The 57,671-nt window shown below is 33.6% G+C and carries 55 protein-coding genes and 1 tRNA gene (2 of these 56 running past the window's edge); 31 read left to right on the top strand and 25 right to left on the bottom strand.

The features are described 5' to 3' along the window. A protein-coding gene (gene rny, locus Q0049_RS01000; protein ID WP_298115448.1) for a ribonuclease Y crosses the window boundary here: on the top strand, positions 1-1,221 show its 3' portion. Its footprint begins 342 nt before the window's first position; 1,221 of the gene's 1,563 nt are visible here — the last part of the coding sequence; its start codon lies off the left edge, out of view; it ends in the stop codon at positions 1,219-1,221. Between the two features lie 70 nt (positions 1,222-1,291). Here the strand turns inward: rny and Q0049_RS01005 are convergent, their stop codons facing one another. The 4 genes from Q0049_RS01005 to Q0049_RS01020 form a co-directional block, all read right to left on the bottom strand. Then, on the bottom strand, positions 1,292-2,395 hold the full coding sequence (locus Q0049_RS01005) for a PAS domain-containing sensor histidine kinase (RefSeq protein ID WP_298115452.1): 1,104 nt from the start codon (positions 2,393-2,395) through the stop codon (positions 1,292-1,294). A gap of 99 nt (positions 2,396-2,494) precedes the next feature. Then, on the bottom strand, positions 2,495-3,391 hold the full coding sequence (xerD, locus tag Q0049_RS01010) for a site-specific tyrosine recombinase XerD (protein WP_298115456.1): 897 nt from the start codon (positions 3,389-3,391) through the stop codon (positions 2,495-2,497). A 79-nt stretch (positions 3,392-3,470) separates the two neighbouring features. Beyond that, positions 3,471-4,085 (bottom strand): outer membrane beta-barrel protein, encoded by a 615-nt coding sequence (locus Q0049_RS01015; protein ID WP_298115459.1) that lies wholly within the window; start codon positions 4,083-4,085, stop codon positions 3,471-3,473. Between the two features lie 101 nt (positions 4,086-4,186). Then, positions 4,187-4,723 carry a porin family protein gene (locus Q0049_RS01020; RefSeq protein WP_298115463.1) on the bottom strand — a complete coding sequence of 179 codons (537 nt, stop codon included), beginning with the start codon at positions 4,721-4,723 and terminating at the stop codon, positions 4,187-4,189. Positions 4,724-4,919: 196 nt separating this feature from the next. Here Q0049_RS01020 and Q0049_RS01025 point away from each other — a divergent pair, with 196 nt between their 5' ends. From Q0049_RS01025 to Q0049_RS01040, 4 genes are all read left to right on the top strand, one after another. After that, on the top strand, positions 4,920-5,471 hold the full coding sequence (locus Q0049_RS01025) for a porin family protein (protein ID WP_298115466.1): 552 nt from the start codon (positions 4,920-4,922) through the stop codon (positions 5,469-5,471). A 75-nt stretch (positions 5,472-5,546) separates the two neighbouring features. Next, positions 5,547-5,966, top strand: coding sequence for a type II 3-dehydroquinate dehydratase (aroQ, locus tag Q0049_RS01030; protein WP_298115468.1), 420 nt, complete (start codon positions 5,547-5,549; stop codon positions 5,964-5,966). Between the two features lie 121 nt (positions 5,967-6,087). Continuing rightward, entirely contained in the window at positions 6,088-8,562 is a 2,475-nt protein-coding gene (locus Q0049_RS01035) for a DUF5686 and carboxypeptidase regulatory-like domain-containing protein (protein WP_298115471.1), read from the top strand. Positions 8,563-8,601: 39 nt separating this feature from the next. After that, complete coding sequence (locus tag Q0049_RS01040) at positions 8,602-8,961, top strand: hypothetical protein (protein WP_298115474.1); 360 nt, start codon at positions 8,602-8,604, stop codon at positions 8,959-8,961. 36 nt (positions 8,962-8,997) lie between these two features. Here Q0049_RS01040 and Q0049_RS01045 read toward each other — a convergent pair whose 3' ends face one another. The 4 genes from Q0049_RS01045 to Q0049_RS01060 all read right to left on the bottom strand — a co-directional run bounded on the left by Q0049_RS01045 (position 8,998) and on the right by Q0049_RS01060 (position 12,227). Further along, positions 8,998-9,765, bottom strand: a complete 768-nt coding sequence (locus tag Q0049_RS01045) for a TSUP family transporter (protein ID WP_298115478.1) — start codon at positions 9,763-9,765, stop codon at positions 8,998-9,000. A gap of 64 nt (positions 9,766-9,829) precedes the next feature. Next, complete coding sequence (gene murA / locus Q0049_RS01050) at positions 9,830-11,137, bottom strand: UDP-N-acetylglucosamine 1-carboxyvinyltransferase (RefSeq protein WP_298115481.1); 1,308 nt, start codon at positions 11,135-11,137, stop codon at positions 9,830-9,832. 78 nt (positions 11,138-11,215) lie between these two features. After that, the gene (locus tag Q0049_RS01055; RefSeq protein ID WP_298115484.1) at positions 11,216-11,941 is read right to left on the bottom strand and encodes a DUF4290 domain-containing protein; all 726 of its coding nucleotides are present in this window, start codon (positions 11,939-11,941) and stop codon (positions 11,216-11,218) included. Between the two features lies 1 nt (position 11,942). Further along, a complete protein-coding gene (locus tag Q0049_RS01060; RefSeq protein WP_298115486.1) occupies positions 11,943-12,227 on the bottom strand; it encodes a DUF493 family protein in 285 nt (94 codons plus the stop codon). Positions 12,228-12,480: 253 nt separating this feature from the next. On the opposite strand from Q0049_RS01060, the gene Q0049_RS01065 reads away from it, so the two are divergent. The 6 genes from Q0049_RS01065 to Q0049_RS01090 all read left to right on the top strand — a co-directional run bounded on the left by Q0049_RS01065 (position 12,481) and on the right by Q0049_RS01090 (position 17,550). Further along, positions 12,481-13,017 carry an ATP-binding protein gene (locus Q0049_RS01065; RefSeq protein ID WP_298115489.1) on the top strand — a complete coding sequence of 179 codons (537 nt, stop codon included), beginning with the start codon at positions 12,481-12,483 and terminating at the stop codon, positions 13,015-13,017. After that, the gene (locus tag Q0049_RS01070; protein WP_298115492.1) at positions 13,018-13,512 is read left to right on the top strand and encodes a MepB family protein; all 495 of its coding nucleotides are present in this window, start codon (positions 13,018-13,020) and stop codon (positions 13,510-13,512) included. A gap of 70 nt (positions 13,513-13,582) precedes the next feature. Then, complete coding sequence (locus Q0049_RS01075; RefSeq protein WP_298115496.1) at positions 13,583-15,478, top strand: ATP-dependent DNA helicase RecQ; 1,896 nt, start codon at positions 13,583-13,585, stop codon at positions 15,476-15,478. Then, on the top strand, positions 15,478-16,425 hold the full coding sequence (gene fmt, locus Q0049_RS01080; RefSeq protein WP_298115499.1) for a methionyl-tRNA formyltransferase: 948 nt from the start codon (positions 15,478-15,480) through the stop codon (positions 16,423-16,425). Before Q0049_RS01075 ends, fmt begins: the two co-directional genes overlap by 1 nt. Before the next feature lie 181 nt (positions 16,426-16,606). Beyond that, complete coding sequence (locus Q0049_RS01085; RefSeq protein ID WP_298115502.1) at positions 16,607-16,879, top strand: HU family DNA-binding protein; 273 nt, start codon at positions 16,607-16,609, stop codon at positions 16,877-16,879. Positions 16,880-16,989: 110 nt separating this feature from the next. After that, positions 16,990-17,550: a YqgE/AlgH family protein gene (locus Q0049_RS01090; protein WP_298115505.1), complete on the top strand. Its 561-nt coding sequence runs from the start codon at positions 16,990-16,992 to the stop codon at positions 17,548-17,550. Here Q0049_RS01090 and Q0049_RS01095 read toward each other — a convergent pair. Next, the gene (locus Q0049_RS01095) at positions 17,542-18,372 is read right to left on the bottom strand and encodes an aminotransferase class IV (protein ID WP_298115508.1); all 831 of its coding nucleotides are present in this window, start codon (positions 18,370-18,372) and stop codon (positions 17,542-17,544) included. The two genes, Q0049_RS01090 and Q0049_RS01095, sit on opposite strands and share 9 nt — an antisense overlap. 49 nt (positions 18,373-18,421) lie before the next feature. Then, positions 18,422-18,814 (bottom strand): START-like domain-containing protein, encoded by a 393-nt coding sequence (locus Q0049_RS01100; RefSeq protein ID WP_298115511.1) that lies wholly within the window; start codon positions 18,812-18,814, stop codon positions 18,422-18,424. 137 nt (positions 18,815-18,951) lie between these two features. Between Q0049_RS01100 and Q0049_RS01105 the strand changes: the two genes are divergently transcribed. Then, positions 18,952-19,025 (top strand) — tRNA-Met (locus Q0049_RS01105). Positions 19,026-19,096: 71 nt separating this feature from the next. Here Q0049_RS01105 and Q0049_RS01110 read toward each other — a convergent pair. From Q0049_RS01110 to Q0049_RS01120, 3 genes are all read right to left on the bottom strand, one after another. Beyond that, on the bottom strand, positions 19,097-19,582 hold the full coding sequence (locus tag Q0049_RS01110; RefSeq protein WP_298115514.1) for a JAB domain-containing protein: 486 nt from the start codon (positions 19,580-19,582) through the stop codon (positions 19,097-19,099). Between the two features lie 46 nt (positions 19,583-19,628). Continuing rightward, positions 19,629-20,531 (bottom strand): toprim domain-containing protein, encoded by a 903-nt coding sequence (locus Q0049_RS01115; RefSeq protein WP_298115516.1) that lies wholly within the window; start codon positions 20,529-20,531, stop codon positions 19,629-19,631. Positions 20,532-20,962: 431 nt separating this feature from the next. Further along, positions 20,963-22,243, bottom strand: a complete 1,281-nt coding sequence (locus Q0049_RS01120; RefSeq protein ID WP_298115519.1) for an integrase arm-type DNA-binding domain-containing protein — start codon at positions 22,241-22,243, stop codon at positions 20,963-20,965. A 509-nt stretch (positions 22,244-22,752) separates the two neighbouring features. Between Q0049_RS01120 and Q0049_RS01125 the strand changes: the two genes are divergently transcribed. Then, entirely contained in the window at positions 22,753-23,115 is a 363-nt protein-coding gene (locus tag Q0049_RS01125; RefSeq protein ID WP_298115522.1) for a DUF6876 family protein, read from the top strand. 87 nt (positions 23,116-23,202) lie between these two features. On the opposite strand, the gene Q0049_RS01130 is transcribed toward Q0049_RS01125, so the two are convergent. After that, a complete protein-coding gene (locus tag Q0049_RS01130) occupies positions 23,203-23,793 on the bottom strand; it encodes a hypothetical protein (RefSeq protein ID WP_298115525.1) in 591 nt (196 codons plus the stop codon). A gap of 3 nt (positions 23,794-23,796) precedes the next feature. Continuing rightward, positions 23,797-25,143, bottom strand: a complete 1,347-nt coding sequence (locus Q0049_RS01135) for a T9SS type A sorting domain-containing protein (protein WP_298115527.1) — start codon at positions 25,141-25,143, stop codon at positions 23,797-23,799. Between the two features lie 155 nt (positions 25,144-25,298). Between Q0049_RS01135 and Q0049_RS01140 the strand changes: the two genes are divergently transcribed. Genes Q0049_RS01140 through Q0049_RS01150 form a run of 3 tightly spaced genes read left to right on the top strand, consistent with a single transcriptional unit; the run spans position 25,299 to position 27,035 of the window. Next, a complete protein-coding gene (locus Q0049_RS01140; protein WP_298115530.1) occupies positions 25,299-25,652 on the top strand; it encodes a helix-turn-helix transcriptional regulator in 354 nt (117 codons plus the stop codon). A 28-nt stretch (positions 25,653-25,680) separates the two neighbouring features. Next, the gene (locus Q0049_RS01145; RefSeq protein WP_298115533.1) at positions 25,681-26,289 is read left to right on the top strand and encodes a hypothetical protein; all 609 of its coding nucleotides are present in this window, start codon (positions 25,681-25,683) and stop codon (positions 26,287-26,289) included. Positions 26,290-26,303: 14 nt separating this feature from the next. Next, the gene (locus Q0049_RS01150; RefSeq protein WP_298115536.1) at positions 26,304-27,035 is read left to right on the top strand and encodes a class I SAM-dependent methyltransferase; all 732 of its coding nucleotides are present in this window, start codon (positions 26,304-26,306) and stop codon (positions 27,033-27,035) included. Between the two features lie 6 nt (positions 27,036-27,041). Here the strand turns inward: Q0049_RS01150 and Q0049_RS01155 are convergent, their stop codons facing one another. From Q0049_RS01155 to Q0049_RS16620, 5 genes are all read right to left on the bottom strand, one after another. Then, positions 27,042-27,428 carry a hypothetical protein gene (locus Q0049_RS01155; RefSeq protein WP_298115539.1) on the bottom strand — a complete coding sequence of 129 codons (387 nt, stop codon included), beginning with the start codon at positions 27,426-27,428 and terminating at the stop codon, positions 27,042-27,044. Beyond that, entirely contained in the window at positions 27,412-30,111 is a 2,700-nt protein-coding gene (mobF, locus tag Q0049_RS01160; RefSeq protein WP_298115542.1) for a MobF family relaxase, read from the bottom strand. The genes Q0049_RS01155 and mobF overlap by 17 nt, the downstream gene beginning before the upstream one ends. A 185-nt stretch (positions 30,112-30,296) precedes the next feature. After that, the gene (locus tag Q0049_RS01165; RefSeq protein WP_298115544.1) at positions 30,297-31,223 is read right to left on the bottom strand and encodes a hypothetical protein; all 927 of its coding nucleotides are present in this window, start codon (positions 31,221-31,223) and stop codon (positions 30,297-30,299) included. A gap of 12 nt (positions 31,224-31,235) precedes the next feature. Further along, on the bottom strand, positions 31,236-32,738 hold the full coding sequence (locus Q0049_RS01170; RefSeq protein WP_298115546.1) for a TraM recognition domain-containing protein: 1,503 nt from the start codon (positions 32,736-32,738) through the stop codon (positions 31,236-31,238). 4 nt (positions 32,739-32,742) lie between these two features. After that, positions 32,743-33,018 (bottom strand): helix-turn-helix domain-containing protein, encoded by a 276-nt coding sequence (locus Q0049_RS16620; protein ID WP_367178930.1) that lies wholly within the window; start codon positions 33,016-33,018, stop codon positions 32,743-32,745. A gap of 395 nt (positions 33,019-33,413) precedes the next feature. Between Q0049_RS16620 and Q0049_RS01175 the strand changes: the two genes are divergently transcribed. After that, the gene (locus Q0049_RS01175; RefSeq protein WP_298115549.1) at positions 33,414-33,896 is read left to right on the top strand and encodes a hypothetical protein; all 483 of its coding nucleotides are present in this window, start codon (positions 33,414-33,416) and stop codon (positions 33,894-33,896) included. Between the two features lie 101 nt (positions 33,897-33,997). On the opposite strand, the gene Q0049_RS01180 is transcribed toward Q0049_RS01175, so the two are convergent. From Q0049_RS01180 to Q0049_RS01200, 5 genes are all read right to left on the bottom strand, one after another. Then, a complete protein-coding gene (locus tag Q0049_RS01180) occupies positions 33,998-34,699 on the bottom strand; it encodes a hypothetical protein (RefSeq protein WP_298115550.1) in 702 nt (233 codons plus the stop codon). A gap of 69 nt (positions 34,700-34,768) precedes the next feature. Next, a complete protein-coding gene (locus Q0049_RS01185; RefSeq protein ID WP_298115552.1) occupies positions 34,769-35,302 on the bottom strand; it encodes a hypothetical protein in 534 nt (177 codons plus the stop codon). Positions 35,303-35,409: 107 nt separating this feature from the next. Continuing rightward, positions 35,410-36,543, bottom strand: coding sequence for a chromate efflux transporter (chrA, locus tag Q0049_RS01190; protein ID WP_298115555.1), 1,134 nt, complete (start codon positions 36,541-36,543; stop codon positions 35,410-35,412). 70 nt (positions 36,544-36,613) lie between these two features. Then, the gene (locus Q0049_RS01195) at positions 36,614-37,888 is read right to left on the bottom strand and encodes a site-specific integrase (RefSeq protein WP_298115557.1); all 1,275 of its coding nucleotides are present in this window, start codon (positions 37,886-37,888) and stop codon (positions 36,614-36,616) included. Between the two features lie 567 nt (positions 37,889-38,455). Then, the gene (locus Q0049_RS01200; protein ID WP_298115559.1) at positions 38,456-38,803 is read right to left on the bottom strand and encodes a hypothetical protein; all 348 of its coding nucleotides are present in this window, start codon (positions 38,801-38,803) and stop codon (positions 38,456-38,458) included. A gap of 94 nt (positions 38,804-38,897) precedes the next feature. Between Q0049_RS01200 and Q0049_RS01205 the strand changes: the two genes are divergently transcribed. The 14 genes from Q0049_RS01205 to Q0049_RS01270 all read left to right on the top strand — a co-directional run. Beyond that, positions 38,898-39,092, top strand: coding sequence for a hypothetical protein (locus tag Q0049_RS01205; protein ID WP_298115561.1), 195 nt, complete (start codon positions 38,898-38,900; stop codon positions 39,090-39,092). A 498-nt stretch (positions 39,093-39,590) separates the two neighbouring features. Further along, entirely contained in the window at positions 39,591-40,055 is a 465-nt protein-coding gene (locus Q0049_RS01210; protein WP_298115563.1) for a hypothetical protein, read from the top strand. Between the two features lie 357 nt (positions 40,056-40,412). Beyond that, positions 40,413-41,132, top strand: coding sequence for a histidine kinase dimerization/phosphoacceptor domain -containing protein (locus Q0049_RS01215; RefSeq protein ID WP_298115565.1), 720 nt, complete (start codon positions 40,413-40,415; stop codon positions 41,130-41,132). A 12-nt stretch (positions 41,133-41,144) separates the two neighbouring features. After that, positions 41,145-41,933, top strand: coding sequence for a DNA-binding response regulator (locus Q0049_RS01220; RefSeq protein ID WP_298115569.1), 789 nt, complete (start codon positions 41,145-41,147; stop codon positions 41,931-41,933). A gap of 111 nt (positions 41,934-42,044) precedes the next feature. Then, positions 42,045-42,254 carry a hypothetical protein gene (locus Q0049_RS01225; protein ID WP_298115571.1) on the top strand — a complete coding sequence of 70 codons (210 nt, stop codon included), beginning with the start codon at positions 42,045-42,047 and terminating at the stop codon, positions 42,252-42,254. Positions 42,255-42,346: 92 nt separating this feature from the next. Then, positions 42,347-44,752: a T9SS type A sorting domain-containing protein gene (locus tag Q0049_RS01230; protein ID WP_298115574.1), complete on the top strand. Its 2,406-nt coding sequence runs from the start codon at positions 42,347-42,349 to the stop codon at positions 44,750-44,752. Positions 44,753-44,771: 19 nt separating this feature from the next. Next, positions 44,772-46,082 carry an OmpA family protein gene (locus Q0049_RS01235; RefSeq protein ID WP_298115576.1) on the top strand — a complete coding sequence of 437 codons (1,311 nt, stop codon included), beginning with the start codon at positions 44,772-44,774 and terminating at the stop codon, positions 46,080-46,082. A gap of 737 nt (positions 46,083-46,819) precedes the next feature. Beyond that, entirely contained in the window at positions 46,820-48,877 is a 2,058-nt protein-coding gene (locus Q0049_RS01240; protein WP_298115578.1) for a hypothetical protein, read from the top strand. Positions 48,878-50,295: 1,418 nt separating this feature from the next. Next, complete coding sequence (locus Q0049_RS01245; protein WP_298115580.1) at positions 50,296-51,480, top strand: hypothetical protein; 1,185 nt, start codon at positions 50,296-50,298, stop codon at positions 51,478-51,480. 50 nt (positions 51,481-51,530) lie between these two features. Continuing rightward, positions 51,531-52,871 (top strand): redoxin domain-containing protein, encoded by a 1,341-nt coding sequence (locus Q0049_RS01250; protein ID WP_298115583.1) that lies wholly within the window; start codon positions 51,531-51,533, stop codon positions 52,869-52,871. A gap of 476 nt (positions 52,872-53,347) precedes the next feature. Beyond that, the gene (locus Q0049_RS01255; RefSeq protein WP_298115586.1) at positions 53,348-53,758 is read left to right on the top strand and encodes a copper resistance protein NlpE N-terminal domain-containing protein; all 411 of its coding nucleotides are present in this window, start codon (positions 53,348-53,350) and stop codon (positions 53,756-53,758) included. A gap of 368 nt (positions 53,759-54,126) precedes the next feature. Then, positions 54,127-56,178 (top strand): hypothetical protein, encoded by a 2,052-nt coding sequence (locus Q0049_RS01260; protein ID WP_298115589.1) that lies wholly within the window; start codon positions 54,127-54,129, stop codon positions 56,176-56,178. A 275-nt stretch (positions 56,179-56,453) separates the two neighbouring features. Then, on the top strand, positions 56,454-56,963 hold the full coding sequence (locus Q0049_RS01265) for an OmpH family outer membrane protein (RefSeq protein ID WP_298115591.1): 510 nt from the start codon (positions 56,454-56,456) through the stop codon (positions 56,961-56,963). 329 nt (positions 56,964-57,292) lie between these two features. After that, positions 57,293-57,671, top strand: the beginning of a protein-coding gene (locus Q0049_RS01270; protein WP_298115593.1) for a hypothetical protein. Its footprint extends 815 nt past the window's final position; only the first 379 of its 1,194 coding nucleotides appear in the window; it begins with the start codon at positions 57,293-57,295; its stop codon lies beyond the right edge, outside the window.

A 57,671-nucleotide genomic window follows, 5' to 3' on the forward strand; every position in this document is an offset into this window, starting at 1 on the left:
AAAACAGCAGAATACACTTCTAAACTTGAAATGCTTGATAAAAAGCATCAAGAAGTAGAAAAAATGCACAAAAGTCAAGTAGAACAACTTGAAGTAATCTCTGGACTTTCGGCAGAAGAAGCTAAGGAGCAATTAGTTGAAAACTTAAAAGCTGAAGCTAAAACTAAAGCAATGGCTCACATTCAAGAAACCATTGAAGAAGCTAAACTTACCGCGGCTCAAGAAGCTAAGAAAGTAATCATCAATACCATTCAACGTGTTGGAACTGAAGAAGCTGTTGAGAATTGCGTTTCAGTGTTCAATATTGAATCAGATGATGTTAAAGGACGAATCATTGGCCGTGAAGGAAGAAATATTCGTGCGCTTGAAGCAGCAACTGGAGTTGAAATTATTGTTGATGACACACCTGAAGCTATTATACTTTCTTGTTTTGATCCAGTTAGAAGAGAAATTGCACGTTTATCTTTACACAAATTAGTAACTGACGGAAGAATTCACCCAGCGAGAATTGAAGAAGTTGTTGCTAAAACTGCTAAACAGATTGATGATGAAATCATTGAAGTAGGAAAACGTACTGTTATCGATTTAGGAATTCATGGATTACATCCTGAGTTAATTAAGATTGTTGGTAGAATGAAATATCGTTCTTCTTATGGTCAAAATTTATTACAACACTCACGTGAAGTAGCTAAACTTTGTGGAATTATGGCTGCTGAACTTGGATTGAATGTGAAATTAGCAAAACGTGCTGGTTTACTTCACGATATAGGAAAAGTGCCTGATGCAGAAAGTGATTTACCGCACGCTTTACTTGGTATGCAATGGGCTGAAAAATATGGTGAAAAGGAAGAAGTTTGTAACGCCATTGGTGCTCACCACGACGAAATTGAAATGAAATATTTAATTTCTCCAATCATCCAAGTGTGTGATGCTATTTCTGGAGCTAGACCTGGTGCGCGTCGACAAGTTTTAGATTCTTACATCCAACGTTTGAAAGATTTAGAAGAAATTGCTTTTGGATTTAACGGAGTAAAAAGTGCTTATGCAATACAAGCAGGACGTGAGCTACGTGTTATCGTAGAAAGCGAAAAAGTTTCTGATGATATGGCATCAAATTTATCTTTTGAGATTTCGCAGAAAATTCAAACAGAAATGACTTACCCTGGTCAAGTTAAAATTACTGTAATTAGAGAAACTCGTGCTGTAAATATTGCAAAATAGTTTCACTAAATTCTATAAAAAAGCCGACTAAAAATAATTTAGTCGGCTTTTTAATTTTTATACTTTTCAATTATTGAAAGTAGATTTTAAAAATTGTCCCTTCATTAATTTTACTTTGAACTTCTATTTTTCCGCCCATTGCTTCTATTTGGTTTTTAGTAATATGAAGACCAACACCTTTGGAATCTTTATTTGAGTGAAATGTTTTATACAATCCAAAAATTTGATCGTTATACTTTTCCAAATCAATACCTAATCCATTATCTTCGATTACTAAAACTCTATAACCTTCACTCTGCTCAACGGAATATTTTACATAAGACAATTTAGAATTATCTGAATATTTAATTGCGTTACTAGTTAAATTCAAAAGAACACTTTCAAGATAAGCTGAATTGAATAAAACTTCAAAATCATCAGGAACTAAATTGATGATTTCTGTCTTATTCTTTCTTATGACATCAGTCAAAACATTTGAAATCTTATCAATATAAATATTTACATTTAATTTCTTTTTCTCAATTTCAAAATCATTTTGAACAGTAACAAGCTCTACTAAACTATCAATAGAATCAGTCAATTCCTTTGAAACAATTTTTAAATATTCAATAAATTCATCTTTTTCAAACATTTTTTCCTCATTCAATTTTAAAATTGAACTTAAATTACCCGAATGTGTCCTAAGATTATGAGAAACTATGTGAGCAAAATTTAAAAGAGTGTTTTTTTGATTATTTACAAGCGACAAAGTCTCTAAAAGATTTTCTTCTCTTTCTTTTTGAATTGAAACATCAGTATGAGTTCCAACAATTCTTAATGGCTTACCCTGAATATCTCTTTCAACAACTCTACCTCTGTCAAGAATCCATTTATATTTTCCATTACACATTACTCTATGACAAGTTTCGTAATAAGGAATTTTATTATCAAAATGCAATTGAATATTACCAAAATATAATTCTCTATCGTCTGGATGCACTTTTTCATCCCATTCTTCAGGATTTGAAATGTAAGAATCCATTTGTTTCATTTCAAGAATTTTCAAGGACTCAGGAGAATAATATACTTCATTAGTAATCAAGTTCCAATCCCAAACACCAATTCCTGATGCAGAGATTGCGAAATGATTTCTAATTTCAGCAATTGTTTGATTGTCATTCAAATATTCATTCATATTTTCACCTCAAAATAAATATTTGCAAAGGAAAATATTATAATGTTAACAAATTTATAAATGACGTAGAATCTTTTCTACAACTGAAAAATTTAACAATTATTTTCTAGGATGAAAAGAATTCATAACCTGAGTTAAGTGTTTACGATCAAGATGAACATAAATTTCTGTTGTAGTAATGGACTCATGACCTAACATCAATTGAATTGCGCGTAAATCAGCACCATTTTCTAAAAGATGAGTTGCAAAAGAATGTCTGAAGGTATGTGGACTAATAGCTTTATTCAAATTAATTTTAACCGCTAAGTCCTTTATAATAGTAAAAACCATTGCTCTAGTAAGTTGCCTTCCTCTTCTGTTCAAAAACAATGTATCTTCATGCCCTTTTTGAATTTCAAGGTGACTTCTAATTAAACTTCGATACAATTCAATGTATTTCTTAGTAACTTCACTTATGGGAACAAAACGTTGCTTATTTCCTTTTCCTGTAATTTTTATAAAACCTTCATCAAAAAATAAGTCGGAAATTTTTAAATTTACTAATTCTGATACACGTAAACCACATCCATAAAGTGTTTCTAGCATTGCTCTATTTCTTTCACCTTCAGGTTTTGACAAGTCTATAGCCGCAATCAAATTATCAATATCATCTACAGACAAAGTATCTGGTAGCTTTCTTCCTAATCTAGGAGATTCTATTAATTCCATAGGAGAATCATTTCTGTAGTCTTCAAAAATTAAATAGGAAAAAAAACTTTTCAATCCAGAAATTATTCGTGCTTGACTTCTCGGATTCACCTCTTTTGAAACGGAGTATATAAATTGTTGAATGGTTTCCTCGGAAATTTTTAATGGTGAAACCTCTATTCCATTAGTATCTAAAAAGAGTTGCAATCGTTCTAAATCGAAAGTATAATTATCAATAGTGTTTTTTGACAAACCTCTTTCAATTCTTAAGTAAGATTGATAACTTTTTATATAGGAGTTCCATTTCATTACAACAAAAGTAGTAATTTACAAGCATAAAAAAACCTCTCAAATTGAGAGGTTTTATATTAAAATCTAAAAATTTAGATTAGAATTTGTAGTTAACTCCGAAAGTCACTGCTCTCCAGTCTCCGCCTAAAGCAAAAGTGTTAGTTTTATCAGCACCATCACCACCATTATCGTTAGATGTGTATCCTAAAACAGCCACACCCGCTTCAATAGAAAAATTAGAAGATACGAAATAGTTCATACCTAAACCTAATCCTAAACCTAACTCTTTACTTTCAAAAGAAGAAGTATATACAGTACCATCTTCAGCATCAAATTCTTCATCAGTTGTAGTGTAATCAACTCCTAATTCAGCAAATAAAGAAAATTTGCTTGCAGGAGTAAAATAGTAACGACCAAAAGCGCCAAATCCTACACCAGAATTTGTAGCATCATCAGATCCGTTATCTAATTTTAATGAATTAAAACCAAGAGATGCACCAACAGCAATGTTTTCTGATACAAAGTATCCAACTTTTGGAGCAACTTCAAAAGAATTAGCTTTAAAATCACCTGTTTTTGAAGAACCTAAAGATAAAGCACCTGATACAAATACATCACCTTTTGCAAATCCTTCAGAAGATTCATTTTTTTCTTGTGCGTTAGCAAAACCAAAAGCAGCAATAGCTACCAAAGATAAAATAACTTTTTTCATGTTTTATTTTGTTTAAAATTTCGCACAAAAATAAACAAAAAAATTACAAAACAAAAAAAAACCTCTCAAATGAGAGGTTTTTAATATTATTAACTCTAAAATTAGAATTTATAACCAACAGCTAATGCAATATTAGAAGTTTTAACATCTCCACCAATGTCTGATACATTAGATAAACCTAAAGAATATCTTAATCCAATATTAATGTTTTCAGCTACATCATAACCTGCACCTAAATTTAAAGCAAAATCAGTTGATTTGTATGCATCTTTAATATCTGTATCACCATACTTAGCAGACATTAAAAAACCAATCTGTGGACCAGCTTCTAAACTAAATCCTTCTGCAACATAATACTTAGCCATTACTGGAACTAAAATGTAATTTGAATTGTAATTGTCTGAATCATCTTTTGCTCCTAAAGCAGAAAATAAAATTTCAGGTTGAACAGCAAACTTTTCAGAAACTTTAAATTCTGCAAAAGCTCCAACTTGGAAACCAATTTTAGAATCTGTGTCAGCATCACCAGTAAAATTTGACATGTTGATACCAGCTTTAGCTCCAAATTTCATGTCTTCTTGCGCATTCGCAACACCAAAAGCAGCAATAGCTACTAAAGATAAAATAATTTTTTTCATGTTTTATTTTGTTTAAAATTAATATAACAAATTTAAACTGAATTATGACTGAATTAGACAAAATAAAAAACTGAGTTGTCAACATAGTTATTAACAATACTAGGATTTAATACCTTTAAGAACAATAAGTTAAATCATTATTCGTTAATATCGTAAAAAATGCTATTTTTGAAAACCATAAAAATGAAAACTAAAAATGAAAAAGTCAATTTTATTTGTAATTATCACATTACTATCAGTACAAGTTACTACTGCTCAAAAAAGTGAATTAATGAAACTTGGTCTAAAAGCTGGAATAAACTATGCTAATTACACAGGTTCCGATGTTAATACAGACGCGATAACCAACTTCCATGCGGGTATAGTTTTAGAAATAAAGGTTTTAAAAAACTTTTCATTTCAACCCGAACTATTGTACTCAACACAAGGAGCAGAAGTTGACAATCTTGGTGAACAATTTAAAAACGAGTTGGGATATATTTCTATTCCATTGTTAGCTAAATTCAATTTAAATGATAATTTGAGTTTGGAACTTGGACCACAAGCGTCTTTCTTATTAAGCGAAAGAAACGAAGTTGAAGCTGGTGATTCTAACACTTTTGACTTTGCAGTTGCAGGAGGTTTAAGCTATAAACTAGGTAAACACTTTTTTGTTCAAGGAAGATATGGTTTAGGTTTAACTGAACCTAAACGTGATGCCGATGTAAAAAACAGTGTACTTCAAGCATCTATTGGATATATGTTTTAAAATAAAATCATAAACTTTTACAAAACCGCTTCTTTATATGAGCGGTTTTTTTAATTTTACAAAAACCTATTTCAAATGAAAGTCATTATTATTAACGGACCAAACTTAAACTTACTAGGTAAACGTGAACCTGAAGTTTATGGAAGTGAAACTTTTGAAGATTACTACATCAAATTAAAATCAAAATATCCATCTATTCAATTAGATTATTTTCAAAGTAATATTGAAGGTGAATTGATTTCTAAAATTCAAGAAGTTGGTTTTTCATATGATGGAATAATTTTAAATGCCGCTGCATATACTCACACATCTATTGGAATTAGTGATGCTATCAAAGCCATTTCAACCCCAACAATTGAAGTTCATATTTCAAATACTTTTTCGAGAGAAGAATTTAGACATCAATCCTATATTTCACCTTGTGTAAAAGGAATTGTTATAGGATTTGGATTAAAAAGTTATGAATTGGCTTTGCAAAGTTTTATACTAGACTGAGAACTTAGATTTCATTACACATTTTAAGAAATTTTGAAAATCCTATAAATGTCTTTTGATTTTTAAAATTGATGCAACCATTTCAATCCAATAATCGTCTATCTAATAAAACCCATACAACATGAAAAAAATTACTTCTCTTTTTTTACTTTTATTATCAATCTGTAGTTTTGCTCAAATTAAAGGAACAATTACTGATACCAAAGGAAATCCAATGCCTTTTGTGAATATTTATCTGCAAGATACTTACACAAGTACAACTTCAAATGAGCAAGGTAAATATGAATTAAATGTAAAAACTCCAGGAAAACATGTTGTTCTTTTTCAATTTCTTGGTTACAAAACCGAAAAAAAAATTGTTCAAGCTGAAAAATTTCCACAAAATGTAGATGTTCAATTAATTGAAGAAGATATTCAAATAAATGAAGTTGTTATTTCTAAAAAGGTTAATCCTGCAAATGATATTATAAAAAAAGCCATTGTAAGCCGAAAATCAAATGGTGAAAAAACAGCAAGATTTACAGCCGATTTTTATTCTCGAGGTATTTTTAGAGTAAAAGATCTTCCAAAAAAAATAATGGGACAAAAGTTAGATTTCTTTGACGAAATAATTGATTCTACAAGAAGTGGAATTCTATATCTATCAGAAACGGTTTCAAAAATAACCTATCAAAAACCCGATCAATTAAAGGAAACTATTATTGCATCAAAAGTAAGCGGAAATGATAATGGCTTTAGTTTTAACAATGCTGCGCAAGCCAATTTTGATTTTTATGAAAACTATTTAGATTTTGATGTAAAAGTTATTACTCCAATTTCTGATAATGCTTTCAACTATTATAAGTACAAACTTGAAGGTGTTTTTTCTGATGAAAATAACAAAGTAATTAACAAAATTAAGGTAACTCCAAAGCGTGATTCTGAACCTGTAATGGAAGGATTTATATACATTGTTGAGGATTCATGGGCAATTTATGCCGTTGATTTAACAATAAAAGGTAGTCAAATGCAAAATCCTGCTTTAAATTCACTTACTTTAAAGCAAAGCTTTAGTTTCAATAATTCAACTAAAATTTGGTCAAAAAACACTCAAACCCTAGACTTTGCAGCAGGAATGTTAGGAATTAACATTTCAGGAAATTTCACTTACGTATATTCAAATTTTGAATTCCCAGATAAATTTGAGAAAAAAACTTTTAGTGCCGAAGTTTTAAAATTTGAAGAAAACGCTAATAAAAAAGAAGATTCTTTTTGGGAAACCATTCGACCTGTTCCGTTAACTAATGAAGAAGCAACAGATTACTTAAAGAAAGATGCACTTCAAACCAAGAAAAAATCTCAAAAATATTTAGATTCCATTGATTCCAAGAGAAATAAATTTGGTTTTTCAGATATCATTATGGGCTATTCGTACAGAAACTCATTCAAAAAATGGGTTTTAAATTATGATGGACCACTTTTTTCAACTTCATTCAATACAGTTCAAGGTTGGAAAACACAAGTTGGCCTTTCTTACACAAAGTATGACGATGAAAAAAGAACCTTCACAAGAATAGGATCGCGTTTTGATTATGGTTTTTCCGAAGAAAAAATTCGTGCTACAGGAAGTTTTATCAAAAAATTCAATAATATCAATCAAAGTATTTTAAATGTAAATGGTGGAAGTAGCGTTAATCAATTTAATGGCAATAATCCTATTTCAAATTTAATAAACACGGTTAGCTCATTATTTTTCAAAAATAATTTCATGAAATTGTATGAGAAAAATTTTGTTTCTGCTAATTTTAGTAGAGAAGTTGCAAATGGATTAAACTTAAATTTTAATGCAGAATATTCGGAAAGAAAACCACTTTGGAACACCACAGATTATACTACAATTAAAAATAATGATTTATACACTTCAAACAATCCTTTACTGCCAAATGATTATGTTACACCAGCATTTGACAAACATAATTTAGTTAAAACAAGTGTTTTAGCACGAATTAAATTTGGACAAAAATATCTTTCTCGACCAGATGGAAAATACAATATAGGAAATGAAAAATCACCTAATATTTATTTAGGTTATGAAAAAACTTTTGCTGCAACAGATAAAAAATATGAATATGATTTAATTTCAGCAAGAATTACACATAATCTATCGATTGGTAATAAAGGTAATTTACAAATGAATTTCAAAGGAGGAAAATTCTTTAATGCAGACAATATTTCATTTGTGGATTATAAACACTTTAACGGAAATCAAACCCATGTTTCTGGTGGATTTGACTACACAAATATGTTCAACAACTTACCTTATTATTCGGCAAGTACTAATGATAGCTATTTTGAAGCGCATTTTGAACACAACGATAGCGGTTATATAATGAACAAAATTCCACTTTTGAATAAATTGAAATCACAATTGGTTCTTGGTTTTAACAATTTAGCAATTCCAAACAGAAATCCTTATCAAGAATTTTCAGTTGGATTAGATAATTTAGGTTTTGGAAAATTCAGAATGTTACGTTTAGATTATGTACGTTCATATCAAAATGGTTATCGAGGTGATGCAATTATATTTGGTTTGAAATTTTTGAATTTTGCAGAATAATATTTCAATTACTTTTTCGTTTATTTTAAAACAAAAAGAATGAAAAAAATACTCTTAATCATAGGTTTAATTCTGTTGACACTTACTTTAATCGGTTTGAAACCAATAGACACTTCAAAAGAAAACAGTGTTGAAGTCGTAGGAATTATTAAATCGGTTTCTGAAGGCGGCGTTAAAGATTTAGTGTTTGAATTAGAAAATGATAAAATCACCTATTACATCAATCGTGGTTTAGAAAACGGATTTGAATTGGACACATCCAAAAGTAATTTTGTTGGAAAAAAAGTCACTTTAAATTATGCGAAAAATTGGACTCCATTAGCACCATTTGGAACAACTTGTAAACATATCACGCAAATTTATATAGACAATAAAGAAGTTTATTCAGAATTTAAATAATATTAAAAAATCCCAAAATATAAATTTTGGGATTTTTTATTTTACAAAAACATCATATCCAAATCTAATCAACGTTCCAATTACTACAATCAGAAAGAAGATTCTTATAAATCCATTTCCTTTTTTGATGGCTAATTTTGCTCCAATAAAACCACCAAGTGCGTTACAGAAAGCCATAGGTATTGCGACTGCCCATATAATTTTACCTTTTAAAACAAAAAGACAAATCGAACCAAAATTGGTTGCCAAGTTCACCATTTTAGCATTTGCAGAAGCGTGAAGAAAATCGAAACCTAGTATAGCCACAAATCCAAGAACCAAAAAACTTCCTGTTCCTGGACCGATGAATCCATCATAAAAGCCAATTACGATACTCATTAAAATTCCATACAAAAGCAATTTATTATCCGATAAATTCTTTGCTTGATGACTTCCAAAATTCTTTTTCATGAAAGTATAAATCGCTATTAAAATCAGAACAACGAAAAGCAATGGTTTCATAAAATCATTACTAACCAATGTCAAAAGTGTTGAACCCAAAAAAGCGGAAATAAAAGCTACAATTGCCATAATAATTAGCAATTTCCAATTCATAGTTACTTTCTTCAAATATTGTCGTGCTGCAAAAGAAGTTCCGCTAAACGCAGGAATTTTCAACGTACCAATGATAGAAGAAACTGCAACATTAGGTAATAAAATTAATGCCACTGGAGTTTGAATCAATCCGCCACCACCAACAATAGCATCCACAAATCCTGCGAAAAATGAGGCAATACAAAGAATTATGATAATATAAGTTTCCATAAAAAAAATAAAATCCCAAAACTTATAAAGATTTGGGATTTAAAATATCCAATATTAATATTTATTAAACTCTAACAATATTAGCACCAAGCGCTCTCAATCGTTCGTCAATTCTTTCGTAACCTCTATCAATTTGCTCAATATTTTGAATAGTTGAAGTTCCTTTGGCAGAAAGTGCAGCAATTAATAACGAAATTCCTGCTCTAATATCTGGTGAACTCATAACCGTTGCTTTCAATTGCGATTGGAAATTATGTCCCATAACCACAGCTCTGTGCGGATCACATAACATAATTTTGGCACCCATATCAATCAATTTATCAACGAAAAATAAACGACTTTCAAACATTTTTTGATGAATCAACACATCTCCATTTGCCTGCGTAGCTACTACTAATACAATACTTAGTAAATCTGGTGTAAATCCTGGCCATGGCGCATCGGCAATAGTCAAAATAGAACCATCAATATCCGTTTTTACTTCGTAATTTTCATGTGTTGGAATATAAATATCGTCACCGCGTCTTTCAAGCGTAATTCCTAATTTTCTAAACACACTCGGAATCACACCTAAATTATCCCAAGATACATTTTTAATAGTAATTTCACTTCTTGTCATCGCCGCAAGACCAATCCAAGAACCAATTTCAATCATATCCGGAAGAATTCTGTGCTCGCATCCGCCAAGACTTTCAACTCCTTCTATAGTTAGTAAATTAGAGCCTACTCCGCTAATTTTAGCACCCATAGAATTCAACATTTTACACAATTGTTGCAAGTAAGGCTCACAAGCTGCGTTGTAAATTGTTGTTGTTCCTTCAGCTAAAACGGCTGCCATAACTATATTAGCAGTTCCTGTTACAGAAGCTTCATCAAGTAACATATAAGCACCTTTCAATCTTCCTTCAACTTCAACACCATAAAAATGGTCTTCTCTTTCATAACGGAATTTTGCACCAAGATTTATGAATCCTTCAAAGTGTGTATCTAATCTTCTTCTTCCAATTTTATCGCCACCAGGTTTTGGAATATAACCGCATCCAAAACGAGCTAAAAGTGGACCAACAATCATAATTGAACCTCTCAAACTTCCGCCTTCTTTCTTGAAAGCTTCTGTTTTTAAATAATCAACATTTACTTCATCGGCTTGAAAAGTATAATCGCCCGGACCATTTTTTTGGATTTTAACTCCTAAATTTCCTAATAATGTAATTAATTTATTTACATCAATAATATCTGGAATATTTGTTACTCTAACTTTTTCTGATGTTAATAAAGCAGGACATAAAACTTGCAATGCTTCATTTTTTGCTCCTTGTGGTGTAACATCACCTTTTAGTCTAATGCCTCCTTCAATTTGAAAAGTTCCCATTTTTTTTCTGTATAATGTAAAATTGTATAATGTGTACTGTAAAATCGATTTACAATTTTACAATATACAGTATACAAATTAAGGTTTTGGATTATTATTATTTTTTATAAAAGGTTTTTTACCTGGAATAGGTTTTTTGAACCCTTGAATTTTCATGTTTTTTTGTTGCAATTGTGATTTGTTCGAAACTTTCTTATTAGTTCTAATCAAATCATTTGTAGTCGAAAGTTCTTCTTCGCTTCCTGTTAGATTGATTCTTCCGTCAGACAATTCGAATAAATGTTCGAAAATTACGGCATCAGTTACAGTATCTTTATTCCAACTCAAATAAGACTTTTTCATGTGATTAGCAATAACTTTTACCAAAGCACTTTTCATTTCGCCTTCTTCCCATTTGTTGGCAACTTCTATCATGTACTTGATATTATTACCATAGAAGCGATACTTCGGATTTTTTTGTGGATATGCTAATCGCTCTGGTTTCAAATTGATTACATCACGCGTCGGAATTGGATAAGGTGATTCTACATCTAATTTAAAATCGGACATAATAAAAATTTGATCCCACAATTTGTGCTGAAAATCTGGAACATCACGCAAATGCGGATTTAAACTTCCCATTACCTGAATGATGTATTTTGCTGCTTTGTTACGTTCCGTTTTGTCTTCAATCGCCACAGCTAAGTCAATCAATTTTTGCAAATGACGACCATATTCTGGTATGATTAAATGCGGACGTTCTGCATTGTATTCTAAATTGAATACTACATCGTTAGCATTTTCTTTTATGTATTTTGGTACCATATTAAAATGAAATTATCCCTTCAATTGAAGAAACTTCTATGTATTTCTCAACCACATCGGCTGGAGATTCCATCATTACATTGATAGAAACACTTGTATATTTTCCTGCTTTAGATTGATGTGTTTTTATTACTGCGCCCATATTATCAAAAGCATTTTCAACTTCCTCAATTTTTCTAGCATCTGTTGGCACAATAAATTTGTAAAGGTATTCTGTTGGCCACTCAGAAGTATTACTCAATTCTTCCTTTAGCCGAATGTAAAATTCTTCCGTCTTCTTATCCATTCTTGAAATTAAAATAAACGCAAATATACATTTTTGATATTACAATTTGTTTAGTTTTTAGTTTTTTTTAGGAGCGAATCGTTTGGGTTTTTTAGGTTTCCATATTCCTGCTTTTTGTTCTATCTCGTCCCAAAAGACGAGATACCACTTCAATCAGGGCTAATTTGTAATTGTATCGAATAGAAAATAAAATTACAAAACAACCTCGATTATCTAAAACATTTCAATAAATTTGCGCCTTATTTCAAAAATTTTGGAAAAAGAAATTGTAGTTATTATTGGCGGTCCAGGAACAGGAAAAACAACTATTATTGATAATTTATTATCAAAAGGATATTGTTGTTATCCTGAGGTATCGCGCGAAATTATTAGCGAAGCACAAAAACAAGGTATCGAACAACTTTTTTTAGAAAAACCACTACTTTTCAGCGAGTTACTACTCGAAGGAAGAAAAAAGCAATACCAAAATGCCAAAAACGAACCTCACAAAACAGTTTTCCTAGACAGAGGAATTCCTGATGTTTTGGCTTACATGCATTACATTGGCGATAGTTATCCTTCGTTTTTTGATCAAGCTTGTCGCGACCATAATTATGATAGAATTTTCATCCTTCCACCATGGGAAGAAATATACGTTAGCGATGACGAGCGTTATGAAAACTACGAACAAGCCAAATTAATCTACAATCATCTTGTAGAAACTTATGAAAAATACGGTTACAACTTAATCGAAGTTCCAAAAGGAACGGTTGAAGAACGTACAAATTATATTTTACAATCATTACAATAAATGACGCTTCAAGAACTAGAAAAAACTTCAAGCTTAGTTTTTGAAAAATTGGATTTAAAAATCCATAATCTAATTATAGAAAAAGAAAGTCAAGAGTATTGCGCTGCTCAATTTGAACTCAACAATTCAAAAATTATTTTTCGAAAATCTAAAATTACACCAACCAAAATTGGTCAATTCGTTACTTTATGGAAACGTATAGAAGATAAACCAATTCAGTCGTTTTCTTCAGAAGACAACTTTGATTTTATAATTATTAATTGTGAAACACCAAATAACTTTGGACAATTTGTATTCCCTAAAACTGTTTTAGAAGAAAAAGGATATCTTCAAAGTAAGTCTAAAAAAGGAAAACTAGGATTTAGAGTTTACCCTTCATGGGATAAAACTGAAAATAAACAAGCAGAACAAACACAAAATTGGCAATTAAATTATTTTATAGAAACGCCAATTTCAATTTCCAAGTCACAATCGCTTTATTCAAAAAATCTATAAACCTAATTATGTTTATTGTTTTTATTACTTTTACTAAATATTCCTAATTTTAAATTCGTAATTGAATACAATGTCTAAACCATTAGAAATCCTTCAAAAATACTGGAATCACGATGCGTTTAGAACTCCGCAAGAAGATATAATTGCTTCTGTTTTAGCAGGAAAAGATACCTTTGGATTAATGCCAACTGGTGGCGGAAAATCAATTACTTTTCAAGTTCCAGCAATGATGATGGATGGCATTTGCTTAGTCATTTCACCTTTAATTGCTTTGATGAAAGACCAAGTTCAAAACCTGCAAAACAAAGGAATTAAAGCCATTGCATTAACTGGCGGAATTGCATCAGATGAAATCATAGACTTACTTGACAATTGCCAATATGGAAACTATAAATTCCTTTATTTATCACCTGAAAGATTGCAAAGCGATTGGATTTTAGAACGCATAAAAAGTCTTCCTATAAATTTAATCGCAATTGACGAAGCACATTGTGTATCGCAATGGGGACACGATTTTAGACCAGCATATTTAAAGATTTCTAAACTTAAAGAATTTTTCCCTAAAGTGGCTTTTTTAGCATTAACCGCTTCAGCAACAAAACGAGTTCAGGAAGATATCATCACACAATTACAACTTGACAATCCTTCGATTTTTATAAAATCATTTGCTAGAGAAAATTTGGCGTACATGGTTTTTAATGTAGAAGATAAATTGCATTTGATGGAACAAATTTTGAAGAAAAATCCACAACCATCAATTATATATGTTACCAATAGAAAATCCTGTTCGGAAACCGTTAAACAATTGGAATCCATGGGATTTTCGGCAACTTATTATCATGGAGGTTTGTCTTCTAAAGATAAAGAAAATCACATGAAATTTTGGATGGACGAGAAAGTTCAAATAATGGTTGCCACTAACGCTTTTGGAATGGGAATTGATAAAGCGAATGTAAAAACTGTGATTCATTTACACATTCCACCCAATCTCGAAAACTATTATCAAGAAGCTGGACGAGCAGGAAGAAATGGAGAAAAAGCATTTGCGGTCTTACTAACCAATCCTTCTGATGTGATTCATGTTGAGTCGCAATTCATGAGTATTTTGTCAGACAAAGCCTTTTTAAATTTAGTCTTTGTAAAACTTTGCAACTATTTCCAAATTGCATATGGCGAGGGAATTGACGAGAAATTTAGTTTTAACATCAATCATTTTTGCACGAAATATAATTTTCCTGTTTTAAAAGTTTACAATGCTTTACAATTTTTAGACGGACAAGGCATCATCAGTTTATCTCAAGAATTTACTGAGAAAATCACCTTGCAATTTATAATCTCATCTAAAGAAGTGATTCGTTACATGAGTTTGAATCCACAAGATGAAGAAGTTATTTTAACCATTTTACGAACCAATCCAGGAATTTATGAATCTCAATCGGCAATAAACATCTCTTTAATTGCAAAAAAATCTAATTGTGATGAAAAAAAGGTTTTAGCCATACTTCATAAGTTAAATGAAAAACAAGTTATTGAATTGCATGCCAAAAACAATGACGCAACGCTGACATTAAATGAAGTTCGAGAAGATGAACGAACAATAAGCCGAGTTGTAAAATACCTTGAAGCTCAAAACCATTTAAAAACCGAACAATTAAAATCGGTATTACATTATATAAAGGAAGAAAAAACGTGTAAGAGTAAGTTACTTTTAGAATATTTTGGAGAAACAATAAAAAAAGATTGTGGTGTTTGCTCCTATTGTATTTCCAAAAAGAAGAACAAGTTAGATACTTCAACACTATCTGAAAAAATAATTGGTTTACTGAAAATTCAAGAAATGAGTTCGAGAGATATTCAAAAGTTGACTAAATATCCAAAAGACGATATTATCTTTGCACTTCAAAATTTAATGGAAAACGATAGTATTATTGTTAAGCCAAATAATTTATATTCGATAAAATCATAATGGAAAAATTAAGAATTGTATTTATGGGAACTCCAGAATTTGCTGTTGGCATTTTGGATACCATAATTAAAAATAACTACGAGGTTGTTGGAGTGATAACCGCAGCCGACAAACCAGCAGGTCGCGGACAAAAAATTAAATATTCTGCCGTAAAGGAATATGCTTTAGAAAATAATTTACATTTATTGCAACCCACCAATTTAAAAGACGAAAGTTTTTTAGCAGAATTGAAAAGTTTGAATGCTAATTTACAAGTTGTCGTTGCTTTTAGAATGTTACCTGAAGTAGTTTGGAAAATGCCATCATTGGGAACCTTTAATTTGCATGCATCACTCCTACCTAATTATCGTGGCGCCGCTCCAATTAATTGGGCAATTATAAATGGCGAAACTAAAACAGGTGTAACCACTTTTTTTATTGATGATAAAATCGATACTGGTGCCATGATTTTAAGTAAAGAAACTCCAATTTCTTCAACTGAAAATGCTGGAGAATTGCATGATAGATTAAAGTCAATTGGAAGTGAAGCTGTAATTGAAACATTAGCTTTGATAGAAAAAGGAAATGTTGTTACTACAATTCAAACAGATTCTTCAGAGATTAAAACGGCTTACAAGTTAAATAAAGACAATTGTAAAATTGATTTTTCGAAAACAGGTGTTGAAATTTACAACTTAATTAGAGGATTATCTCCATATCCGAATGCTTGGTGTTTTTTTAAAGACGGAACTGAAGAATGGAATGTAAAATTATATGACGCAAAATTGATTGAAGAATCACATAATTTAGAAGTTGGAAGCATCATTACAACTAAGAAAGAAATCAAAATTGCTGTTAACAATGGTTTTTTAGAAATACTAAGCCTACAGTTTCCTGGAAAAAAGAGAATGAAAAGCTTCGAATTGTTAAACGGAATATCATTTTCTATCAACGCAAAAGCGGTGTAAAGTATTGCAATCATTGAAAAAATAAGATTTTTTTGTTCAAAACCTTTACTTTTATTAACAAACAGCACGAGTTATCAACAAAATGACTAAAAATGACATGCATCACTTGTGTAGTCTGTAATTTCTACTAAATTTGTTTTGATTAACAAAAAAGTTTAACCAACAATTAATAACTATTATTATGAACAAATCAGAATTAATCGATGCTATTGCTGCTGACGCAGGAATTACAAAAGCAGCTGCAAAATTAGCTTTAGAATCATTTTTAGGAAACGTAGGATCAACTTTGAAAAAAGGTGGAAGAGTTTCTTTAGTAGGTTTCGGATCATGGTCAGTATCTAAAAGAGCTGCAAGAGACGGAAGAAATCCTCAAACAGGAAAAACTATCAAAATCGCTGCTAAAAATGTAGTAAAATTTAAAGCTGGAGCAGACTTAGAAGGTTCTGTAAACTAATCTAGTTTATTTTTGATATAGAAAACCATTCGTTTATCGAATGGTTTTTTTTTGCTATAAAATTTGGTTTTAAAACTTTTATTCGTACTTTTAGTTAAAATTGCGTCAAAATGACATCAGAAAAATTGCAAAAAGGTCAACTTTTAATAGCCGAACCATCAATAATTGGCGATCTATCTTTCAATAGATCTGTTATTTTATTAGCTGATCATAACGAAGAAGGTTCCGTTGGTTTTATTTTGAACAAACCTCTTGAATATACTATCAACGATTTAATTCCTGATATTGAATCTTCATTTGTTATATATAATGGTGGTCCAGTTGAACAAGACAATTTATACTTCATCCATACAATTCCTGAACTTATTACAAATAGTATTGAAATTTCTAATGGAATTTTTTGGGGTGGCGATTTTGAATTGACTAAAAACTTAATCAACGAAGGAAAAATCAATAAAGAAGACATTCGATTTTTCTTAGGATATACTGGTTGGAGTGCTAATCAACTTGAAGAAGAATTACAAGGAAATTCATGGATAATTTTTTCAAACACTTATGAATCATCAATTTTAAAAAAATCTTCTAAACAATTTTGGAAAGAAAAAATAATTGAACTTGGTGGTGAATATATAATTTGGTCAAATGCTCCAGAAAACCCAATACTAAATTAAAGCATTTATTTTTTCTAATACAGTTCTGGACAAATCGCTATTATATTCTTTTTTACGATATTTTGTAATGGGTTGAATTCCTGTAATTACATTGGTAATAAACAATTCATCCGCTTTTTGCAAATCGAAAGGAGAAATTGGTTGCTCTAAAACTTCAAGATTCTCAATTTTTCTTGCCACTTGAAGCACTTGTTTTCTCATAATTCCATTCAAACAACCGTCTTCAATAGACGGTGTAATCAATTGATTTCCAATCAACATAAATAGATTTCCATTTAATGCTTCGACAACATTTTTTTCATTATTTAGAAGCAAACAATTTTGCAAATCATTTTCATCGGTAAAAATACTACCTGTTATATTTATCATCTTATTGGTAGTTTTAATTGTAGAAAGTAATTGCTTTGTGATGTAAAAATCTTTGTACAAATCTACTTCATACATGGCATCAGAAAAGGAATAATGGGTTTCTTTTAATGGTGAAACTTGAATTAAAAACGAAACAGTTCTGGTTTGTGGAAGATAAAATCCGCCATCGTTTCTAAAAACGGTGAATCTTACACGAGCTGAGTTTTCACAATTGTTAGCTTTCGCCAAATTTAAAACTTGTTCCTCAAGATATTCTAAAGTAAAATTACCAGGAATTTGCATCCTTACAATTCGCATGGAAGCCATTAATCTAAAATAATGATCTTCAATAAATAAGATTCTATTATTAACAATCTTTAGCGTTTCAAAAACACCATCACCATATAAAAAACCTCTATTTGAATTAGACAAAGTAGTGTCTGAAGATTGAATTTCGCCGTTATAATTAATCATAAAAAAGTCCCGTTAAAAACGAGACAAATATAAGTTTTAAAAATGATTTCTAAACAGAACCAATAACATGTTTTAAATCGGAAACTTGATTTTCCCAAAGTTGTTTGGACTCGTCTAATTCTTCTTCGATAGCAAAATCTACAACCATCAAAGAAACATCTTTTGTTATTTCATCTTCTAAAATTCTCAATTCAAAATAGAATTCAGTATCTTTTTTATTATCGTCAATCCATTTGAACTTTACTTTTTCACCTGTTTTTTTTGAAGCAAGGCGTGCATGTTCCTCTGTATCATCCCATTCAAAGGTAAAAAATTCTCCTCTAGAATTTACGGTATCAGCAAACCATTCCTGTAATCCAGAAGGAGTTGATATGTATTGATACAGCAATTGAGGTGAAGAATTTATAGGAAATTCTATTTCGTAACGTACTTTTAGTGACATATTCTAATTTTTGCGAAATATATAATTTTTATTTAAAAAAGCAGTCAAGAAAAAAAATATTTTTTTTTAATTTATTATTTGGACAATGTTATATTAGTCTTATATTTGCACCCGCATTCAAGGATGCACTGACTACTGGCGAGGTAGCTCAGTTGGTTAGAGCGCAGGATTCATAACCCTGAGGTCGGGAGTTCAAATCTCCCTCTCGCTACAAGTAAATAAAGGGCTTACAGAGTTTATCTGTAAGCCCTTTTACATTTGGTACAACATAGGTACAACAACCTAAAAAGGACAGTCGAGATTGTTAAGTCTTCCCTCATCTGCCATTGACGCATATCCGTCTTGCGTAACGACGATATGGTCAAGAATAGAAATATCAAATAATTTTGCCGCTTCGATAAACTTTTTAGTCAGTTTCAGGTCACTATCGCTGAATTGCTTATTTCCTGATGGGTGATTATGCGACAAAATAATTCCGCTTGCCCTCGCTTTTAGTGCCGTTGCAAACAGAATTTTTGCATCAACCATACATTCAGAAACGCCGCCTGTTGCAATTGTCGAGACACCCAAACAGCTATTTTTACGATCGAGGAGCAAAACCCTGAACTGTTCTTGCAATTCAAGTTTGCCATCGTCCCACGTATCGTAAAGAAGTTTAAAGGCATCATTGGAAGTCGTTATTTTCATTCTATCGGATGGTTTGACTTGGCTTTTATAGACAAGTTCAACTTCCGCAACGCGCAAAAAGTCCGCTCTCAATTGAGACATTCATTTTCCTTTCAATGTTAAAGAGATTATTTTTAAGTGTTTTTTCTTACACTTTCGGTTTGTCCATGTGCCAAGCGTTAACGTCTTTATGCGGCGAATAGCTTTTATTCATGGCTTGAAAAGTCATGTTCCCTTCCTTTTCAGCAAGCTCTTTCAAAGCCTGCGTTGCCAATAATCCTGCCGTATCATTGTCAAGCCATGTATAAAGGCTTCGGTAATGATAGTTCTTGATATAAGGGAAAGCTTGGGGCAGGCAGCTCACAGAATTAAGAATGATGGCATCGCCCACAAATTGCTGTCCCTTTTGCTCAGACACAGCAGAAAGAAAATCCATGATGCCCTCGAAAACATGGATTTCAACGGCGGGTACTTGTTTCCCTCTGATAAAAGAAATGCTTTTTGACCCGATGCAGCCCTTAAAGACTTTGTTTCGGACTTCGTAGCCCTCACTTACCGTCTGCCAACCGATAGCGTGAAACTTTTTGCCTGTATTGTTGTTATTGACGACAACTTCTTTTAGATACTTCTTGGCGAGAGCCAAAGAGATACGTCTTGATTCAAGGTAATTAATCAGCCCTTTATGCTCCAACTCGAAAACCGTGCTTAAAGTCAGAGTTGCTTTTGTTTCTTTCGGCTTATCTCTCGGCACGTATAAAATCGACACTGGAGAAAGCATCATATTATTGACCCAACGCAAAGCATCGGCAGGCGTGTAGTCTTCGCCTTGGCTTTGTAGATAGGATTGAGCAAAGTTAATAACGTCCCCGCCTCGGTCAGAGCCGAAATCGTACCAGACGTTTTTGATGGTATTGATGTGGAAACTAGCGGTTTTTTCTTCTCGGAATGGTGAGAGATACCAAAGGTCATTGCCTTTGTCCTTAACTGGTACGCAACCGATTTTTTGCAGGATTTCAGGCAAGGAAAGAGCGTTGGCTTGTTCTATGTTCATAGAGACATCCTCTTTTTAGATTGATGATGATTGATTAAGTCTGAAGCTTAGGTTTAGGCGTTTTGCTTTTTCAACAGAAACGCATCAAGGATTGATTTTCTGTAACGAACCATCCTTGCACCGATTTTAACGGGCTTGAGGTCATACCGACCTGTACTATCCCATACAGCAAGAGTATTTGAGTTTCTCAGACCTAGATATTTTGCCGCTTCTTTGCGGTCGAGCAACGGGTCTTCGTTGCACACTTTCCCCATATTTGGCATTTTCACCCCTTATTGAATACTATTCTTAGTTGTTAGACTGCACTCCCTACAGCCTATAATTTTAATATATCGTGATATTCAAAATTCAAAGGATTTATTTTGATTTATCCACAACAAATAAGCTCGGTTAAACAACCGAGTTATTACACAGATAAAAAATTACTTTTTTTAACCTACGTTGTTTAATAAAGTTTCGTCATCTGAACTTGGAGCAACGACCTCAAGTAAATTATTGTCCAGTAACTTCTTATTTAGATACTCAAGATAAATCTTGTCTAGATAATCAGCCCATTTCTGCATCATGTCTTTTCTTTGAATAAGAAACTTTGCTCTGTCATAGGCTTCACCTAATGAATTGGTCGGTTTATGCGCCAATTGAATTTCAATCACATCTGCATCAAAACCTAACTCTTCTCTTATGGCGGTACGCGCTAACGCTCTAAAACCGTGCGCGGTCATTTTGTCCTTCATATTAAGTCGATAAATCGCATGTAAGACAGTTCCGTTTGACATAGGCTCTTTTACTCGGAGCTGATGCGGAAAAACATACTCGGTAGCAAAACGCCCTGTTTCAAGCTTTTGCTCTTTAAGGAGAAGAACAGCCTGTTTTGATAAGGGAACAATAAAATCACGGCGGGATTTCATGACTTCCGCGGGCAATCTCCATTCCATCTTTTCAAAATCCATATCAGCCCATTTGGCTTTCCTTAATTCGTTTGGACGCACAAACGTCAAAAGTGATAAGCGAACGGCGCGAACCGTTCGAGGATAAAGCCGATTTCCGTTAGCCGTAAGGTCATTTAAAAACTGTGGTATTTCGCTCGCCTCGATAGCGGCATGGTGTTTCGTCTTACGTGTCTTGAATGCACGTTGTAGGTTCAGCGCAGGGTTTTGTTGGCAAAGACCAAGAAGCATTGCATAAGTAAAAACCTGACCGCAGTACTGCCGCATCTTTTTAATAAGATGCAAAGCACCTCTGGCTTCAATTTTTTTAATGACCAGATACAAATCGACAGTTTCGATTTTTGATATAGGTCTGTCGCCGATGTAAGGAAAAATGTCATTATCCATCCGTCTTTCGACAGTCTTATAGTATTTGGGCGTCCATTCCTCTCTCTTTGTCGCCATCCACGCCAGAGCAACATCCTTGAAGGGATTGAGTGCCGATTTAATAGCTTCTCGTCGCAGTTCTTTTTTCGCCTCAGACGGGTCTATATGCTCTTTTAACTGCTTTTTAGCTTGATAAGCTTTGTCACGGGCTTCAGCTAAAGAAACATCTGGATAAACACCTAAAGCAAGTAACTTCTCTTTTTTCCCAAAATGATATTTAAATCTCCAATATTTTGCACCATTTGGCATAATCAAAAGGAACAGCCCTGCGCTATCCGTTAACTTATAAGATTTGATCTTAGGCTTAGCGCCCTTGCATTTTATATCGGTAAGGCTCATTTGTACCCCATCATGAAAAATTCATACCCCAGAAAAATACCCCAGACTTTCGTTATTTAAGGGTATTTAGTGGTAATTAACGATGAGTGATGATGAGTCAAAAAGCCATGTATTGCAATGCTTTTTAGCATTAACTGAGTTTAACGATTATTATTTATGGAAAAATTTTGGCTCCCTGGGTAGCACCATTATATATTATGCATACTACTGTTTTTAAATAGAAAATCACAATTCTGATTTCTTTTATACCCCGACTTGTACCCCGATATTTTTTTCCGTAAAAGAGGACTCCAACTGGTGACCTGTTTTTTTATTTTCTCTCAAAACACTCCTTAATACCTTACTCGATGGGAGTACTGGCGCAAGTTGATAAAAGCCGTCCGGCAGTCAATCACGCTGCCCGCTCCATTCGCTTCGCTCCCGTGTTGGTGGTGACTTTTGTCCTATGTCTTTTCTCCTTTTTTGCCCCGTCCTCCACGGTGGAGGCATTAAACAAAAGGAGTTAAATTATGAAAGACACAATCACAAAAACAGACCTCGCACAATTTACAGGCACAGAAAACTGGTATCGCCACCCGATTGCAAGAACCGTCCTTTATACCGACGGTATTCAATACCTTGCCGAAAAAGCAGGCGCATACTGGCTTATCGATGAAATCGCCTTTAATCAAATGCAACAGAACATCAGGAAAGAAGAATTTCAGACTTGGACGTTAAGTGTTGACCTTGAAAAAAGCACCGCAGTTCTGACTTGCGATGATGGTAACAACAACATCGTTTTTAGCAAAAAGATAGAATATACAGATTTCCCGCTTCAAGAAATCCGCATCTTTTTTGTAAATAACGTCATTCTGCTACCTAGTGAGTATTAATCAAAAAAATAAGCCGCCCCGATAGGGGCGGCTTATAATAACCTAACTCAAAATTAAGGTTATTGCGTGGTATTTAGAAAGTATAAATTAACCTCTATTCTCAGTAAAAATCTGAAAGATTTTCTCTTTAAATTTTTGTCCGTTTCGTTTCGCCGTATTCAGCTTAGACATGACGCTGTATAAGAGTAACCCCATCACACCCATCCCGAGAATGAAACCAACCCAGCCATAATCCTCGCTTTTCGTTGCATCATAAAAAAAGAAAGACAACGTAACCGCCCCGATGAAACCGAAAATAACAATCAAGCACCCCGCACTTCCTGCGGGACGGCTGAAATATCCCTCTGGTTGATTGACCTCAAGTAATTCATCCATTGTCTTGTTATATCCAAGAGCATAGTTTTGTTTATAAGGACTTTGTGCCCATATAAAGATAAGTTCATGCCCTGCTAGTGCAGGCATATCCCAATTTCTTAAATCAATGGCAAACGGTTTTTCGTCTGCGCCTTGTAAATAAACTTTTTGATGATGGGTAGAGTGTGTCGATATGCCTGTAACATATCCATCCCTGTCTTTATGGCTTCTGACAGAAGTTTCAAGATTGCCTTGATTATCGAGGACGATACCCCGCTTTACTTCATATTCTATAACTTGATTTCCTATTGTGAATTTCTGCATATATTACTTTTTAATGAAACGTGTGTTTTGTTTCCCGTTCTCGGTTTCCATTGAAACAATGTAAACGCCTGCCGATAGTTCCGACACATCGAAAGACTTTGTTTGTCTCTCAAACGGCAAGGCAAATTTGCGCCCGTTTATGTCATAGACCGCCGCCGATAGTATTTCCGCTTCGTAAATATAAATGCGGTCTGTTGCAGGATTCGGATAAACCACGAAAGAGTTTTTTATATTCTCGGTAATGCCTAACGCTGTACAACTATATACTGTCGGAATTGAAACAGGCGTTGAGCCATCGCCGACCAAATTTGTTGTACCCCATACCCAAAATGTACCGTCTGTTTTTACGCCACTTGACTGCTGATAACCTGCAAAGGCATCAACCCAATTCGTTGCCGTTCCGATTTGTGCAGGGCTTGAATAATCTCCTGCCGTGCCATTTCCTAATTGCTGAAAATCATCGTTACCCCAACCCCATAAAGTGCCGTTGGTTTTGGTCATGAGGACATATTGCGTACCCTCATATTTTTTCACAGAAGCCGTTTTCCAATTGCTATCTGTCCCGATTTGCAGAGGAACATTACTATTTAACGAAAACCCGGAATTACAAAAACCCCACGCCCAAAGCGTATTATCGGTTTTTAAGGCAAAAGAAAGGCGAGAACCGCAATCAATCCATTTCCAGTTTGTGCCTGTACCTATTTGAATAGGTGTGTAGCTATCGGTAGTTGTTCCGTTTCCAAGCTGACCGTTTTGATTTAGACCCCAAGCCCATAATGTACCATCAAGTTTAATCGCTAGACAGCTTCTGCCATCGTTACCCGCAATATGATTCCAGTTTGTTGCCGTACCTATTTGTATTGGTACACTACTCTCAAAGCTGTTGGTCTGTCCGTTACCGAGATAGCCGTTGTTATTGCTTCCCCAAGCCCATAACGTGCCGTTTGTCTTGATGGCGACCGTCCCACGCTCTCCTGCGACGGCTTCTTTCCAGTTGGTATCTGTGCCGATTTGTTGCGGAGTGGCTGAATTACCGCCTGAGCCGTTACCTAGTTGCTCACTACTATCATTTCCCCAAGCCCAAAGTGTACCATCTGCTCTAATAGCAACAGTATGTGCCAATCCTGCCGAAACAGAAGCCCAGTTTGCGGAGCTGATTAAGACGGGTTGCGGTCTGTCGATTATTGTACCGTCGCCAAGTTGTCTTGAGCCATTCTCTCCCCACGCCCAAAGGCTACCATTTTGACTAATGGCAATAAAATGTAGTTCCCCTGCGGAAACTTTTTGAAAACATTGGGCAAATAAATTGCCCGAAACCGCGAATAACACGGCAGTTAAAAATAACCTCATAATATTCTGTGTTTAAGATTTTACCGTTGAATTAACAGCGAATGCGTCAACACAAATTGAGGAAATTTTCTGCCAAAAGAAGAATTTTAGACTATCAATTTGTTAGTTTAAGTATTTTTTTGTTACTTTGAGTGCAAATAAATACAGTTTTAGACATGGAGAAACACTTAAATATAGGCGACAGCATCAAGAAATTTAGAGAATTAAAAAACATCACACGTGAACTCATGGCTGCCGAATTGGGCTTAAGTGTTAGTGCATATGGCAATATCGAGAGAAACAAAACTGATTTGACAATTTCACGCATTCAGAAAATCGCAGAAATTTTGGAAGTCGACATATCTCAAATTATGAATTTTGATGCTGCGCAAATATTTAACATTTCTAACAATCAGCTTGTTCAGGCATCCGTGAAGACGGAAAATATGCATATTCATACCGAAGAAAAATACATTGCGATGTTGGAGAGAGAAAATGAAAGATTACAAAAGCTAGTCGGAGAGATTTAAAAAATTTAACATTAATTAATTTATTATAATGAGATTATATCCTAAAATAATTGCAGAACTTGCCACATTGTGCAGTTTTATAGGTTTCGTTTACACCTTTTATCCTGATTATAAAAATTATGGTGCTAAAGAATGGATAATTATCGGTATATTTATTATATCGTTTATCATTACCGTATCTATCACAATATACGACCATTTACATTCTAAGTCTAAATCATTTCCAATTGATAAAAAAGATAAAATAAAGAAGTATATGAACAATTGGATTAAGAACACTGGCAGAGTCGCTATCTTTACTAGAGATATGAGTTGGCTTGACGAAAAAAGCACAGCAATTCTTATTGAGAAAGCGGAAAAAAAAGAATTAATAATATGCCTACCAAAAGAAATTGATGCCATCAAAGCTTTTAAAGATGCTGGTGCGGAAATTGTAGTATATAATGTCAATTATGACCCAAAGGTAAGATTTACAATAACAAATTATGGGTTAGCAACAGCAAGAATTGCAGTTGGAAGAGGTAGTGCAGATGGAAAAAAACATATAATTGATGAGTATAAAATGGGTGAAAATTTTTGTGAGCTAGGGAATGATATTGTCAGTATTTTAAAGACTTTAAACCAAAATCCGTCATGAAGGGTAACAATAAAATGAAAAACAACGACGATATTGCGGCACAATGGGATCAAGTCGCTGAACAGAGATTTACCCAACTACAAAATCACAAAGATATAAGCATGGATAATATAATAATTCCTTTGCTTAATAAGATGATAACGCACAGCAATGTTGAAAACGTAATAGATTTTGGATGTGGCACAGGTTACATCACGAACAAAATTAAACCAAAACCATTACGATTTACTGGTATTGATATAAGTAGTAAGAGCATCAAAATTGCTCAGAACAATTTTAAAAATAATAAGTTTTTCGATTTTTTAGTATCATCCATTGAAGATTTTCCTGAATTGAAAAGAGCAAATTTCACTTTAGGAATTTGCAATATGACATTAATGGATGTTGGTAACTTAAATGAAGTAGTTTCATCAATGGCTAGAGTTCTAAAAAAGAAAAGCACACTAGCCATTACAATAACGCATCCCTATTTCTGGCCTTTTTATTGGGACTATGCGGAAAAGGATTGGTTTTCCTATGATAAAGAAATTGAAGTTAGTAACCAATTCAAAATTTCAAATGCCACCAGTGAGTTTGAAACCACTCATTACCATCGCCCTTTGGAGCTTTATATTAATTTACTAACTAAGAATGGTTTTCGAATTGAGCAAATATTTGAACCTATGCCGAATGAAAATATTTCTAAGATGTATTCAGCTTCATGGAAATTCCCTCGCTTTTTAGGAATAAAATGTATTAAGGATTAAACGTAATTAATTCTCTTTAATTTCAATTTCATAAATCATAGCACTATTTTCGTCCTTTATTCCCTTATATCTTTTTTCAACAGCCACAATCTGCCTTGGCACATGCGCCATAAGGCTTTCAAATAACCCCTCAAGGTTACGCCCCTTGAGCGTGATTTCGTGTGTTGTGTAAACAAGCTTAATCGTATTCGCCTCAGGCGAATATTCACCCGACACCAAATAAGCGTAATTCAAAAATAACCGCTTCCCATCCGCTTGCACAAAGCAAAGATTGCGGACATGACCTGTCGTAGAATAGTTCTCAATTTCTTGGGTATCATTAGGATTTGACGCATCAGTATTCTGACCGTCCTTGCCTCTGTTCAGTTTATCAAAATTACCTGTCAGGTTCATAATCTTTGATTGGGTTATGGTTTGTCTCCTGTTCTTTGTCCTGTCGTTGTCGGTCGGTCACAAAATCCCGATGGCTTTTGCCTTTACTAAGCAGTTCTATTGCCGATTGGCGTTCGCCAAGTTCGGCAACATGGTCGAATAGGCTCTCTTTATCATCCGTATATATTCGTGCTTTCTCCTTGCCTCTCGATACTGAGACGTAAAACTGTTTCGCATTCGTTGCCGGAAACGTCGCCGCAGGCTGATAAATGAAAACCTCATCAATGTTTTTCCCCTGTGAAGCGTAGGACGTTACTGTATGTGCATGGGATAAAAAGCCGAAATTATTATTCAATTCGTAAGTCGATTTACTGACCTCGTTTTTTAGGTCAATCTTTCCACTTTTTGATACTTTGGTAACGTCGAGCATCATGCCGTTATTCAACCGCTTGCCGTTTGCATCAAAGCTATTATCGGTAATCAGCACTTTGTCGCCTTTGGCGAGCTGTATTTCTTTTTCTTGGTAAAGGCTGTACCGATTGCTATTGGACATCGGCAAGGCTTTGCTTTCGCCTTTCTCATTCACAAGCTTTATTTGTTGGTCGGTTTTCTCAACCGTCCAAATACTACCCCGATTAAAGCCTGTTATATTCTGATTGAATTTAACAATCTGTCCGTTCTCGTAGTTCCGTGTATCGGCTTTCTCGGCTTCGGTCAGATTAATGTTTTTATACCTTGTGGCAGTAATCTCCTTTTTACCCATCAAACCCGCCTCTTTCATTTTTTGGCGAATTTCTTTTGTGGCTTCCTCGCCCTGGGCGTGGGTCGGAGAAATTACAATCGCGGATTTTCCTTTTTTCAAGGCATCCATATAGTCCTTTACCATTTGCTCGTTTGGCTTCATTGGGTCAACCGTGACAATCGCCCCCATATCATCCAGTTTGTCAAAAGCCTCTTTAACCTTTCCTTTGGAAAGGTCTTCGACCGCCGCCTTATAATCCTCATTCTGTTGGCGGTATATTTTACTGACCTCAGCCGTCTTAATGCCAGCAACGGTGTTGAGGATGCGCAAGGCATCGCCACGCACAACGCTTGCGTGCTGTCTTGTATCGCCGCCAAGAATAAGCTGTGCGTTTTGTTTGGTGGCGACTTCGAGCAAGTCGGTCATATCCTTTGTGCCAAGCAATCCCGCTTCATCGACCCAAAGAACCTGATTTTTGACCTTTTCCTGCATCTTGGTATCGGTCAGAAATTTGGCGACCGTTTCGGCATTGTCGAAACCTTCCTCTTTCAACACGCCACGGGAAGCTTGCGCCGTAGGCGCAACAACCGTCACGGTTTTACCTGCCTGTTCCATCTTGGCGACCGCTTCTTTCATTAGCGTGGTTTTACCCGTGCCTGCCGCCCCTCGGACGATGGAAACACGGTTTGAGGTCGTCAAAACGTGTTCGACCGCTTCCTTTTGTTGACCCTCAAGATTAAGCGCAGGAGCTTTCTCGTAAGTAGGAACAAGCTTGCCCTTACCTTGACGTGCCAAATCGACCATATGCTTTTCTTCGGTCAGCACTTCCTTAGTCGTACACATCGGGCGGAATTTCTCGGTAATATGTATCAAGCGTTGGTCTTGCTTGAATTGCTCTGAGATAGCCTCAACACTTGCGCCCGATGTACCAACCGCGTGGCGATACGCCGCTTCTAAAACGCGTCGGTCAGCCATGACCGACGCGCGCTCAAAACAATGCTCAATCGCATGGTCTATGCATTGCTCGGCGGTCAGCTCCAGTTTTTGATGGTCGGGCGCATGACGCACGATTTTACCGTCTTCCTCGGTTTTGCCGAGTTCGGCAATCTGGAAACGCCACTCGGTTTTAAGCTCATCCATACTATGACCTTTTTGCTTTTTGGAGCGGCTACGTGCGCCGAGTTCTGCCAGTTCCTTGGCTTCCGTCACGCCCTTTTCCTTGGCGATACGTCCGATTTCATCGGTACGCTTGGAAAATAGGTCAAGCACCTTTTGCGGTACGCCATCAATCTCGAAAGACTTGTCGGTCTTTCGGATGCCATAGCCAAGCTCGGTCAGTTTGTCGGATAAGGTTTTGTGAAACCGTGCCTGATAATAAGGCATATCCCGCTTGATATCCTTAAACTCACCCGCCTTGATGCGGTTTTCGGTATCGTCCCAAGTCGCATTGAAGACAAAGCAATGGCTATGCAAATGCGGGTCAGGCATACGACCCTCGACGGGTCTTGCCGTCTGGTGGGTAAAATGCGCCCAAGCAAGCTCGCTCGTACCTCGCTCGCTTTGCTGTCCGTCAAGCCTTACCCGAGTCTTCCCGTCAGCCTCGATGCATTGCATGGTCTCGGTGACGCTCTCCTGAAAGGCTTTCAGTATATGATCGTCTCCTGCCAAGACATGGAGGACGGAAACGGATTTCGGGCAATGAAAGTTGATGTCATAGCCGACCTTACGAACGTCTTTCGTTCGAGGTGTTAAGGATTCACCAGTTTGTGGATTCACGTTTTCACACAAGGCGAAAAACGTGTCTTTCATATCCTTGTCGAACAAGCCCAAGCGTTCAGACAAGCGTCCTTGCCAAAAGCCTTGAAGCTCTTGGTCACTGACGTAATAGTCGGACTTCATCAAGGCATCTGAAAAATATGCCTTGGCGTGTCCGGCAGACTGGCTTTGAATCATTCTAATCATATAAAAAGTGTATAATCATTTTACGGAAATAAGATTTATTTCGGCATCCGTATAAGACAAATAACGTTGCCTAAATTGTGGTTAAAAAAAAGCCGCCCCTAACACAGCTTGGCTGTGTGAAGAGCGGCATAGCAGTACATTAAAGAAAACCCATCAGACATCTCCCCTAAACACTGCTTAGGCTATTATTTTTGACCTGAAATATCGGTTACAGCCGTCCCGTCTGATGTGTTTTTTGGAGCGGTTGGAACGGTTGGACTTGACGCTTCTGTGACGATTTCTTCGGTCATAAAGGGCATGATTTTACGGCGCATCTCAGCACCATTTGGCTTGCTCCCTCGGAATTGAAAACCTTTCGTTTCGTCTGCATTGACATCATTAACAAAGGCATTTTCCAGTTCTTCATTGCAGATAATTTCGTCGATTTTATCCAAGATAAAGTTGTCACCGCCGATATAAGCGGAAATATAACTCATGGAATAGAAGAAGCTGCACACCATTAATAGCCATCCTAAAGTCTGGCCAATAAGGGCTAACAAAAGACCCGCGACGAAGAAAATTGCAGGCTCAAGATAACATTCGATAAATCGAATATTAGGCGAAAATTCACCAATTTTAAGATTGCGAATAATGGGATGTATAATACCGCTTGAAAGACTGAACCTTCCAAAATCAAACACAGAAGGAGCGCGTAGATTATCTCTGTAATGCTTGATACAGAAACCCAAAAAAGCAACCAAATAGAGATACCAAGTGATATAATCGGGCATGATGCCGTCTTGGGTTTCGGGTTCTATATTCTGCGCTTGTTCGACAACATTTCCGAAAGTTTCATCATAGGAGTAACTTTCAGTCGCCAATTCCGAACCGCTCCAACTGTCCGACATTTGCGAAATACCCATAGGTAAAGCCGCCAAGATAAGCGTTAGGATAATAGCCGTTGAAAGGCTGAAATATCTTTCTCCAAAGTCCTTACGTGTAAAAACCTCAATCAGCATACGCGGGTATGACACGAACATAGAGCAAAAAGAAAGAAATAATAATTTAATGGCATTGCCACGACCGAAAGTGTTTCGGTAATAAAGATTTTTTATTTTATTTTGATTTTCCATTTTATAAGTAATTTAATTGTTATTAATATTTGACATGAAATTTTGGTCGAAAGTGATTTTGATATGACTGCAATCGTCTTTAATCGGGTTTCCCTGAAGGTGCAGATAACCCTCGACCTTGGCATTATTTAAATCCCCGCCTGTCTTGAGGCGCACAAAATCTTCGGATCTAACGATACGGTCGATTTTGAGCGACTTGGTTCTGGATGCGGAAAACTGTCCGGCGGCGGTTGCCGTTCGGGAGGTTTCCTCGAAATATCCGTCACCGATCAGTTCAGACGCATAGCGGTTGGTTTCAACATCGGCATTGGCGTGAAAAATTTTTGTGCCGAGCGTACCGAGAAAGCTTTTGACCTTATAAGCGGATTTTGCACCGCCCATATTGGCAAGGTAATTCGGCAGGTTTTGCGAGATATAGACCGTTGCAATTCGGCTACTTCTTGCGGTGGCTTGATAGTCTGGGTCATGCTCATGAAGGAAGTTTTGCGCCTCGTCCGCCCATAGGAAAACAGGTAGACCATTCTTTGAAACATCCCGCTTTTCCATCGCTCTCTGCCAAATGTATTTAAACATGATTTGGCTATCAATGCCGACTTTGTGGTAAAGCTTGACGGGCAAATTGAGTAGGATGATTTTACCTTGCATACAATCATCGGGCGTAAAAGTCGAAGCATGACGGCAAAACAAGGAATAAATCGGGTCACGCAACAGACGAAACAAGAACCCTGAGAAAGAAAAGTCAATAATCGAGCGTGTTTTTTCGCTTAAGTTCATAAAGCTTTCGAGAAAAAACTGGTCAATGGCTTTTAATGTTCGTGCGTCAGGCAAGGCATTAAAAAGAGCTTCCTGATAGTCTGCATGGCTTAGTCGCTCGATAACATCCTCATTTAATTGTTCCCAAACTTCAATTTGATTTTTGACATTTTGTTGTGCAAGTTCGAAAGCACTTGTAAAGGCAAGATTTCTTTTGTCACCGCTTGTAAAACTATCCGCTTTGGGAATAGCCTGCACAATATCATACATCCTTTGTACGGAAACCTTGCCATAGGCAAGTTTGCAAAGGTCAATCACATTAAAAATCAGCATATCGAGAGCGGTTTCCCAAAAAGGGTCGTCAGCCCCGCCGCCTGATTTTTCCTGTGAAGCGCGAATTACCGTTTTAAGAACTTGGACAATGTTTTCGGTCATTCCTTCCCCTTTGCTCTCATAATCGAGGAAGTCGAAATAATGCTCTTGTCCAGGTTCTACGATAATCAAATCGTCCGTTCTGCCTGTGAGTTTGCAGTATTCTTGCCAAAGGGCTTTTTCATCTGGTTTAACGGTCAATACAAGCCCACCAAACCCAGCCGACAAGTATTGAAGAGCAATCATCCGACCTGAGCCAGAGGTCTTGCCTGAGCCGATACCGCCGAAGATTTGAACACCCTCGACCGCATTTCTAATCGTCCAACAACGCATAGGTTGTTCCTGTCCGCTTAAATTAATAAGCGGATAATTAAGATTGATTTTATCCATCTAGTTATTTGAGATTAAAAGTATTGTGAGCGTATTTGTCTAAGTAGGCTTCGATTGAAGCACGGTCGTAGAGAATGACCTTCTTTTGCGGTTGGGAAAATCTGATTTTTCCTTCGTCACGCAAGTTTTGGAGTGTGGTTTTAGACTTAACATTCAGGAGACGCATGGCTTCTTTTTGCGAAACCCATTTGTCGTCATGTCTGTTTTTCTTATCAAGATATGTAGTGACCTCATTCAAGAGGGCATAAAAAGCCTCGTCTTCGAGACAGATTATTTGCATAGGCAATGAATTACTTAATACTCAGTGAAAGGATTTTGAAACACCTGAATCCCAAAAAGGTTTACTTAAATGACGAAGTCCATTAATGAACTCACAACTGAAAATTACATAGCTTTAATGTTTACTTGTTTTCTGAGATCAAAATTAATAGATGGATAAATACACATTTGATTTTATCAACCAATAACGCGAATAATCGATAAAGAGTAAAAATGTTGTTTATTTTCAAAGGGAAACAAACTTAGCTAGCTGACATAACACCAAAAAACTTGAATAAAGGTGTATTACTTCCTTATTTTTTAATTGACATAATTCAAGATTTGCGTATCATGTATTATAGAAATAATGATGCAATATTACTGCAAATTTTGCCTGTTGAATTAAGGAGAATTTAAATGTCAAAACAAACGAAAATAGAACTGAACAATGAAGAAAGCAATTTAGAGACAACAATCTATTCGGCTTTCTATGATGAATATAAAGCCAAAATCATTGCTAACCAAAGTAAACCAGCAATTAAAATTCATCAAATTACAGAGAAACTTGAGCAGATGGGCAATAAGAAAATTGCCGCATTACTAGTTGGCGGACTTATCGCTTTGCCTTTTTTTCCAGTCGCTATAGCTTCAGCAGCATGTGCGGTTATGTGCTTTGGAACAGCTGCTATGGTATTAGATGAGTATACATCTATAAAAGCACACATAAAAATGAAAGAAGAAAAAGACCAACTACCAAAGCGATACATTGATGAAATCCTTCCGCAACAAGCAAAACTTGCCGCAGGATTATCTGCCAAGTTTGGGAATGTTAGTAATGATGACACAAAATCGAAGCCCATTAGTTTTGTTCCTCAAACTAATGTTTATAACGGTCCATGATTAGAGAATGTCAAACATTCAGCGTTTTAAGCTGATGAAAAAAAAATGATGGCAATAAAAAGGGGTTTTATTGTGAACCCCTTTTTTATCATACATAAAAATTATACTCTTAATATAAGTCCAAAATAGTCACCTGCCATCTTTTGCCAATTGAAAGAATAATCGCCTTCAAGAACCATATCAGGATAGTTGGGGTTATTTGTCCGATATGAAAGAACTGTATTAGCTTTATAAGTCTTGCCATGCCCTAAATCAAAATCCTTTGTATTATCACTATACTTTTGTTTTGTAACATAGTGGTCATGGTCAGTTATGAGAATAAAGTAACACATTTCGACCCCCTGCCTTTTATATGCTTCCAGTTTTAGAATGTCTTTATAGGCATCATATCGATTATTAGGCTCTCGATTATTTTCTTTCTTAAAAAATTTTATCTCAATCGCAACCTTTGTCAGTTTGGAATTGAAAAGGTAGTTAATAAAAAGGTCTATCCGACCCTTATTAGATTTGTTCCTTGAATAATCTTCCTCAAATAGAAAACCACTTTCAAATTCAAGATGAAACTGGTCTTCAACTCGGAACTCGTAGAGTTGCCCTAGTGCTTTTAAAATTGAGCCAAATTCAAATTGAAATGAAAATTCATTTTCTGCTTTGATACCACCAAATCCAAGTTTATTGGAAAAAATTGTAAAAGCCTGATCAATGAGTAAATTAAGGATATATTCGCCCGTCCTGTTTTCTCTCAAGTCAACAAGTTCAATCGCTTCCTTATATTGTCTTTCAATTTCTTCGTTTGACGGCATGGTTTTAAAATTAAGTGGTGCTAAAAATACACATAAAAAAAAGAAGCTCCAAAGAGCTTCTTTTAATCATTAACCTTTTAATCTTTTAATCAATAAGTCCGCGAAACTATCTGCATTTTCATCAATCTGTTTATCAATGACGCTTCCGCTTGCATGTGGATTTTCAACAACCAATCTTTCATCCCAATTTAAAGCAGAAATTTGAGCATTTAAACCCGGGTTAATAGCGATTGAATTGGTAAAGAAAACACCGATAACATTGTAAAACCTTTCTTTTCCATTTCTCAAAATATCCTCAACATCTTGTCTGTTTAAATGTGATGAAATCACGGCAATGTCAGTCGGGTTAAAATGATTGTCTGCAAAATAATTATCTACTGTACCACCGTAATCATCCGCTTTTTCTTGATAGCTTCTATTAGCATAAGAAATTCTCAATTCCTTATCATCAAGCAAATCCGGCTTAACACTATAAGCATTGTTGCACTCTAACTTTGTATAAGTTATTCCGTGAAGTTTTTCGATTAATCGTTTTTGAAATGTCGTTTTACCCGTCTTATCATTTCCAATAAGTACGAAGAGTAGTTTTTTTGTTATAGGCATAATTTAGTTTTTTGTTGTGTTTAAAAAATTTAGTAATCAATTAACTAGACCACAACATTTATGCCTACAAACAAGAAATGACAATTTGGCAGAGCGTTCTCTAAAAATTATATCAGACTTAATGAATAGCCTAAAACCGCCCCGCCCAAGACAATAAAAGCGGTATTTATATTTTTAAATTTAAACGTTATAAAAATACTTGCAATGGCTATTAATATTGTTCTCCAATCAGCGATGGAGTCTTTTGCCATTAAATAGCAAACAACAATAATGATTGCGACAGAAGCGACATTTACAGCATCGAGAAAAGCTGACATTAATTTTGAGCTTCGCATTTTCTTAACTATAGGTTTTAGAAGTGCAACTAAAGCGAAAGAAGGCAGAAAAATACCTATTGTAGAAATGATAGCTCCCGAAAGACCATTAATTTGATATCCTACAAAGGTCACAGAAGAAAAAACGGGTCCGGGTGTGAACTGCCCTACAGCAATAGCATCAATTAATTGGTGTCTCGTCAAAAGACCTGTAGCCACTAACTCTGTATCAAGAAAAGCAAATAAGACGTAGCCACTCCCGTAGAGTATTGCGCCAATTTTTAAAAATATAAGAAATAATTTATAGTTTAGGTTTGCATCCGTTGAAATAAACCAACTTTCAAATAGAGCCAATGGATAAAAACCATTTAGCCTTGTAAAATTTCCATTTCGGAAACCTGCTAGAAACAAGGAAAAAAATCCCGCTCCAAACATGAGAAATATTTCATTGATGCCAAATAATGCCAAAAAAAGAACAACTATACCAATAATAGCTAACTCGGTATTTTTAATTGATTTACGGGCAAGCGGAAAAATAGCTGCAAGAATGACTGCAATTATTGCTGGTTTAATCCCGTAAACAAATGCCTGTAATTCTGGAAGCTGACCATACTCTTTATAAAGCCAAGCAAAAAATCCTGTGATAAATACTGATGGCAGGATAAAGCAAAGCCCCGCAACAATAAGCCCTTTCCATCCTGCACGCTCTTGACCGATATGAATCGCTAATTCGGTACTATTTGGTCCAGGAATAAGATTTACAGCCCCTACGAGGTCGAGAAAATGCTCCTCGCTTACCCACGCTCTTTTATGCACAACCTCTCTTTGCATCATAGCAATATGTGCGGCAGGACCGCCAAAAGCGGTAAAGCCAAGCTTTAAGAATAACTTTGCAACCTCTTTTACTTCTGATTTATTTTCTATCATCTATAAACAATCTAAAACACCACTATTATATTTATTCTACTTACTTTTTGCACAACACCAAATCAAATCTTTAAACGCCAAGAACAGCATCCAACGCCTCGTCCGCATCCTTATATATAAAATTAGCCTGATATCCGATAGTCGTCTTGATATCACTATGTCTATATAGCTTTTGAAGCATTTGGATTGGAATTTTATCGCCTGCCAAAGTCGCAAAAGTATGTCTTGAAATATGCATCGTTACTTTACTTTCAATCTCGGCGGCAGGAAGTACAAATTTATTCAATGTCTTATTATAACGATTTACAGCTTGGGCAATCTTCCTTTTAACCTCAAATTCGTCATTCAAGTCTGCTAAGATTTTTAGGTCTGGAAAAATAAGGTCGTTTTTATTCTCTTTATCGCTTAAGTATTTATTTAAAATAGCAAAAGCTTTCTCAGGTGTTTTTAAAGACCCCGCTTTGTTGTTCTTACCCATCGTGTAATGCAATCGCATTTCCTTGAAATCCGACCAACGCAAGCGCAAGACATCCGAAACCCGCATCCCTGCAAAGTAATAGGAGACAAGCCATATATTCCTTGCATGGTCGTGGCTAAATATAGGTAAGTCCACCGTTTCAAGTTTTATAACATCATCGGGACTAATACCAACCTTTGTGCTGTCCGGAAACTCGATTGAGGTTTTACCCTTTCCAAATGGGTAGTGCTTTTCTTCCGTCACACCGTCCCTGATGGCTTGACTAAAAACAGAGCGTATCATGACCAAGTAGTTTGCAATAGTGCGGTCACTACTTTTACGCTTGGAAGCTAATTCCACTTTAAACCTAGCTAAAAGCCCCATCGTAATATCAGAAAAGGCAATATCGCTCAGACCCGTTTCTGCGACATCTTTTTTACCTGTTGGTTTGTCAGCTTTCGTAATATCTCTACCACTAATAAATAATTGAAATATTTTGACACGGGATTTTTCAGCGATAAAACAATTATAATTTCCCGTTTTCTCCAAGTTCTTTAAATAGATATGCGCCTGTGCAAAAAAAGTCGCCCCGCCTTTAGGCTTAATTTTTTGCTTAATTGCCCGTGTGGAAACCTCATTTTTTTGCGTTTCGGATTCAAGAGCCTTGTCGCTCGCTTCCGCTTTCTTAGCAAGTATGAAGTTATTAAGCCTTTTAGAATTAGGGTGCGAGGACTTTACACGTTGTTCGTCGTCAATCCATTCATTCTCATGTAAATGATACCCAAGATGGATAAATGATGTTTTTCTGTCTTTTGTTATGCGTAGCGCAAGCGGGTAAGTTCCATCTTTATTGACCTTTTTACGTAACACGACTTTTACTGTTGCCATGGCTAAAATGTTTAAAATTAGTACCTTTGTAATACAAAGATAATAAAAATTGGTACAACATAGGTACAACAAATGACGTTTTTTTATGGTTTTTTATGAATTATCTTTTTTAATAAACCCAGTAAAATAAGGGATTTTGATATATATTGAACCATATAAAACCAAAAAATAAGGATTCATAACCCTGAGGTCACGGGTTCAACTCCCGTCCTCGCTACTTAAAAAATATTATATTTTACTCGGGATTGAAAAACTTCAATCCCGATTTTTTTTTATGTCTAATCTATTGAAAATTTGCTTATTTACTTTGACTTTGTATATATAAATCAAGGATATAAAGTTAAAAATTCATATTAAATAAATGAATTTTAATATACTACTTAAACTTTGTTGTGATTTAGAAATTGGTTTTAAAGAAATCTTGTAAGGAATTACAATACAAATTGAAGATTGCTTTCAAAAAAAAACTTATTTAAGTATAAGCTTTAAAATTTAAAAAATAAGAAATTTATAAACGTAACTAAATTTTTAATTAGCGAAACACAAAATTAATAAAACGAAAAAATACTACTTTTTTAATTCATCAATCTCATTTTTCAACCTTTCAATTTCTTTTCTCTGCAATTCTATTAATTCTTGTAAATTTTTAGTTTGTTGAATATTTTCTTCTCGCATTACATTTTCATTGGTCATTTCACCCTTTCCTGTCAACATCCATTCACTTGAGATACCAAAAAGTTCACAAAAAACAGCTACCAAGTCAACACCAACATTCATTCGTTTATTCAGTATTTCTGAAAATTTACTAGGACTAATTTTCAATTCTGATGCAATTCTTGACTTATTATAAACCTCTTTCGTTGAGATAACATACTCTATAGATTGAATAAACCGTTGATTAATATCTTTCTTCATAAAAAAATTGTTAATAAGTAAATTTGAAAAAACCAAAAAAACATTCAGAATTTCTGTATTTTTAAAGTCTCTTACAAAGGGACAAAACATAAAAATGAATAAAAATAATACAAATAGGAATAAATACAATGACTTAGTAGTGAAAAAATTAGCAGAAAAATACAAAATATCAACATCTTATGTTAGAAAATCTCTTAAAGGTGATCGTACAGGTATTTTCCCCGATTTGATTATAAAAGAATACAAAGAATTGAATAAAATTATTGATGACACTTTAAATAATTTTTAAAAAAATATTTAAACCAAAAAAACATATGTAAAAGTGATTCTCTTTTTTTCAAATATTAATCATGAAATAGAAAAAGAAAAAATTATATACAAAAAACACAATGCCATTTTAGATATATATAATTCACTAATTTCTATAAACTGTTTGGTTTTATTATTAATCCAAATAGTACTTTATGAAGATAGAAAAATACTTTTTATATTTTGGTTGTTTACAATAATATCAATATTGATTTGTCTATTTATTAAAAAGCATTCCATAAAATTCCATTCAGCATACATTATTCTGATATCTTTCGCTCTTTTTATTATATGCTTCCTCACTCCATTGAGCAAAGGATATATAATGTTTTATGTGATATTGATTTTATTCATACCCTTTATAATTAATCCAATATATAATTTCAAAAAAAATTTATTCATTTATTTCATACTTCTGTTTGAAATATTGTTTTTAATAATTCATTATTATAGTGGTTTTGAATCTATAAACAAATCCATGGATTTTCTGAACTCAAACTTTGGATTTAACCTTTCTTTAATTAGTCTTGACTTAATAGTTTACAAAATTTTATGCTCTAAAAAAGAGCAACTATACCTAAAAATTATTGAGATAAGTAATTCAAAAACAACTCCACAAAATTCAAAATCAAATTCAAAAAGCAATATTTCCAATTTAATAGAATTAAAAAAAATTGCAGAGACCTCTCCAAATCTCTTTTACATAGAATTTCTTTTAGTTTTTCCAAACTTTGTTAATGAGATTAATAAACTAAACAAATCTATTAATAGCAATGAAATTTTAGTTTGTGCTTACATCAAGTTAAATTATTCCACAAAAGAAATTGCTCGATATACAAAATCATCTGTTAGGGCAATTGAATCTAAAAAATTCAGAATAAGAAAAAAATTAAAACTAACTTCAAATGATAATTTGAATGATTTTTTAATTCATTTAGAGTAGTAACCATTATCCCTGTAGAATTAATTCTACTCATTTCTACACTTTTCATACATTTTTTTTTTGCTCAAACCACTGACTACAGAAGTACTTAACTAAAAGCACTAGGTTTTTTGCGCAAAAATGAGTAGTTACTTAACTATTGAATATCAAATACATAAACATATTTTTATACTGTTTAAAAGTAACTACAGAAAATTTAAAACCGAAAAAAAATACCAACTATAAAATTAGGTAACATTCGACAATTGGAAAAAAAAATCAATAATCCATTTTTTTAATAAATTTTTAAACAATGGCTTCTTAATAATAAATCGAATTTTACAATGATTCAGAATTTCTTGATTAAAAATAGTATTTATGGTACAGATTACAATATTCATATTAGTGGTGCTTCTCATAATAGCTTTAGCGCTTACCATAATTACTTTTATTAAAAATAAAAGAATAATCCTTGAAAATCAAATAATAAAGATAGATTCTTATGACAAAGAACAAGCCATTAAAGAAGCAAATCATAGGGTTAAAAATAATTTGCAACTCATAAATAGTTTGCTGAGTTACCAGGCGAGGGAATATAAAAATCAAGATGTGGATAGCTTTTTACTGAAAGGACAAAAAAGAATTAATTCAATTATTCTTCTCCATGAAAATTTTGACATCAACACGAACAATAATAAGGTTAATTTAAAAAAATATATTGAAGACCTTTTTGACTTTTTTACAGATTTGTTTGAAATTGAAAAAAAATCAATCCAATTTCATCTAAATACAAACGATATACAAATTGATATAGAAACAGCATTACCATTAGGTATAGTATTAAATGAATTAATCTGTAATTCACTTATTCATGCTTTCCCAAACCAAAATTCAGAAAATAAAATTAAAATTGATTTATTGAGAGCAGATAAAAAAAAATACCATTTAATATATAAAGACAACGGATGTGGTTTTTTATACAAAACAAATAAAGGGTTAGGACTAAAAATCATTGACATCTTTTTAACTCAAATTGATGCGTTTTATACAATAGATTCTTCAAAAGGCACAACTGTTACAATAGTTTTTAAGACTTAAATATTATTTCTTATGGAAAAGAAAAACATAATAATAATAGAAGATGAGTTTATAATAGCACAAGAAATTAAACACATTCTTGACGATGTAGGAGACTATAATGTCTTTGCAAACATTAATACTTACGAAAAAGCGATTGAAGCTATAGAAAACTTAAATCCACATTTAGTGCTTATAGATATTAAAATTAAAAGTATAAAAAGTGGAATCGATGTAGGTACCTATCTTCAAAATAAAGATGAAATACCATTTATCTATATTACTTCATTTTCAGACTCTTTAACTCTTGAAAAAGTAAAGAGCACAAGACCTTATGGATTCATTATTAAACCCTTCAAGGACAGAGATATTGTTTCTACTGTATTTCTGACACTTAGTAACTATTCTCATAAAAATCTTGACAACTTAAAAAACAACAATGATATTGTCGAAGAAGTTCCTTTAGCTATAAGAAATGTTATTAGCTACATAAATGATAATATATATGAGAGAATTGATATTGAAGAATTAGCAAAACTAACTCGTTGGAAAAAACACCACTTTCTAAGAATTTTTGCTAAAGAAGTTGGTGTGACTCCATATCAATATATTCTAAAGAGAAAAATAGATATAGCTAAATCACTTATAAAAGAGACAGAACAACCAATTAATGAAATTGCATACGACTTAGGCTTCATTAACTATGGAAACTTCAGTCAAATATTCAAAAAATTTATCAAACAATCTCCTGAAAGCTATAAAAAAGTTATACAACTTCAAAAGAAAGCAAAGTCAGAATTCCCTAAAAAAGAATACTACTAAAATAACCTGTTAATAAAAAAAAGCAATTAATCATGTTGAAAGTAAATTTAAAGACACCTTGTGCTTTTGCTTCAAAATACATTTGTACCGTATAACATAAAAACAGAAGTTATGAGAAAAAACAAAAAGTACATACAATTTATTATTGTAATGGCACTTTTGCTAGGTTCTACTTTGAGCACATACGCTCAAGATGATGACGGTCCAGTTACACCTCCTGATGCAGCACCAATTAATGATTGGTTGACTTATGCGTTTTTTGTAGGTGTTTCAGTTGGTGCAATTGTTTTTTTAAAAAGGAAAAAGACAATAAGTAATTAATGTTGATTAAAATCTTTTGCGAAACTTTATTATAAAGATTATTACAACTAAAATTAATAGAAAATAAATACTAACTTTAAAATTAACAAATTTTGAAAACAATTACATTTAATTCAAAAAACAAATTAATTGTTCCTAAAAATGTGAGTTTGCTCTTCATGTTAATGTTAAGTTTTATTGGTAATGCCCAAGTGCAAAACAATGGAAACCTACACATTGCAAACGAAGGACAAATGTATGTTCAAACCAGTAGTTACAATTTTGGAGCATCACCTGCTACAACTTCTACTACAAGAACAACCTCAACTTATGGAAAATTAATTTTTGCATCAGGAGTAACTCATTCAAGTGCTTCTGATTCACACTTTACAGACGGTTACGTTAGAACGCTAAGTACATCGCAATTCATTTTCCCAATTGGACAATCAGGAGTTTATGCTCCAGCTGCAGTTATTGCAACAGCTGCTACAGGTGTTGATGCAGCATATTACAGAGCAAATCCTTCAACGATAGGAACTGCAATTGATGGTTCGATTACTTCAATATCTTCAATTGAATATTGGGATATTAAAAGTGCCTCTGCAAACGGGAAAATTTCTCTAACTTGGAGAACTTCAAGTAATGTAACTACCCTTACAAGTTCCGATTTATCAAAATTGGTTATTGCTGGATGGGATGGATCTAAATGGGTTCAAATTCCATCAATTTTAGATACAACTTCAATTCTTTCAACTACAAGCTCACTATCAGAAGGCTCCATTACATCAACTTATGATGTAGTCCTTTCAAATTATAGTGCTTACACATTAGGAACTAAAGGTGATTGTAGTCCTTTTATTGCATCGTCAGGAATAACTAAAACTTGGAATGGCACTTGGTCGCCATCAGCACCAACTATAGTTGACCCTGTTGTTATTAATGCTCCATACAGTGGTAGTCTATCGTGTAACTCATTGACTCTAAACGCAGACATTACACTTGCAAATAATGAATTCGTAGACATTCAAAATGGCGTTACTGGAACAGGAAAAATTATCATGTCTAGTCAAGCAAGTATAGTTCAAAGAACCTCTGGAAGTGCTCCAAATATTGAGTTAACAAAACAAACTAGAGATTTAAGAAGATTTGACTATGTTTATTGGGGTTCTCCAATTGCACCAGCTTTAACAAATACTAATGCAGACTTTTTTGCACAATTAGCGTCTGCTAGACCTACAACAATACCTAGCGGAACTATTGGTGCATTTGACCTAAAATATACTTGGCAAGCAGGACCTACTTACGGATGGCAAACACTTTTAGCAATGCCCAATCCAGGAACAGGATTCATCATGAGGGTTAAACCAATAGCTCCTTATACAAACGATACAAATGCTGACAAAATCAATCTTAAATTTGCTGGTGTAGCTAATAACGGAGATTATACAGTTACTGTAAATCAAAACCCTGCATTCCCTAACGGCAAAAGCAGTCACAACATTTTAGCAAACCCATACCCATCAGCAATTGATGGAGATATGTTTCTTAGACAAAACTCCAATCTCGATGGCGTAATATATATTTGGCAACAAGCAACACAGCCAGGATCTTCATTATCAACAACATATTCGCAAGCAGACTTTCTTGTTTATACTCGTGCAGGATTTGTTACTCCTTCAACAGTTGGAGGAACTTTCGATGGTAAAATTGCTTCAGGACAAGGATTCCAGGTAAAAGCATTAAGTACTGGACCAGTAACTTTTACAAACTGTATGCGTTTAACTGGAAATAATAATAGCTTCTTTAGAACTAGTACTGATTATACAAATGTAGAGAGTCCTTTAGATAGATTCAAACTTACAATGACTGGATCTAACGATGTATATAGCCAAATATTAATTGCCTACACACCTGATGCAACCCTTGATTACGATAGAATGTATGATGCAGGTAGAAATTCTTCAAGCACGGCGCAACTGTACAGTATACTTGAAGCTGATGGAAGAAGACTTGCTATTAATGCAAGACCTGAATTTGTTGCAACGGACATAGTTCCCCTTGGTATTTATAAAAACAATACTAATAGCGAAATTTTTACAATAAACATTGAGCAAAAAGAAGGTATTTTCAACAATGGTCAAAACGTTTATCTGCACGATAAAACTTTAAATATTTATCACGATTTCAATAATGGAAATTATAGTTTTACATCTAATACAACTGATTTAAACGAGAGATTTGATATTGTTTATGAAACTTCAACACTAAATAATCCTGACTTTAATAATTATAATGCAATTGCAACAATTAATAATGGAACTCTAACTATTAAAGCTAACAAAGAAATGGAAACTATTGATATTTATGATATCGCTGGTAAACACGTTCGTTCATTTGAAGCTGAAAATAGTACTGATTTCACATCTACTTTTATTCAAGCAGAAGGATTTTACATAGCTAAAATAAAATTAACAACAGGTGAAATAGTTACTCAAAAATTGATTAATAGTACTAAGTAATTGCCAAAATTATACATAAATGAAAAAAATATTTTATATACTGCTTCTATCACAACCTTTCACTACTGTTTTTGCCCAAACAGAAGATGATACAACTTCTAAAGAAAAGAAACCCTTTAATAGTTGGTCTATAGAAGTTAATGTAGGTCAAAACAAAGCTGTAAGACCTTTTACACCAGGTTACTATTCTTCTGATCCGTCTAAATACTTCAATTTTAGTGATGTAAATCATATTGATTTAGGTGTGCGTTACATGTTTAGCAATAAATTTGGTTTAAAATTCGACCTAGCATCAGATGAAGTCGCAAATCAATCAGGTAGTGGTTCATTACCATTCGAGGTAAAGCAATACAGAATTGCACTTCAAGGTGTAGCGAATTTAGGTAGAATTATGGCATTCGAAACGTTTACTAATCGTTTCAATCTTCTAGGACATGCTGGTATTCAGGTATCTCAACTTACACCTCAAATGGGAGTAAACAAAGATGTCACTGAAGATAACGGCGGAATCATTGTAGGATTAACACCACAACTAAGAATTAATAAATGGTTAGTCGTTACAGGTGACTTTAGTGTATTAAGCAATGTGCGTCAACATTTTAATTGGGACGGTTCTTACTCAGCAGAAGATAACAACCTTTCAGGAATGTTATACAATACATCACTTGGTCTTACAGTTTATCTTGGTAAAAAAGAAAAACATGCTGATTGGTATCTTGAAAAAGACATGCTAAAAGAAATAAAAAGTGAAGACAAAGAAGCCAGAAGACGTCTAGATGATATTGAAACCATGCTTTCAGATGTTGATAAAGACGGAGTCCCTGATTATTTAGATAGTCAAAACAATACTCCTGCTGGATTGAAAGTAGATACTAAAGGACGTTTTATTGATAACAATAGAAATGGTGTGGCAGACGAACTTGAAAGAACTCCTAATGATGGAAAAGACGGAATTAATACAACCTCTACAACAAAAGACGATGCAATCAAGTCACTAATTGAAAAAGGTTTTGTAAATATTTTTTATAATGTAAATCAAGATACACCTAATAGTGGCTCAACTAATAACATATATTATATTATTGAATTTTTACGTAAATATCCAGAAACAAAAGTAAAACTTGTTGGTTATGCTGATGTTAGAGGTGGTGAAAAAACAAATAAAGATTTGTCTAACCGTAGAGCTCAAAAACTTTTCAATATAATTACAGCAAGCGGTATAGATGCATCTAGATTGTCATTTTCCGCTGGTGGTGTAGATAAGTCATATACTGGAGATAGTAAAATTAGCCTTGATTTAGCTAGAAGAGTTGCAGTTATTCTTGAATAATTGTTAGAAATTCTATAACTAAGTTTAAAACAACATTTTGATTATGAAAAGAGCTGTCTAAAAAGGCAGCTCTTTTTTTTTTACTGAAATTTTTTTTTAGAAATTGAATTTGTCTTTTAAAATATATAAAATAGTATTGAGAAACGTAATTATTATTGAGAAAAAAAATATTGCAAAGCTTGGCTAAGGAATTATTTTTCTGAATAATTTTAACAAAAAAGAGCAAGTAGATTAGACAAATTTATAGGTTTATAGGATATTAAATTTATTACTCAATTATCAAATATAAGTCCAAACTCATCATTAGATTTCTTCTTTAAAAATTTCTAAACTTTTAATTTTAATTAATAAACAACTCCTTCCACATTATGAAAGTTGTGGTGCAGGTAAAGAAATTTTTTGAACAATTAAACAAAGCGGTACACCAACCCTACTCCATAATGAAAAAATAACCAAAAATGGGGGACCAAGGAAGTCAATTAAAAGAATTCAACTTTACACCATAAACTTCCTAAAACTTTAATAATTAGCAAACTTCAAAAAAATAAGACAAGACACAATATACATTTATCATTTTTTATATCAATAAAAAGGTACCGTCAAAAAAAATACAGCAATACTTTTGTACACGAAATAAAATTATCTTCATTTATAGCTACTATTTTTTATGAATGAAGTAGTTACTAAATTGAAAAAGTTAAATTAAATTTTAAAAAACAGTTAATCAAATTTTAAAAATGAAACAATTAATTTCAATACTACTCCTTTCATTAGGTTTAGTATCTTATGGGCAAGTTAAAGTTGGTAACAATATTACCACATTACAAAATGGTTCCCTACTTGAGTTAGAAACAAACGGAACCAAAGCAGGTTTAAAGTTAGCAGAAGTTGCGCTGACTGATGTAAATGACGTAACAACAATTCCAGTTACTGCTGCTAGTAAAGGAATGTTAGTATACAACACTGCTGCTTCAGGTGTTGGTGAAGCTGCTGTAGTAGCAGGAGTTTATGTTTTTGATGGTGTTAAATGGGCTAAATTTGACACTAAAAACCAACCAAATACTGGTTTAGACTTAGGTTATGTAGTGGCTTGGCCAGCTAATACCATTCCGCCAGATTTTCTTTTACCCTTAAATGGAGGTACCTACAATTGGGCGGATTATGCAGATTTGAAAAATATGCATAACTTATATCCTAATCAATTTATCAGTGCTTCAACAGCAACAACCTTTACATTGATAGACATCAATAGCAATGGTCGTTTTTTAAGAGGAGGTAACACAGCAGGGGTAACACAAGATGATGCAACGGCACTACCAACAACAGCTTTTACAGTAAGTAGTGAAAGCGCTGGCACACCTACAGGATCTATTTCATCGGTTTCTGCGGGTACGCCTTCTGGATCGTTATCAACAGGTGGTGCTCACACACATACTTACTTAAGAACGAGTAATGCAGGAGAAATTGTTTCAGGAGGTTCGGGTGCGGTAGTAGTTGGAGAAGAAAACTCAAATGTTGCAAATACAACTAATAGTGCTGGAGATCACACGCACACTTTTACAGGTAGTGCATTAGCGGCACACAATCATACTTTTACAGGTACCGCTCTAGGAGCACACAATCATACCTTGTCAGGAGGCGATAGCGAAACACGTCCATTCAATATTTCAGTAATGTGGTGTTTAAAAGTGAAAAGTTTAGCAACAAGCGGTTCCGTTACTGTGAATAATTTAGAAGTTGCGGCCAGCGCAAATAACGGTTTAACTGCTAACTCATATACTATATCACTTGGTGGTACATTACTAAATGATACGACTATCGATATGAGTACAAAAAATTTAAGTTTTAACAATGGTAAAATAGGTATTGGAACTACAGCCCCAACTACAACTTTAGATATAAGCGGAAGCACAACAGGTGGTTTTCCTTCATTATCATTGAATAACAATAATGGAACTACATTTGGGACTTCTATAATTAGGGCTTATATGGATACCTATGATTCTGTTATCCAAATGTTATCACCTTCAGCTATTGGTGGTTCTGCAGGCGGTTTAAAATTATCAACCCCAAGACTTTCAGCTTTTGACCCTTCTCAAATTGAGTCATCTACAGGTTTATGGTTAAGAGCTGGTACTAGTTCATTATCAATGAACAGTAGTGGCATTGTTAGTGTTGGATCTGGCACATCTACTGCAAGACTAGAGGTAAACTCTGGTTCAACAAATACTTCTGGGCTAAAGTTTACCAACCTTACCTCTGCCGCTCCAGCAACTACTGGAACACCACTGGGTGTAGATGCCAGCGGTAATGTAGTTACGCTACAAACCTCTGCAATTGTAGCAGGTGGTTGCAAAACCTATCTAGGTAATATCCAGCAAACTGTAAATATTGGTGGTCAAGTAGTATTTAGCGGTGAAGCACCATATTCTTTAGGTTTAGGTACTATTTCTATGGTGGGTACCACAGGTATCAGATTGCCAGCGGGTAGGTATTACCGCGTTGATTTTAATGTTGGGAATTCAATCTCATCTACTGGTGCCGCATCCGCTAGATTTGGTATTTATAATAGTGCAACTAATGCTTTGCTGGCTCCATTAGCATATATTGAATATAATACTCCTCTTAGTGGTTCAGGAACCACAACCGCATACGTAAATGCAACTTCGGCAGATGTAACTATTGTTGTGAAATTGGTTGAAACCAGTAATGGTACTGCAACTTTAATAGGAAGTCCTTCTAGCTTTGGTAATGTTGGTGTACCACCTTCATTAACGGTTACCGCTTTAAACTAGCACAATAGTCATAGGAACAATTTTATGTGCTAATTCTGTTCTTTTGTTGACTAAATTGAAACTAAACCACTATGAACTAGAAGTCCATAAATTTGGTTTGGCAGACTGAAAGTCTGGGAAGTTAGATGGAGTAATTAATCCATAAATTTTTGCTACAGAATCACAGATTAAAAACAATTAAAAAATCAGTGAATCTGTGGCAAAAAATATTTTTAGAAGCTAAAACGAAATGCACTAAAAGCGTATAGTTTTATCACTATTTTTGACCAATAAAATGATACTTCAACTTAGAAAACATTATTATTCAAAATGTTATACTTACATTCAAAGAAGAATAGTTTAGAAAATAGATATTTACTACAAAAAAATTAATTAAAACTTGTAAAACGCATACGTTTTACAAGTTTTTTGTTAACAGCTATAACCAGTAGCTACAAAAAAACTTCTAATAATCAATTATATCTCAATTCTTTGTGCCTTTGCGCCTTTGCGAGATCTCATTAAAAAATTAAGTTGAATCTAAAACTTTTTACTATTTATAATATGTAATAAGGTAATTGTTAATTTTCGGATTACTATAATTTAAAAATCAAGAAAATGAAAAAAATCATTGCATAGCTTTTGTTACGGAATTATTTTTTGAAGATTTATTGGAAAAAAAGAACAAGTAGATTGGGGTATTTTATATGTATAATTGGTATAAGTTGAATCTAAAACTTCTTACTATTTATAATATGTAATAAGTTAATTGTTAGTTTTCAGACTACTATAATTTAAAAATCAAGAAAATGAAAAAAAATAAAACTACTTGCAATGGTATCAATGATGATTTTGATTTCATCGTGTGAAAAAAAAACAACACCTCAAAAAATTGAAAACGAACAAAATCTTGAAAAAAAGAACCATGGATTAGAGTTTATGAAGGCAATCTAAAAGGTTATGAAGGTTCAATAAAAATCAAAATTATACCAATTATACAATGTAAAAAGTGAATCAGTGGCGAAAAAATATTTTTAAAAGCTAAAACGAGATGCAATAAAAGCACATCGTTTTAACGCTCTTTGTAACCAATAAAATGATTGTTCTTTTCTACTACTAAGGTCTTTCAGTCAGTCCTTCCATCGAAGGAGCACTGACATCAGTAGTGCTCGTTATGCGATTTGTCACGCTGGTCGATAGGACAGCATAACTGAAACTTAACAGAAAAAATTTCCTAAAAACTTTAACAATAAGCAAACTTCAAATAAATAAAACAAAACAGAATATACATTTATCGTTTTTTATGTCAATTATAAGATATCATGAAAAAAAATACAACAATACTTTTGCACGCGAAATAAAATTATCTTCATCTATTAAGTGCATTTTTTTATGAATGAAGTCGTTAAAAAATTCAAAAGTTTAATTAAATTTTAAAAATGAAAAAAATAATTTCAATACTGGTCCTTTCCATAAGTTTAGTATCTTATGGTCAAGTTAAAATTGGAGATAACCCCACAACAATTAACCCCAGTTCTGCCCTTGAAGTAGAAAGTACAAACAAAGCGCTACTTATTACTAGGGTAGATAATACTTCTTTAGTAACTAACCCTGTCAATGGTATGATGGTGTATGATAAATCATCACAATGTATTAGAAGTTTCGAGAACGGAAAATGGTCAACTTGTCTTACTGCTGAACCTAGCGTAATTGATGTAAGTTGCGCAATTTTAAACACTATTTATACAGCAAAAAGCACAAACGAAATCTCAACAAAACCAATATTCAGAGTTACTTTAACCAATACCTCTTTATTTTTCCCAGTAAGTCTTTATTTTGCAACCTCAAATGTTGCCCTTTCTGGTGTTTCTGGTTTATCTGTTACATCAGTAACTTCAAGTTTTGTTACAATACAACCAGGTCAACAAGCTACCATTGATTATATTATTGAAGGTACTGCTACAGCATCAGGAACATTAACAGCTACTTGGACAAACAAAAATCTATCGTGTTCAAGTACACATTCTGTTAGATATTTCCCAATTACTAACGCAAGAGGTGCTAATTCAACTACTGCTGTAGAACCTGATAATGGATGGCACTGGGTAAGTTTACTTCAAGGTTCTCCTGTTCAAAGTCAAGTGGGTCCTTATGGTATTTATCAAGTGGATATGTATGCAAGTACTTATTTAGATGGTAATTTATTTGTTTGGGGCAGAACACTTGAAGACAAATTAAACACTTCTAACTCGGTGGTATATGCCTCTGATTTGAATGATAATTATCCAGTGACTACTTTTGGAGCCTATTCAGGACAAGGCATAGGTGCTGACAATCAATTCCACAGAGTGGTTTGTCCAGATAACACAATAGCAACAGGTATTGAAATTCGTGCAACCACTTATTTAGATGGTAATTTGAAATTAAGATGTACCGCACTAAATCCAGGCTATACAACAGAAGTGGGAAGTGGTGGTGTTGACGTGGAAGGTCCTGGTATAGGTTATGACAATAACACTCATAGTGTATCATGTCCTCCTGGTCAATTCGTGAAAGGGATACGAATATATGCAACCACTTATCTTGACGGAAGAGTTGGCTTATTTTGTACTCCTGTAAACTAAAAATCTTTACTATATCTACCCTCGATTGAGGGTAGATTTTTTTTTATTGAATGAGATTACTTATATTTCTTTTTTTCTTTTTCTACTGTCCTTCTTTTTTTGGACAATCTATTCATTTTTCAATACCTCATTTTTCTGATAAAGAACTAAAATGTTGGATTGATAAGGGCTCCAGGGCAGATACTATTTACAAACAAAAACTTAATAATTTTGGTGAAACCAATATAAACTTTACTACAAGTGAGGAAAATGTAAGTCTTGCATTTTCAGTTCAAAATAGTGAGCCAATACGCATTTTATACAATAAAAATGAAAATATTAGTATTTTAAATTCTACTAAAGAATTAAAATCTAACTCTTTTATTATTGAAAACTCGCCTACAAACACTACTATTTTTAATTGCCTGTTTCAATTACAAAATTTAGAAAATAAAAGCATGCTCATAAACAAAATGAGCAGTCTATATGAAGCTAAAAACCCTTTTTTAAAAGAATTATTTAACGAAAAAAATCGTATTCAACAAAAGATTAGTACAATAAACGATTCACTTGCGCTTAGCACTACTTTTGAAGCTAAATATATTAGATTAAAAATTTTAGCCAATGAAATAACCGCTAACACAACTGTAAACAACATAGAAAATAAAACTACTGCTCGCAATCATTTTATAAATGATGTCGATTTTGACTTACTCTATTCTTCTGGATTTTGGGTACCAATTGTTCGAAGCACATTACATATATATAACGAATCTGCACCATTTTATGAAAGGTTTGGTGACGATGTTATTTCAATACTAAAAAAAATAAAAAAGGAAGAAATATTTGAAACCTTCTATCAAGATGCACTATTCATTTCGGATAACCTGGATTGGGTAAAGGACAAAGAAAACATAGAAAATTATTTAATACAATCAGGTAGAATTTCCGATGAAAATTTGTTAAAATTTAAAAACAATCAAAAACTACACCTAGGGAAAAAATCACCTAAACTACAACTTCCAAATTCTAACAATAGCAAAAAAAACAGCGCAAATAAGCCCGAAAAAAAACTTTCGATGCTGTTGTTTTATGAAACAGGATGCAACCATTGTGAGGAAGAAATTGAAAAAGTTAAACAAAATTTTTCATTACTTAAGAATAACGATGTTCAATTCATTAGCTTTTCATCAGATACAGATAGTGCTGCTTTTAATGAAAAAGCAAAAAGTTTACCTTGGAGTGATAATTTCTGTAGCTTAAAAGGAATGGAAGATCCAAATTTTAAAAACTTTCTCGTTGCTGTAACACCCACTTTTTACATTATAAACAACAATGGCTATATTATTTATAAAACCTACCAATTTAATAAAGTAATGTCGTTTTTAAATGATTTTTTAAAACAAAAATAATCAACAACAAATAGTTAATCAAATTCATAGTTCTCATTTTAATAAAATCAAAACTAAACCAATAAAAAAGAGTAAAAAAACAAATTAAAATCATTGTTGTCCGATTAAAATAGTTATTGCTAAAACAATTTTCTTTTTTACGCGCAAAGCCACAAAGGCACAGTTTATAACAATTATATCTAAATTCTTTGTGCCTTTGTGCCTTCGCGAGAACACATTAAAAATTAATACCAATTATACATATAAAATAGTCTAAAGATATGAAGTTATTTTTTTTCAAGACTATGAAAAAAATCATTGCATAGCTTTTGTTACGGAATTATTTTTTGAAGATGTATTGGAAAAAAAGAACAATTAGATTGGGGTATTTTTATATGTATAATTGGTATAAGTTGAATCTAAAATTTCCTGCTATTTATAAGATGTAATAAGGTAATTGCTAGTTTTCGGACTATTATAATTTAAAAATCAAGAAAATGAAAAAAATAAAACTACTTGCAATGGCATCAATGATGATTTTGATTTCATCTTGTGACAAAAAAACAACTCCTCAAAAAATTGACAACAAACAAAATAAAGAACAAAATCTTGAAAAAAAAGAACCATGGATTGGAGTTTATGAAGGCAATCTAAAAGGGTATGAAGGTTCAATAAAAGTCAAGATTACTTTAAATAAAAATCTAACCTATCAATTGTTAGAATACTATGACCACAAAGAACATGCTAACAAGGGCAAGTTTCAATGGAATAACAATAATAATAGTATCAAACTAGAAGATGGTAGGAACTTTAAAATAGTCAAAGAAGGTTTAAAAATGCTGAATGAAAATGGCGACGAAGTAAAAATTGACAATGCAAGCACTGTTCTCAAAAAAATAGATGATTAATTATTCTTTCAATTTGAGTAAAGAAATTCCTATTTTTTAAAAAAAAATAAAAATCCAAGTACTTTATTTAAAGCTACTTTAACAACCCAAAAAAAAATCAATGTTTATTTTCCATTTTTTAAATCAATAATTATATATATCATAATAAAACACAATAATAAATTTGTTAAAGTTTTAAAGTTTTTTTATACAAAAATAGTATTGAAAAAAACTTATATAATATTTTTTAATGCTTTCAAATTTAGAACAATACTATATGTGCATAATTATTAAATATAATTATATCAGGCATTTAAGTTCGATACAGATAAATTAAAATTAAAATGCTAAATATCAATTAAAAGAGGTTAATTTAAAAAATGTTAATTATGAAACGAATAAACCAAATCTTTATTGTCTGCTTACTGATAGTGACAGCAACAATAAATGCTCAAGTGAAAATTGGCAACAATGTCACTACACTACAAGACGGTTCTCTACTTGAGTTAGAAACTAACGGAACTAAGGCCGGTTTAAAATTAGCTGAAGTAGCTTTGACTGATGTAAATGACGTAACAACAATTCCAGTCACTGCAGCAAGTAAAGGAATGGTGGTTTACAATTCTGCAGCTTCAGGTATAGGTTCTACAGGTGTTGTTCCTGGAGTTTATACTTATGACGGAACAAAGTGGGTAAAATTCGACACAAAAAATGAAGCAGGTTCAGGTTTAGATCTAGGTTATGTAGTAGCATGGCCAGCTAATACCATTCCGCCTGATTTTCTTTTACCATTAAATGGAGGTACCTACAATTGGGCAGATTTTACAGATTTACAAACCATGCACAGTTTGTACCCAAATCAATTCATTAGTACATCAAACGCAACAACCTTTACACTAATAGACATCAATACCAACGGAAGATTTTTAAGAGGAGGTAGCACTGCAGGTGTAACTCAGGCAGCAGCAACAGCACTACCTTCATCTGCTTTTACAATCAGTAGTGTAAGCGCAGGTACACCAACAGGATCTATTTCATCTGTTTCTGCAGGTACTCCTTCTGGATCTTTATCAACAGATGGTGCGCATCAACACCCAATTGGTTTAAGAGGAAATGATGGTGGTTGGGCAGGTGCTAATCCAACTGCTTTTCATAATGGTATGAGTGCTGGTGGTGGAACAGTTTCAACAACAGACAGACCAATTACGGGTACAGCAACAACATCAATCATACAATCAAGCGGTAGCCATTCGCACACCTTTACGGGTACAGCATTAGCGGCACACAATCATACTTTTGCCGGTACCGCTTTAGGAGCACACAATCATACTTTAGCGGGTGGCGATAGCGAAACACGTCCTATCAATATTTCGGTAATGTGGTGCTTAAAAGCAAAAAGTTTGTCAACAAGCGGTTCAGTAACTGTAAATAATTTAGGTTCTATAACAGCAACTAACGGATTAACAGCGGTTAGTGGTTCTACAAATGTATCGTTTGGCGGTACTTTAGTAAACAATACAACTATTGAAATGGCTACAAAAACTTTAAACTTTAACAATGGTTATATAGGTATTGGTTCAGCAACGCCATCGTTTAAATTACATATTTCTGGTGATGCTACTACAGCTTGGCAAAACGCTGCAATGATTTTAAATAATACTGGCACTAACGGTCGCTCATATTCTTTCAGTAGTAGAGCTACAGGGCCAAATATAGGGTTGAACATTGCAGACGAAACTTCTGGTGTGGTAAGAATGTCAATTAATTCTAGTGGTTTTGTAGGTATAGATACAGTAACACCTACACAAAAATTAGATGTAGTAGGAAATGTAAAATTCTCTGGTTCATTAATGCCAAACAATACCGCTGGTACTACTGGACAAGTACTAACTAGTGCTGGTTCTGGTGCAGCTCCTACTTGGCAAACTCCTGCTGCGGTGTCTTTTGGAGATGTTAAAACAGGTTTACAAACAGCAGATCATAGTGGATGGATTAAATTAGACGGAAGACTAATATCTACTTTAACCACAACACAACAAACACAAGCAACTGCTTTAGGAATAGGTACAAATTTACCTAATGCAACAGGTAGCGTATTAATGCAAAACGGTACAACTTTAGGAAGTGTTAGCGGTAGTATGAATAAAACCATTGCCCAAAATCAATTGCCAAATGTAACTTTATCTGGAACTACATCTAGTAATGGAGATCATAATCACTCTTACGTAAGAACTAGTAACGTTGGAGAGATTGTAGCTGGTGGTTCTGGTGCAGTAGTAGTTGGGCAAGAAAACTCAAATGTTGGCGCTACAACAGGTAATGCAGGAACTCATACGCATACATTAACGACATCATCAATAAATGGTGGTGTAACACAACAAACACTTGATGTTACTCCACAAAGTTTAAGTGTTAACACTTTCATTTACTTAGGTAATTAATACTTTGGCACTTCAATTAAAACCATTAAGAAGCATTTCTTAATGGTTTTAGTTTTTTAAAATACTTATAAATCATAATAAATAAACTCTTGCTTGTTATACTTTACTAAATAAAATTAACACGACTCAAAGTTAATTTAGCTAGACATACCCTATTGAATTGATAAAAATAAAATTTAAACACATAAAATCGCTATTAACAACAAGTTTGCGGATGTAAACACCAATGAAAATAGCGATACATAAGCACCATAAAACAAATAAAATTTAAACAGATGAAAAGAATACTTTACACAATCCTAATGCTTTTTCCATTCGTCATAAATGCACAAACGGCTACACTTGACAGTAAGCGCGTTTTGTCATCGTTAGATGTTTTTAAAAAAATTGACACGCTTATGGCAAAAGAGCAACTCAAATACTCAAAAGAATACGAAATAAAGAAAAGCACTTTAGAAAAAACTATTGCTTATGCTGATAGTCTAAAATTAGAAAAACCAAAGGATAAAAAAACAAAAGAAGTAATTCAACGTTCAAAAGAACTTCAACAAGAATTGGTAGATTTTGAAAATGAATCAAAAGAAAAACTTATTGAGTATAAAAGTCTAATAGCAACTCCATATTATGAAAAAGTGGATGCCATTATTAAAAAAATTGCTCAAAAACTAAATTACAAACAAGTATTTGATACGCAAGCAATTTCATTTGTCTATATAGATCCAGAAACCGATATTACAGAAATAGTGATTAATGAACTTAAAAAAGAGTTCGTTAATAAGAAGTAAAAGTATTTATTTTTTTAGCCAGTACCTTTTTATTTACCAAAACACTAATATTAAAAAAGTGTAATACCAAATGTATATAAATATAGTCAAAAGATGCGAAGTTATTTTTTAGAAAAAAGAAAAAGCACATTAAACTATTTTATAAGTGTATTTAATATAAAGTAAAAAGGAGAATATATTGTTCTTTTTTAAGCTATAAAAACTATAAAGCATAAAATCGCTATTAACAAGAAGTTACAGTAGCATCACAAATGATTAAAAGGCGATTTAAGCGATAGTTAACTAGCAATGCATAACGTGTATAACAAATAAAAATTAATTATAAACATATGAAAAGAGGAAGCTTCAAATATATTTTACTTTTAATGTATTGTCAATCATTTGCACAAATTGGTATCAATACGACAACACCAAGTAGTAATGCTATTTTAGACATTACAGCAAACGACAAAGGACTTTTAATACCTAGAGTAACCAGTTTACAAAGAACATCCATTACTCCTTCCGCTACAGTAGATAAGGGACTGCAAGTTTTCGATACGGACACAAATAGTATTTGGTATTGGGATGGCACCATATGGATAGAAAACTCAGGTAAAAACATTTTCAATTCTAATGGAGTAATCAACTCTGATAGAACAGTGGGGATTTCAAGTTATGTGAACTTCGACAATGGCACTTTCTATGTAAACGGAGTTACAAACAATG

The sequence above is a fragment of the Flavobacterium sp. genome (genome assembly GCF_027484205.1).
Lineage (GTDB): Bacteria > Bacteroidota > Bacteroidia > Flavobacteriales > Flavobacteriaceae > Flavobacterium.

Excerpts from the sequence above, each read along its gene's own strand:
- Q0049_RS01235 (WP_298115576.1), top strand. The coding sequence starts at position 44,772 with ATGAAAAAAATATTTTATATACTGCTTCTATCACAACCTTTCACTACT.
- chrA (WP_298115555.1), bottom strand. The coding sequence starts at position 36,543 with ATGATAGAAAATAAATCAGAAGTAAAAGAGGTTGCAAAGTTATTCTTA.
- xerD (WP_298115456.1), bottom strand. The coding sequence starts at position 3,391 with ATGAAATGGAACTCCTATATAAAAAGTTATCAATCTTACTTAAGAATT.
- Q0049_RS01130 (WP_298115525.1), bottom strand. The coding sequence starts at position 23,793 with ATGCAGAAATTCACAATAGGAAATCAAGTTATAGAATATGAAGTAAAG.
- Q0049_RS01140 (WP_298115530.1), top strand. The coding sequence starts at position 25,299 with ATGGAGAAACACTTAAATATAGGCGACAGCATCAAGAAATTTAGAGAA.
- Q0049_RS01060 (WP_298115486.1), bottom strand. The coding sequence starts at position 12,227 with ATGGATAAGAAGACGGAAGAATTTTACATTCGGCTAAAGGAAGAATTG.
- Q0049_RS01170 (WP_298115546.1), bottom strand. The coding sequence starts at position 32,738 with ATGGATAAAATCAATCTTAATTATCCGCTTATTAATTTAAGCGGACAG.
- Q0049_RS01195 (WP_298115557.1), bottom strand. The coding sequence starts at position 37,888 with ATGGCAACAGTAAAAGTCGTGTTACGTAAAAAGGTCAATAAAGATGGA.
- Q0049_RS01180 (WP_298115550.1), bottom strand. The coding sequence starts at position 34,699 with ATGCCGTCAAACGAAGAAATTGAAAGACAATATAAGGAAGCGATTGAA.
- Q0049_RS16620 (WP_367178930.1), bottom strand. The coding sequence starts at position 33,018 with ATGCAAATAATCTGTCTCGAAGACGAGGCTTTTTATGCCCTCTTGAAT.
- Q0049_RS01155 (WP_298115539.1), bottom strand. The coding sequence starts at position 27,428 with ATGAACCTGACAGGTAATTTTGATAAACTGAACAGAGGCAAGGACGGT.
- Q0049_RS01035 (WP_298115471.1), top strand. The coding sequence starts at position 6,088 with ATGAAAAAAATTACTTCTCTTTTTTTACTTTTATTATCAATCTGTAGT.
- Q0049_RS01070 (WP_298115492.1), top strand. The coding sequence starts at position 13,018 with ATGACGCTTCAAGAACTAGAAAAAACTTCAAGCTTAGTTTTTGAAAAA.
- Q0049_RS01025 (WP_298115466.1), top strand. The coding sequence starts at position 4,920 with ATGAAAAAGTCAATTTTATTTGTAATTATCACATTACTATCAGTACAA.
- Q0049_RS01090 (WP_298115505.1), top strand. The coding sequence starts at position 16,990 with ATGACATCAGAAAAATTGCAAAAAGGTCAACTTTTAATAGCCGAACCA.
- Q0049_RS01100 (WP_298115511.1), bottom strand. The coding sequence starts at position 18,814 with ATGTCACTAAAAGTACGTTACGAAATAGAATTTCCTATAAATTCTTCA.
- Q0049_RS01220 (WP_298115569.1), top strand. The coding sequence starts at position 41,145 with ATGGAAAAGAAAAACATAATAATAATAGAAGATGAGTTTATAATAGCA.
- Q0049_RS01215 (WP_298115565.1), top strand. The coding sequence starts at position 40,413 with ATGGTACAGATTACAATATTCATATTAGTGGTGCTTCTCATAATAGCT.
- Q0049_RS01055 (WP_298115484.1), bottom strand. The coding sequence starts at position 11,941 with ATGGTACCAAAATACATAAAAGAAAATGCTAACGATGTAGTATTCAAT.
- Q0049_RS01165 (WP_298115544.1), bottom strand. The coding sequence starts at position 31,223 with ATGGAAAATCAAAATAAAATAAAAAATCTTTATTACCGAAACACTTTC.
- Q0049_RS01150 (WP_298115536.1), top strand. The coding sequence starts at position 26,304 with ATGAAAAACAACGACGATATTGCGGCACAATGGGATCAAGTCGCTGAA.
- Q0049_RS01135 (WP_298115527.1), bottom strand. The coding sequence starts at position 25,143 with ATGAGGTTATTTTTAACTGCCGTGTTATTCGCGGTTTCGGGCAATTTA.
- Q0049_RS01085 (WP_298115502.1), top strand. The coding sequence starts at position 16,607 with ATGAACAAATCAGAATTAATCGATGCTATTGCTGCTGACGCAGGAATT.
- Q0049_RS01175 (WP_298115549.1), top strand. The coding sequence starts at position 33,414 with ATGTCAAAACAAACGAAAATAGAACTGAACAATGAAGAAAGCAATTTA.
- Q0049_RS01125 (WP_298115522.1), top strand. The coding sequence starts at position 22,753 with ATGAAAGACACAATCACAAAAACAGACCTCGCACAATTTACAGGCACA.
- Q0049_RS01185 (WP_298115552.1), bottom strand. The coding sequence starts at position 35,302 with ATGCCTATAACAAAAAAACTACTCTTCGTACTTATTGGAAATGATAAG.
- Q0049_RS01020 (WP_298115463.1), bottom strand. The coding sequence starts at position 4,723 with ATGAAAAAAATTATTTTATCTTTAGTAGCTATTGCTGCTTTTGGTGTT.
- Q0049_RS01115 (WP_298115516.1), bottom strand. The coding sequence starts at position 20,531 with ATGAACATAGAACAAGCCAACGCTCTTTCCTTGCCTGAAATCCTGCAA.
- Q0049_RS01045 (WP_298115478.1), bottom strand. The coding sequence starts at position 9,765 with ATGGAAACTTATATTATCATAATTCTTTGTATTGCCTCATTTTTCGCA.
- mobF (WP_298115542.1), bottom strand. The coding sequence starts at position 30,111 with ATGATTAGAATGATTCAAAGCCAGTCTGCCGGACACGCCAAGGCATAT.
- Q0049_RS01200 (WP_298115559.1), bottom strand. The coding sequence starts at position 38,803 with ATGAAGAAAGATATTAATCAACGGTTTATTCAATCTATAGAGTATGTT.
- fmt (WP_298115499.1), top strand. The coding sequence starts at position 15,478 with ATGGAAAAATTAAGAATTGTATTTATGGGAACTCCAGAATTTGCTGTT.
- Q0049_RS01015 (WP_298115459.1), bottom strand. The coding sequence starts at position 4,085 with ATGAAAAAAGTTATTTTATCTTTGGTAGCTATTGCTGCTTTTGGTTTT.
- Q0049_RS01120 (WP_298115519.1), bottom strand. The coding sequence starts at position 22,243 with ATGAGCCTTACCGATATAAAATGCAAGGGCGCTAAGCCTAAGATCAAA.
- Q0049_RS01040 (WP_298115474.1), top strand. The coding sequence starts at position 8,602 with ATGAAAAAAATACTCTTAATCATAGGTTTAATTCTGTTGACACTTACT.
- Q0049_RS01075 (WP_298115496.1), top strand. The coding sequence starts at position 13,583 with ATGTCTAAACCATTAGAAATCCTTCAAAAATACTGGAATCACGATGCG.
- Q0049_RS01110 (WP_298115514.1), bottom strand. The coding sequence starts at position 19,582 with ATGTCTCAATTGAGAGCGGACTTTTTGCGCGTTGCGGAAGTTGAACTT.
- Q0049_RS01265 (WP_298115591.1), top strand. The coding sequence starts at position 56,454 with ATGAAAAGAATACTTTACACAATCCTAATGCTTTTTCCATTCGTCATA.
- Q0049_RS01225 (WP_298115571.1), top strand. The coding sequence starts at position 42,045 with ATGAGAAAAAACAAAAAGTACATACAATTTATTATTGTAATGGCACTT.
- Q0049_RS01255 (WP_298115586.1), top strand. The coding sequence starts at position 53,348 with ATGAAAAAAATAAAACTACTTGCAATGGCATCAATGATGATTTTGATT.
- Q0049_RS01005 (WP_298115452.1), bottom strand. The coding sequence starts at position 2,395 with ATGAATGAATATTTGAATGACAATCAAACAATTGCTGAAATTAGAAAT.
- Q0049_RS01095 (WP_298115508.1), bottom strand. The coding sequence starts at position 18,372 with ATGATTAATTATAACGGCGAAATTCAATCTTCAGACACTACTTTGTCT.
- aroQ (WP_298115468.1), top strand. The coding sequence starts at position 5,547 with ATGAAAGTCATTATTATTAACGGACCAAACTTAAACTTACTAGGTAAA.
- Q0049_RS01240 (WP_298115578.1), top strand. The coding sequence starts at position 46,820 with ATGAAACAATTAATTTCAATACTACTCCTTTCATTAGGTTTAGTATCT.
- Q0049_RS01145 (WP_298115533.1), top strand. The coding sequence starts at position 25,681 with ATGAGATTATATCCTAAAATAATTGCAGAACTTGCCACATTGTGCAGT.
- Q0049_RS01245 (WP_298115580.1), top strand. The coding sequence starts at position 50,296 with ATGAAAAAAATAATTTCAATACTGGTCCTTTCCATAAGTTTAGTATCT.
- murA (WP_298115481.1), bottom strand. The coding sequence starts at position 11,137 with ATGGGAACTTTTCAAATTGAAGGAGGCATTAGACTAAAAGGTGATGTT.
- Q0049_RS01250 (WP_298115583.1), top strand. The coding sequence starts at position 51,531 with ATGAGATTACTTATATTTCTTTTTTTCTTTTTCTACTGTCCTTCTTTT.
- Q0049_RS01260 (WP_298115589.1), top strand. The coding sequence starts at position 54,127 with ATGAAACGAATAAACCAAATCTTTATTGTCTGCTTACTGATAGTGACA.
- Q0049_RS01210 (WP_298115563.1), top strand. The coding sequence starts at position 39,591 with ATGGATTTTCTGAACTCAAACTTTGGATTTAACCTTTCTTTAATTAGT.
- Q0049_RS01205 (WP_298115561.1), top strand. The coding sequence starts at position 38,898 with ATGAATAAAAATAATACAAATAGGAATAAATACAATGACTTAGTAGTG.